Below are 57,671 nucleotides of genomic sequence, written 5' to 3'. Positions count from 1 at the left end.
CATACGTTCCTGTGGATTCCTTCCATTAAAACTGTTTTGGGTGGCGTTCCTGTCTACGAAAATTCGCACGTTTGGATTGCAGATAACCAAACGCCAGAGAGCCGTGACTACTGGCGCCAATTGCTAGACCAAATTATTGCATTGAATCCAGAGCGAGTGATTCCAGGTCATTACCTGGGTACCAGTGCCGGGGATATATCAAGTGTTACATTCACTCGTGATTATATTGCTAAATTTGAAGCAGAGGCAGAGAAAGCCAAAGATTCAAAAGAACTGATTGCAGCCATGGAAAAAGCATATCCGGACTTTACGAATACAGGCGATCTGGAGACGAGCGCTCAGGTAATTAAAGGCGAAATTTCTTGGCCTTAAGTATAACGATGGAATTCTAGAAACGGTATAAGTAAAAGGCAAACATCCTTATCCTGTTAAGTGGGAGGGATGTTTTTGCTGTCATTAGGCGTGTAGGGGTTTCTTTTCGGCGGCAGGTGTGATAGAACTGAGAAGTGGCTATCCTGTAATGGGATACGCGGTTGTGAATCGGGAACATAGCTGGTTACAGAAAGGATGCTTAACGGATGTACGTTGTATGCAAAGAACACGTGGACATTGCCATCGACATGTTTGTCGATGAGTATGAGGACGCTCCAGATATCGTTGATCTGAAGGAGACGGAATTTGCCGACTGGGACCCGCCTGCGAAATGCGCCGAGTGCGAACAGCATGCGGAATTTCTCGTCGTTTAGCGTACTGTAGGACTTAGATGGCCGGAGGCGTGACTTAAGGTGGCGCTTCGGGCTGACTTTCCATCCGGTATGAACATCACAGCAAGAAGCCAAGGAGAGCGTGATGAGCGCTCTTTTTGTCTTTGTGTGGGGAATTGGTGTGGTTAGTAGGTAGCGTGGAACTGCGGCGAAGGTCGTAGGGGCTGACGTGGGAGTAGGCGAGAGTAAGAGAAGATTAAGGTAGGTAGGTGCCGAGTTCCGATTTGGGAGGGAGCTCAGGTTGTAGCAGCGGTGCGAGGTGTGTAGGTAATAGAAAAGTAAGCCCGAGCATGGGAGAAAAGTGACGTTGGGTAACAGCGACGTGGGTAGGGATGGAGGCTTGGCTGGCTGAGTAGCTCTAACGAACCGGAGAAGCCTTATTCGGGGAAAAGACCGCCTGGTTGAAATCTAACGAATCGTAGACACGTTATATTACTGAAAAGGCCTCGAAAGTGGTGGGGAGTGCTCGGTTGGTGCGGAATAGCGTGTTTCAGATTCGTTAAATTTTAAAGTAGCCGAGATGGGGCTGATTAAGGTGTGTGGAGTTCGTTAGAGTTTGGAGAAATGTGTAGTATAGGTATAATACAGTTGGAACGAACGATGCGATGAAGCATCTTACTTATAGAATATCTCGCAAGACAATTTAGGAGGAATGAATTTCATGTTTATTCAGATTATTGGCGTAGGCAAATTGAAGGAAAAATATCTGACGCTGGGCATTCAGGAATATGCCAAGCGGCTCGCCCCGTACATCAAGTTTCAGATGATCGAGGTCGCAGACGAAAAGGCGCCCGATACCCTGAGCGAAGCTGAGGTTCGGGCGGTAAAAGAGCGGGAGGGCGAACGCATCCTCGCGCATGTGAAGAGCGAGGCGCATGTTGTCGCGCTCGCGTTGGATGGCCAGCTCTGGAGTTCCGAGGAGCTGGCATTGGAGATCGACAAGCTCGGCACGTATGGGACGAGCCATGTCGTGTTTGTCATCGGAGGAAGCCACGGGCTCTCCGATGAGGTGTTGCGCCGCGCGAAGCAGCGCTTGAGCTTTGGGCGCATGACCCTGCCGCATCAGCTTATGCGGCTGGTACTGGTAGAGCAGATTTATCGCGCGGTGAAGATAAATCGGGGGGAACCGTATCATAAATAGTGGTAAAGCGGTAATGGTCACATTAAAACAATGAGCCAAAGCTATGTAGTCTTGGTTCAAAATTAAGTAGTGGCTACAGTCGTATAACGACTGTAGCCTTTTTTTAATATTTTTGTGAATAAGCATTAATTTCTCGGAATGCTTCAGGTAGATAATTGCACTTATAACACCATATTCATATCAATAGTATAACCAGAATTCTTAATTCCTTAGCTACTGCAATATGCCATGCTCTGTGCGGCAGGGGGGCACGATCGACCCTGTTTCTAGCCTCCCCGTTCAACTCTGGCAGGGTTGAAGCAAAATGTAGTTGGCATTGGATTGACCCTGCCGCCACTTTTTCCAAAAATATTCGCTGATGCCAACAAGATTACTACAAGTCATCGATATCAAAACCTTATGCTATTTCGTGACGTGCTGAATGAAGCCTTAGTATGTGTTGATAATAGGCAAAATAGTTGTGAATCGCATACTTTATTCGAACGGGTAACTAATTATATTCATGAATATTATTATCAAAGCCTTACAATCGCATCGCTTGCAGAACAACATAACGTTAATCGAAATCGACTTTCTTACATATTTAGAAGACATGCAGGTATGGGACCAGCAGAATATTTATTAAAATATCGTATAAATGCGGCGCAAGAAATGCTATTTACGAGTGATGCGCCTGTACAACAAATTGCGCAAACGGTTGGAATGGCTGACCCCTTTTATTTTAGTAGAGTGGTTCAAGAAACAATGTGGCATTTCTCCTACTGAATATCGAGAGAAGTTCATCAATAATCCATGCTAATTTCAACATGCATCCATTCTAATCTAAAAATTACTTTACTATAATAATGGTTAACTAAAGAAACCATTATGTTGGAGGAATTTCGTATGCAGAAGATTAAAGGACTGCTAGTCTCAATGCTATTATTAGCAGGCATACTAGCAGGTTGTAATGAAGCACCTGCTGAAAATAAAGGATCAACTAAAAAAGGCGTATCTACATCAGCAGTTAATTTAGATGCAACTGATTGGCCGAGAACATTTAAGGATGCCTTAGGTAAAGAAATTGTTATCAAGAAAAAACCAGAAAAGATAGCCTCACTATGGTATTTTTATCCTGAAATATTAGTTGCATTAGGTGAACCACCTGCTGCTTCGACTGAAAAAGAGTATCTATCTTCTTTATCTTATTTAAAAGGAAAGCTGGATTCAGCTGAAGAATTAGGCGATAAAGTGTCTCCTAGTATTGAAAAAGTTTTATCTATTAACCCTGATTTTATTTTAGCAACAGAGCATCATGAAGCAGTGTATGATTCACTAGATAAAATTGCGCCAGTCATTACGTTAAAATACAAGGACATCTATGAAGATTGGCAATATGGACTCCGTACAGTAGCCGAGATTATTGGTAAAGAAGACGAAGCAGAGAAAGTAATTGATAAAATGATGAAAGAAATCACAACTGGGCGTGAAGTATTAAAGTCGATGGAAGGAGAGACAGTAGCACTTATATTGTCTTGGGATGGAAAAACTTTTAATGTTCTAGGTGAAGGAAATCCGGTCTATAAAATTGCGTTTGATAAAGAAAAGGGACTGGGGCTTACACCAGATGATACATATACAGGTGCTAATAATGAATTTACTACGTTTGAAGGAATGTCAACTATTCAAGCAGACCATATTTTCCTTATAGGTGACATTACAAAAGAGGAACAATTAATGAATGGCTTAAAACAAAGTAATGTATGGAATGCTATGAATGCCGTAAAGAAAGGCAATGTCTATTTAATGGATAATTCTGCTATTACTGGTGGGCCATTAGCTACTGAATATGCTATGCAAAATATATTAACTGCCTTGCGTAAGTAGATAATGGTTAGCTCTTGCCTATTCACTGTAAGTAACTTGAAGGTCAAAAAATAAGGAGTGATTACTATCCATTACCAAGCGATTAATCTAAATGAGAAACTATCTGAACTTAACGATCTTTGGTCTCTGAAAGTCATTGGTGAAATGAATGACTATCAATTTAAACTCATTAAGATTGCCGGGGAGTTTGAATGGCATAGTCATGAAGAGACCGATAAGGTATTTATGGTGATCGAAGGGGAGATGATCATTGATTTTCGTGACGGTCAGGTTAAAATCTCCAAGGGTGAGATGATTGTTCTCCCGAAGGGGATCGAGATGAAGCCTTCCGCCGAAAAGGAATGCCATATCATGTTGGTGGAGCCTAGAAGCATAGTAAACAATGACGGTACTGAGTCCGAATTAACTGCAGCCAATGATACTTGGATCTAGTGTTTGTTACTAGTACGATCTCAATGTATGAGAAAATGGTTCACTTGACATTCCCACGGCTAAAGCCGCAAGGTCACTAACGTGACTGGGATTCTTGGCAGAAAATTGGGCTATCCACTTACCTGAATGTTTTGTGATACGGAGTGTACCGAGTCTGGGCTAGCACGACCTCACTATCCATGACACTTCGGCCACCCTGTACGGTCACAAGAATGGTTCCTTGTGCCAATTCATGTGATTGATGAAGCGGTAAAACATATTTGGGATGGCTCGATTACTAATGTAGTTTACGATCCTAAGACTGTCAGATTGGTCGATCTTGCTCAGTGGAAATTCCATTTTTAGCCCTTGTCTCTACAATGAAGGGCACCCAATCAGGGTGTCCTTCATTTCGCTCTATAAATGTTACGGTGAACCGTAACATTTATAGAGCGAAAATTTTTTGATGAAAACAAAGCTCACCCTAAAGAAAAAAGAGCATCGTTCGCCAATTAAAAACCTTTATCCCGATTAGCGGAATAGAGGCTTTACACACAAAAAGACCCAGTCACCTAAAGTAACTGGACCTTCAAAGACAAACTAAATTTCAAAATCAATCGTACCCTTCTCGCTTAACTCAAACGGACCAGCTGTGACATCTGCATCGGGTCTCTTTGTTCCGAAGAAATCGGAGTCAAAATGATATGGACTACTGTCCGGTTCCTCATACTTCATATCGGCGTGATAAGTCTTTCCAAGCAGATCCGTGGTAACTAACATTGCAGAGGTTGCCTGAAGCAATTCGGGATCATGGATCTGAATGTGCACTTTGCCTAGTGCAGGATCAATTTCAACGTTTATACTCTTCTGTGAATAGATCTTCGCATCCGATTCGTGACGACTTGGAACCGCATCGTTAAGAAATACATTGCCACCCGTAGCCACCGGAAGAACGGCATTGCCTATAAAGAAATCCTTCGCCGCATCGCCAAGCTCAAGAAGCTCCTCTTTGGTGTATTCCCACCATTTCTTATCTTTCACATCCGGATGTTGATCGTAGCCGCCAAGTCCCACAGCATGCAGATAACATATGGAATTGTCCGGAACACCATCCATGACTGTCTTCCCGTCCGCTCCAACTTCATCTCTTGGTTTAAGTGGAAGATGCTCAAAAAAGGTGATGGGCACAGGCTCCTTATTAGGATCGTTGTCACCTATAAAGATATTGTTGTAGTACCTGTCATCCCCTCCAGTGATATTGGAGTATCCGGCCATGGCCGTCTCGTGAGGGAAGTGATATGGCGTAATACGAGTAATTTCGGAACGAACTACAAATCGGCCTGCAAACAAATTATGAGCAAATGCCCCGCCCTGAGCCATATTTCTGAAATTCATCGGAGAGAGAAATAGATTGTGATCGACCATATATGGACCATGGCAAACCTCAACGAAGAGGTCTTCCGAAAGATTGTCAAAAAATACATTACGGCTGATGCGAGTGCCCTGTGCCTGCCAGTCCAGCCAAAGCGCACGGTAACAGCTATACATTATATTTTCGCTAATTTGAGTATCCAGGGAAGCATGAAGCTTAATTCCAGCAACTTCGGCACCGTGTCTGAGTCGTTTGTGGTGAATATTATAAATACGGTTCTGATATATGTGGCTGAAGGCTGCTCCCATATGACCCACAATACCTGCCTGTTCACAATCATGAATCACATTACCTCGAACTGTGTGACTGCCGATGTTATCTTTATGCCAGCCGGAGCGTAATGCTTGTAAAATGACCTCCTGCTCACGTTGAGTACCGCCTTTACTATGCTTCTCCAAAGACTTGGTGTGACCTGTACCGATTTCGGTACCCAGGCTAATACCAACGCATTTGGATTCACTGATTATATTGTTCTCAATAATCCAGCCCTTGCTCCAGTGAGGTCCAATCAAACCTTCCTGGTAGTCTGTAGGCGGTGCCCATTGGGGGGAGGCTTGACGAAGAGTGAAACCGCTTACGGTGATGAAGTTAATTCCCGGTTTCTCAGGCCAGAAGCAATAAGGACGTACATTAATTTCTACATTTTCCTTACAAGGATCTTTTCCACCAAAGTTGGCCCAGATTTTTGTTGTTGTAGAATCAACCTCGGCATACCATTTTAACAATGAATCCTTGGGATACTTGGCTTCGGACCAAACTTCAGGGTTGTGAACGCTTTCAATATTATCGCATTCATACAATGATTTGCCATCCAAATAGACATCGCCGAGATGAATTGGGAAGGGCCCGTCAAACAACCAGTCTCCACTGAGCTCTACCTCATAGGGATTGCGAATGGAAAAGAGGGAATTGAGCACTTCTGTGCTCCAGACATGGTTTCCTTCGGACTTCCAGTTGGCAATCCGCTCAGCTCCTGTAATCACGACTTCCCCGTCTCCTGCGGATCGATATACGATTCTATGCTCCGCTGTTCCTCCATTAGCCGGGTTAACCCATTCCCTGTATACTCCAGCATGAACAATAACTGTATCACCAGCCATGGCATAAGCCGCAGCGCGTGATATGGTACGAAGGGGTTGATCCGCTGTTCCTTTTCCTTGATCATTCCCATGTATGGATACATGATATTCCATAACAACTCTCCTTCTATTTTAAAATTATTGTTGTATCCCGTTATTATACTAGAAAATAATTATAATGGCAGAGATAGGAAGGTGTATGTTAGCCTGAATTGATATTGATAAAAGGTAAAACCACATCCACTACCCTATGAAGTTGTGGATTTTTGCGTATTAAAGTCTTCTAGCTATTGTTAAAAGCTATGACTAGCCATGCTTTTTTCATATAACAAGCATTCCTTTCCATCATGCTATACTCATTAGACTAAAAAGTTAGAAGGAGAAATAGTTATGATACCATTTCGTAATGATCATGTAGGTAGCTTTCTACGTCCTGCAGATTTAAGTCAGGCACGTGAACAATATAAATCAGGCAACATCACATATGAGGAATTAAGAGCTGTGGAAGATAAAGAGATTATTCGAATTATTGAAAAGCAAAAGGAAAATGGCGTATTGGCAGTTACGGATGGTGAATTCCGCAGAAGCTGGTGGCATTTTGATTTTCTGGGCGGCTTGGATGGCGTAGAGTTGTATGAGCAAATAGACGGACCGAAATTCCATAATATGCAAACGCGCAAGGGCGGGATTCGTGTTGTTGGTAAAGTTGATTTCTCGAGTCATCCCTTTGTTCAGGATTTTGAGTTTTTGAAAAAGCATGCAGGTGACGCTGTGGCGAAACAGACCATTCCAAGTCCCAACATGCTTCTATATCGATTGGAGAATGACGCTAACATCTATACGGACCGAGAGCAATTCCTTCAGGATACGATTGCGGCGTATCAAAAAGCAATTCAAGCCTTCTATGATGCGGGTTGTCGATACCTGCAATTAGATGATACAGCTTGGGCAGACCTGTTCTCAGAAGCTGGTCACGATAAGCTACGTGCTAAAGGTCTGGAACCGGCGGAAGAGTTGAAAACGATGCAGCGCATGATTAATGAATCCTTGGCTCATAAACCGGCAGATTTAGTGGTGACGATGCATATTTGTCGTGGTAACTATAAATCGAACTATTTCTCAACGGGTGGTTATGATTACGCTTCTGAAGTTATCTTTGGAGGCTTAAACGTAGATGGATTATTTTTAGAATTTGATGATGAGCGCTCAGGTGGTTTCGAGCCATTGAAATATGTGAATCGAAAAGATTTGAAAATCGTGCTTGGTTTACTCACATCAAAAACAGGCGAGTTAGAGGATAAAGAACACATTAAAGCTCGGATTGCAGAGGCGGCAACCTATGTACCACTTGAGCAACTATGTTTGAGTCCACAATGTGGCTTTTCATCTACAGAAGAAGGCAATATTTTAACGGAAGAACAACAATGGCGTAAACTTCGTTATGTGAAGGAAATTGCAGAAGAAGTTTGGAATTAATCCATCTAAATAACGGAGGGGATTCAAAATGACGATCCAAGCAGACCAAGAGACAATTATAGTTGAAGCGTTCATTAATGGTCAAAATGTAAAATCCCTTTCGCAGGAAGCAAAAGAGAATCCGACAAACCCAACTGAGATCGTAGGTTATTTCCCTGTCACTACGAAAGAACAAGCGGTTGAAGCGATTGAAGCGGCGGCAGGGGCTTTTAAAACATGGAAGCAGACCCCCATTGATGAACGCATTATGATGATGCGCAAGGCGATTGAGAAGATTAGAACGGCTGAGAATGAAATTGTACATTTGCTGTCTAGAGAGCATGGCAAGCCCCTGTATGATGCACACGGTGAAATTTATGTTTCGTTAATGTGGATGGAGTTTGCTTGTAATGAAGCTAAATCGGCTCTACAGGAAGAGATCAAAGAGCATGAGAATGGTAAAACGATTCTTTCCTATGATCCCATTGGTGTGGTGGCAGCAATTAGTCCATGGAACTATCCCATTGCTTTATCTACGATTAAGATCGCTCCTGCCTTACTTGCGGGTAACACCATTGTGCTTAAACCAAGTCCATATGCGCCACTGGCGGCAGCGAAGGTGGCAGAGATTATTGCGAGTGAGTTCCCGGCTGGGGTAATCAATGTCGTTCATGGTGATGCGGATGTGGGCGTTGAACTGACTAGTAATCCTCTTGTTACTAAAATCGCTTTTACAGGTGGAACCGCAACAGCTAAGCATATCATTAAAGCTGCGTCGGAAACGATTAAGGATATGACGCTTGAGCTTGGTGGTAATGATGCGGCTATCTTCTTGGAAAGCTTTGATGTTCATGATGAGCGAGCAATGCGCCGGATTGTCATTTCTAATTTCTTGACAGCAGGCCAGATCTGTATGATCGCCAAACGTGTGTATGTACACCGTTCTATTTATGATGAGTTTGTGGAAAAATATATAGAGGCGGCTAATCGCTGGATTCGAATTGGTGACCCATTTGATTCAAATACGACAGTAGGTCCGGTTAATAACCTGAAGCAGAAAAATTATGTGCTTGGTTTGGTTGAAGATGCGCAAAAGCGTGGGGCTAAGGTCATCCCGCTCGGTCAAATTCTTGATCAGAAGCTGTTTGAACAAGGTTACTACCTACAACCTACGCTTGTCTTAGGTTGCGATGTTCATGATCCGATTGTAGTGGAGGAACAGTTTGGTCCTACGGTTCCGATTCTTCCATTTGACGATGAAGAGCAGGTTATTCATCTACACAATGAAAGTATATATGGATTGACGAGTTCTGTGTGGGGGAAAGAAGAGGATGCCATCTCCGTTGCACGTCAACTCGAAGCTGGAACGACTATGATCAATACAGCTGCTGTGCAGGGGCTCGACGTTCGGTTCCCTTTCGGTGGGGTTAAGCAATCCGGTATTGGCCGTGAATACGGCGTGGAAGGTATCCGTACTTATACAGAAAAGCATGTCATCAACGTTCCAAAGACACTGGATCTTCCTTATATACCAGAGTAAATCTTATAGCACACCACTTCGCATCGTACAGGGGAATGTACATGTGAAATTGAATGTAGGCTCTAACTTTGCGCTTTGTTTACTGATTTTTAAGAATCAGTAGACAGGGCGTTTTTTTGTCAGATCTGTTTGACAGTGGTGACTTTTTTAGAGAGAAAATACCCCACATCTGATGGAGGTGACGCTGAAGAAATAAAGAAGCCACTCCATTGATGGAGTGGCTTGATACTCAGCTATTATACGGTGAACGGCGGCTATTTTCTACCTAGTGTCTCCCAAATTCCATGGAGCCAGGAGTCGAACTCCGCATCTTTGTCGCCCTCGTAAGTATCATAAATATCCAGACGTGTCTTTTGCAGTTTTTCCTTGAATTGCTCGAATGTGTGACCTTCAGGAAGGCTTTTTTTAATCCGTAGCAAAATTTTGTTAGTACCTTTAAACAGCTCACCTTTGTTTTTGGCAGGCATTTGTACATCTTCATCCAACTGCTTGAGCTTTTGATATGCCGCTTCGCGCACTTGAAACACTTGATCATTTTTCAAAACATGCTGAAGCAACTTAATGGTAGGGGCTGTGTCCCAGTTCCCCAATTCGTTCACCGCATTCAGTCTTTCTCTCCAGCTTGACGTCCGGTTAGCCGCTCGTTTGAGCTCTTCAAAGTTCTCCGGTAGTTCGTTAACTGCTCCAGTATCATGGTTGTTCGTCAAAATTCAATCTCCTTAATCATCGCCATCTCGGCAGAATGATGAATGTTATTTATGTGATCACTATTATAGCACGAACCTGACTAAACTACTCCTATGAAGCCGATTGGTTAGCCTTTTCCTTAATGAAGTCCACCATATACACCCAACCAATTAGTCCACATAAGACAAAACCAAACGCATGCAGAGATCCGTAAATGGGAATAAAATCGAGTATGGTTAAGGAGTACATATTTTTCAGTAGCGGATAGAAGATGGAAATGACAACAACCGTGTAAAAGGCTAGACAAGAAAGGCCTAAAAAGAAGGCTGCCTTAATATCCAAAGCATTTTTCCTCAAGTAAGTAAGGAGATAAGCGGTGTAAACCACAATATTACAGGCGAACAAAGTGACACCGACGTATTCAATTGGCTTGGAGAAAATCATACCAATAGCAATCAAGATTGGTCCGATGATATCGATGGCAACGATCCAAGGATACCAGCTTTTCTTCGTCATGATGCGTCCCAGTGCACCAATAAAAATTGGAACGATCGCAGATGAGAAATGAAAGTGGAGCGAGCTTAACGCGTGCGTTGAAGGATTAGCTTGGAACAGGTTCAATTGATATTGATATAAGGTAAACCAAATGCCCCCGATAAAAAAATAAACGAGCCCCGCACCAATCGCTATTTCAGCTGCTTTTCCTTTAGAGATTACAATCGTGGTCAAGCCATAGATGCCAAGCAGCAGTGTGAACAGTAGCCATCCAAGAGACAGAATCCCTGGGATTTCCGTACTTTCTAACCCCCACATCTTATTACTCATTACCGAGGCCAGAGTAAGAAGCGCAGCGGGAAATTGAAGCCATTTCATAGCAGCATAAATCATTTGTTGATGTTTATTCTTTTCATCATGGTTCAAAAGTAAAATCACAAGAGGTACAATGACAAAAGCCGCAAAAAGTAGAAATTTTTCAACAAGTTCGAATTGGAAGTAATCAAGGGAAAATATCAGAATGGTTATGATTCCACCGGGAAACACTGGTGCTAATAATGATTTCATTCGTTGCTTCAAGGAACTATTCATGGGGTTTCCTTTCTAACTACGTTTATCGTAATAACTGCCTGTATCCAGTTGTGTAGCTTTCTTTAGTATAGATTCGGCAATTCTTCTTTCAGTAGTCTAACACATTTATTTGTCAATATATGAAAATAAGCGTATCTTACTGCGGTTGATGGAGTCATGGGAAATAGCCCTTTCGCTCTTCAAAGACGTTCACCATAAAGGAGCTGTGGTATCAAATGAATAAGGATAAAAATATAGAAATGAAATACTCTTCAAAAGCAGGGAACATTCTACAACAGATCAATAGTAAAACTAAGCTAGGCGAATTACGAAAAATCGCAAAGGATATTAAAAAAGATCACGAACTAGCTATGGAACTTTGGTCGACCGAAGCGTTTTTGCCCAGACTATTAGCTATTTTAATTATGGATAAAAAACTTCTCTCACAAAAATTACTCAATAAGTTTGATAAGGATATGCAGACTCACACTTTTGATGAGCGAAATAACTTAATGGATTGGTTAATGGCTAATCAGCTCACCAAAGACAAGAAGACCATTGCATTGATGGAGTCATGGGAAAAAAGTCCTTCTGCTCTTCAAAGGCGAGCTTTTTGGTATTATCAAGCGCGATTGAGATGGACCGGACAAACGCCTCCTAATAACACCGAGGACTTACTATCTGCAATTGAAGCTAGTATTACGCAGGAAGAGCCGGAAGTTCAGTGGGCTATGAATTTCATTGCAGGCTGGATAGGCATTTATGATCAAAAGTATCGTGCGCGTTGTATTAAACTTGGTGAAAATACAGGTCTTTATAAAGATGAAATGGTATCAAAAGGCTGTACTCCTAATTATTTGCCAGAGTTCATTGCAATTGAAGTTAACAAACGAAATAAGAACTGGAAGCCTTAATATGGAAAAAGGATCTGGAAGTAAGCTTCCAGATCCTTTTTGCTTGGAGGGCAATTGCAAAAGTTTTATGACACTACTAATCACTATAATTTGAGTCAATCCAATTTTTTAACTCTTCACTCATGATCTCAAACTCCTTCTCAGTAGCCTTCGGATGCAATTCGATTCCTCCAGAAGGTCCGAAAATAATGATGTCTAGGCTCGTTTCGTCTGTAAATGTAATTTTTCCAGCATTGTTCGATCCAAACACATCACCTGCATCAAAAGGTCTAAGTTCTGCATCTTGTATCATTTGGATAACCGTATTTTTTTCTTCCTCGCTTAATATGGTGGGATTAATCATACCGATACTGATTTCTTTTACTTGCCCTGCATCAAGTTTCTCTTTAAATTGTTCTGCCCATTTGCTGTCCGCTCCGCTTCCCGTGGAGCAACTTGAAACGATCAGTATAAAACCGACAATCACCGAGACAATGCCTGAGATCCGTCCGGCACTTAGTGCTAAATCACTTGGCTCCGCATCTTTAAACTTCCATCCCAGTCGTATATACCAAGCAAAGTAAGGCCAAATTGCCATAATTATTCCTATGATTAAGACTACAACACCTATAATTCCTGTCAAACAATCACATCCTGTATATGTTAATTATTCTATTTACTACGATAAATACTTGTTAAAGTTTCTTGTATGTAGATATCTATCGCTACACATCAGCAATCTATCAACTTCCTTGGAAAACAAAAAAAGAGCCACACAGCATGCGGCTCTCCATCTAATTTTAATGCCCGCCCGTATTGGAAGCCCAGACAGGAATCCAACTGTTCGGATAATTGCTATTGGTCAGGGTTGTGTTATAGAGAACTAAATTCCCATCACTTTGCATGACCAGTGTGTCACCTGTTGTGTTAGCCGGTAAGCTGCTCCCGTGATGACCTGGAATCCATGAGGTGGTATTGGGAGACCAAGCAGCTACCTGTACAGAAGTATCAATCATCAAAACTTTATCCCATCCCCAACCGGTGTAATATTCGAATTTACCTGTAGCCGGGTTGAAACCATATCGATAACCATATTGGTAAACGTCTTGATATTTCATGCCATATTTATACATGACAGGTTTCCCGTACTGTGATTCAAAATTGAACGAAAGAGCCCCACTGTTACTAGTTCCGCTACTCCAGAGAGAAGAACCGTTTTGATAGATAACAAAGTTCCCGTCATTTTGCCAGATGGCTGAGAACCTGCCATCTTGGGAGGTGAGATAGTCACCCTTTGCCATGCTTTGGCCGATCGTGAGTTTATCTCCAAGATAGCCAGCAGAAGCTGTTGCTGGTACGGCAAATGCAAGAATCAACAAGCAAGCCATAAGAACTCGAAAAGATCTGGGAAAAAGTCGTTTGTTCATTGGACACGCTCCTATTTTTCTTATAATGGTTAAAGTTAAATGCATAGAACAACAAATCCTTACAGCTATTGCATGTTTCTGCGTTGTATTCAGTCAGGAGCGGTGAGGTAACACGTCCCCATCTGGTGTAAAACGGGAACCAAGATCTAAAATGCTCCCAACGGTCACCTCCTTTAATAGAAGTGTGAAAATCTTTGATACATATTATGTAATGGGATGTGTGTTTTTTAGGAGAGGAAAGCTAAGTATACGCTTGTACTTTAGTAGAGGAGTTGCATCATCAGGCGAAAATACATACTTTATTTTCCATTATAGCAACAAAAAATATAAAAGCCATATTTTTCTATATGAAATTTTGAATCTATTACTTACAACCAATGCGTTATAACTTCTCGTCTCCTGGGCTAGAAAAAAACCTATTATTCGATTGAATAAATTGAAGCTAAACACTAATTTTGGTGCAGATCGAGATATAGGTATTCATCTCCTCTATCAATCTCTCAACTTTTTACACCCATTTTATATATTTAATGATTTTTATGAATTGAACTATGGTAAAATATCTCAGGATCTAAAATTGGAGAGGGGTTTTTTCATTCATGTTTTGGAAAAAAGTTTTGGGTAAAAGCACACTGCGTGTAGCTACCGCTGCACTATTACTCACGCAACTATTGGGCGCAGCAGGTTCTGTCTCTGCCGCAGGTAACGATGTAGAAGTACACTTGATTGGAATCAATGATTTCCACGGTCAGTTAGATACCACATCAATCGTGGGTGATAAGAAGGCAGGAACGGCTCCAATTCTAGCAACCTATCTCAAAGAAGCTCAAGCCAAATATGAACACTCCCTACTCTTCCATAATGGAGACTCTGTTGGTGCATCTGCTCCAGCCTCATCTTTGGATCGTGACGAGCCTACCATGGAATGGATGAATATGATGGGCTTCGATGTAGGGTCCTTAGGGAATCACGAATTCGACCAAGGTGTCGCTGCTTTAAAGGCACAGATCTTTGGTGGCCTTGATCCAAAAGAAGGTAAGGTAACGCATGCCGGTGCAAAATTTGATTACGTCAATGCAAACGTGATTGAAACTGCCACAGGAAAAACATTGATTAAGCCGTATGTGATTAAAGAAGTGGGCGGAGTCAAAATTGGATTTATCGGACTAGTGACGAAATCAACACCTGCCAAAGTATCTCCATCTGGGACAGCTGGCGTACGTTTCTTAAGCGCAGAAGAAGAAGTGGAAGCCGTTAATAAATATGCTAAAGAATTGCAAGACCAAGGTGTAGAAACGATCATTGTTTTGGCACATGATCCAGCAACAACCAAAGAAGGCGTAACCACTGGAGAAGCAGCTGATCTGGCAAAAGCTTTACCAGCGGACTCCCCTGTTGACGTTATCGTTGCAGGTGACAATCATGCTTTGGCTAACGGTGAAGTGAATGGAAAGTTGATCGTTCAAGCTTATTCCTATGGTACGGCGTTTGAAGATATCAAGCTGATGATTGACCCTGCTACCGGGGATGTAACTGAAAAATCAGCGACTGTTACAACGACTTTCCAAGAGGGTGTAAAAGAAGACCCTGAATCTTTAGCTATTATTAAAAAATCATTAGACAAGCATCCTGAGCTGACGAAGCCAGTAGGTACAACGGACGGTTCTGTTACCCGTACAGATGCTTATAATAACGAAGCCCCTCTAGGCAACCTCATTGCAGATTCAATGCGTGAAGCAAACTTTGGGGATGAGGCAAGTGCTGCTGACTTTGCATTTATGAATCCAGGCGGTATTCGTGCGGATTTGCCACAAGGCGATGTGACCTTTGCTGATCTTGCCAAAATCCAACCGTTTGGTAATACTCTAGTAAAACTTGAGCTGACTGGCGAACAGGTTAAAACCTTGTTGCAGCAGCAATGGGGTACCAATGCTGACGGTACACCTAATACCAAAACACTCCAAATCTCTGGTTTGAAATACACTGCAGATTTCAATAAGCCGGTCGCAGAACGTGTTACGGGTCTTAGTCTGGAAGATGGAACATCGATTGATCCTGCAAAAACATATACGGCTGTAGTTAACAACTTTATGGCTGCAGGTGGAGATAACTATAAAGTGCTACTGGATGCTAAATCATCCCTGGCAGGTCCTATCGATCTGGATGTATTCTACCAATACATCGTAGACACGTATAAAGGCGGTAGCATCGAAGCTAAAAATGAAGGACGTATCACAAACCTGGCTGCATCTACCGAGCCAACAGAAACACCTGTAACAACAGAAGTCATTTCTCGTGCTGAATTTGTAAGTGCTCTGGTCGACATGTTGAAACTTAACGAAGTAGCTACAGCACCTGCATTCAAGGATGTTGCGGCTAATACTGCATATGCAGATGCGATTGCTGAAGCTATGCATGCTGGATTCATTCAAGGTTATGGTGGAAACTTCTATCCTGATCGGGATATCACACGTGAAGAAGCTGCTACCATTCTTGCTAAATTGGTAAAAGATCAAGCGACTGATAAAGACGCTGCTACGATTATTGCTAGTTTTGAAGATGGTAAATCCGTGTCTGCTTATGCAATTAAACCTATGGCAAAACTGATTGACAAAGGTATTTTTGCTGGAACAGATAAAAAATCACTTCAACCTAAACTAGGTCTGACTACTAACGATGCAAAAGCATTAATTGAAAAAGCTGTTGCAGCAAAAGCTTCATAATGTAGAACTTATTCAAACTTTATATTAAAACAGAGAAACACATCCTATCGGGCGAATGAGCATTCCTCTACGGATAAACCCTCTCATCAAGTAGTTCTTTAATTGGTGAAAAGGGTTTATCCAGGAGAATGCCATATCCCAATTTAGGATGTTTTTTTATGCTTAAAATCCACGATTCTATGGAGAAATCTATGTCTGAATTGGCTCTATGGTTTGGTTACCGTTTAGTGTTCAGAATTTGGTAAGGGCTCTAAAGTAAAATGGTAAGGCAAGCCATATGAACTTGATGAATTTTATCAGTTTCTGTTGTAAGGATGGAATGGCCAAAGGAAAGGGAAAAAGTTTCTGGTTGCTGCAAAAATTTTAGAAGTGGAGGAGATTTTCGTTTGAAACAAAAACGCAATATAGGTAAACCGTTATTGTCTTTATTTCTGGCAATGTTGCTCGTCTTGCAGACAGTGATATACTCCACCGCCGCATATGCGGAGAGTGTGCCAACCGATTCCGGAATGGAAGCGGTCATTGAATCTGACTCACCGAGTGCCGACGAACCACTTTCGGTACCTGAGGCAGTGAACGACGAACCGCTTTCGGAACCTGAGGCAGTGAACGACGAACCGCTTTCGGAACCTGAGGCAGTGCAAGAGGAACCGCTTTCGGTACCAGAGGCAGTGAACGACAAACCGAATAATTTCGTAGCGATGGCGGCAGTCCCAACGGACAAAACAGCGGTATTTATGGAATCTAATTCAACTTTTCCGCTGGAAGTGACGCAGGGGAATGCTGTTATTAATCCAAACGGTATTATTCAGGGTAGACAGCCCTTTACGCTCAAATCGGAAGGTCTCAAGGTACCAGTGAATGGTGATGACCCAAATCCAACTAATGCAGATCCTGAGAAATACATCCAAAAGGGTGACTGGATCGAGCTGAAAAGAGAAGATTACTTCAAGGAAGTGGTGCTGCCAACAGCTACTAAAACCTTGAATGCACAGACGGAATCAGGTACAAAACAGCTGGGTACCGCCTATTTCACTCCAAATAGCATCAAGATTGTATTTAACGGTGAAGATAATTTTTTCAATGGTGTTGGACGAGGTATCGCCTTCAGCTTTGAATCTACTGCCAATGCAGATATAACGGGACTAGCGTATGGCGATAAAAAGCCGATCAACATCTTTGGTGGTGCATATCAGCTAGAGAACCCAGATGTTACAGCAGAGTATAATATTACTTTAAGCTCGCCTGGAATGATCAGGTGGGATCAGTATGGTTACCGCGGGATTCAGCCAGCGCAATTGGTTGAAGGTGCAATTACTTGGGAGTCAAACGTCTCTGCATTCGATCAGTTTGATAAAACAGTCAAATTGCCGTTAGACGGGAAGACATTCTATACGAATCCAGCCACTTATAATACGGGTTTTGGAAATGTCCGTGGTATCTATAAGGAGGGTTCATTCAAAGTAAACGGCCAAAATGTAACGCCAGTCATTGGGGGCGACGGATCGCTGACTTACATATTTCCGCAGGGAACAGGTCTAGATCCAAAGGTTGAATATAAAACATGGATTCCAAAGGAAGCTTATTATTACGAACATCGGAATCCGCCAAACAATCTTGGTCGCAGCTACCGGGACATGAATGGCAAAGTGGAACTGAGACAGGACAACAACATGTTGGTACAGGCAGGTCAGGAGATTTCTTTTGCTCCCGACTGGATTCAAGCCAGCGCTTCGTATGACCATGCGAATGAAACCATTACATGGAAGATCGCGGTTAACCAATATAATAAAAAAGAGTTAAAGGACTTTACCATCACAAATGTATTACCGGCTGGGCTGGAATTTGAATCGGCTGCATGGCAGACATGGGTAGATGGCGCTGTATCTGAAGAAACGCCAATTACACCAGATTCAAACGGCGTGTATTCCTTCGGGGATATTAACGGAAAAGTCGAATTGTTGATTAAAAGCAAGGCGATAAGTGGTTCCAGCTTCCAAATAGACCCTCGTGCCAACTGGAATTTGGATACACCAGGGGTTATACAGAACAACGATGTAATGACGGGTAAAAGACCTATTGCGGTGACAGATGAGGCAGTCGTCAGCATTGGCGCACACACGTTTACAAAAACAGGCGCAGTATCAACCGAGGATTATAACCTGGGCAGTATCACGTGGACCGTTAATCTAGCACCACAGTATGCCTTACCTAACGCGGTAGTATACGATGTCCTTGTGCATGGCGGTGACTTGAACGTCTTGGACAACGCTGTAGATGAAACCAGCGAGGTGAGTGCGGAGACAATTGCGAAAATTAAAGCAAATATCACTTCTGCGCAGCTTTGGAAGCAGTACAAAGCGGGAACTCTGAAGTCGAATGCAACCGGATTGACGATGAAAGCTATTCCATTAACCGTGGACGGTAAAGTGGTGGCGGATTTGATCAAGGTGACCGGATACACCGAAGAAGCGGCATCCTTCAGCTTCCGTGCACTTGAGACCAACCCGAACATTCTCTTCAGACAGGATATTAACGCAGGGAAAACTGTTTCGAATCGGGCTTTGCTCATTGATGGCGAAACCGTAAAAAAAGCAGATAACAGCGCCAACCTACACCTGCATATGTTGAACAAGGATATGCTCTTTGCTTCGAAGCCATTAAAAGTAGATGGTACTTTTGACAATGTGACGCCGAATAACGTTAGCAGTTACATTAGAAATGATAACAATGAAGCATGGACAATTTCTGGCTATGACAGGACAACCAAAACGGTCACATTCCGTTTAGGGGTAAATATGCCTGGATATAACACAGAAGAAATGGCTAAGGATGGCGGTAATCGAGTCATTAGTAATATTAAGCTAGTGGATACACTTCCCGAAGGGTGGGAATTTGTTCCTTTCTCTGAAACTAAGGATTTTGAGCTTTGGAAAGGATTTTCGGACAATGGTGCAGGAACAGAATATGGTGTTAGAAACGATGCTAGAACTCTAATTGAACCAGGTACTAGTTCTCATGTAGTCCATTTTTCACACATTGGAAACGAGGGTACTTTCACCTTCTCCAAGCTGGAGAGTCCTTATATCATTCTGGTGAAGGCAAGACCTTCCAACGATGCTCTGCAGAAGTATTTAGAGGAATACACCATCAACGGCACGGACAAACAGGTGCTGTATAACAAAGCCGACCTTCATATGACATGGGGTGGAGTGGAGAAGGTTGTCACCGAACAGCGCAAAGTTATTGTACCTATTCAGACCCTTGGAAAGTCGGTAACTAAGCCAGTTCCAGGAGTGCTGGAATGGACGGTGAACTATACCCCGCCATTTAACATGAAGCAGGGTGTTTATTTGCAGGATACCCTGGGTGCAGGCATGAATTTGCGTTATGAAGAAAACGGAAAGCTTGTGCTGACATCACCTAGTATGGCAGTCTATCCTGCTAAATTGACCGCAAGCGGCACTCTTGAACGAGAGGGCGCAGCACTGGACCTCAGCGACCCGAATGCTGAAGTTCAAGTAGAAGCTGTACCAGGCGCAGGTGGCACTACGGTTCTAACATTTAAAATGGACGGCCCTAATCAGCTTTACCAGTTTGTGTACCAAACAGAAGTTGATCCAACTAAAGCGAAAGCTGGAGACACAATGGGCAACGAGGTAAAACTGGAGGGCGATGACAATCTGAAATCTGTCAGTGCCAGAAGCGAAAGCACGCTGGACAGTTCGGACGTGGCCGGCAGTTCAAGTTCCAATGCTCTGTTACCTCTGAAAAAGGTAGATCCCAATGGCAATCCGCTAAAAGACGTAGAGTTCACACTCTATAAGAAAGACGGCGGAACTATAATCACCAAAGGAAAAACCGATAGCGGAGGGAAACTTAATCTGCTATTCCCTGATCCAGGGTATTATGAGCTGAAAGAAACTTATATTGACACCAATACTTGGCTGCCAACTACAAGAGTATACCAAGTATATGTAGGGAATACGCCAGGGAAGCCCATCTGGGTAGACGGGGTGAAATTAACCTCTGATAATCCGCTGATCGTGCCTACACCGGCACAAGGCAAGCTGACCATTACCAATAAGGTGGAAGGCAACGGCAGTGATCCGGACAAAGAGTTCGAGTACACCGTGACCATCACCGGCGAAGGTAAGGACAGAGAGTATACCTATAAGAAGTCGGATGATACGTTTGGCACGATCAAGAGCGGAGGCAAGATTACCCTTAAGCACGGGGAATCTGTGACGTTCCCAGCCTTGCCTGCGGATCTGGTCTATACCGTAAACGAGGCTGATTATACATCCGTTGACGGTTATACGACGATACCGGGTACGAGAGAGCTGTCTGGCTCAATCGTGAATAAAGGTGATCACAAAGCGGACTTCATCAATGAACGGACCGTTAACAAGCTGACCATCAGCAATACGGTCATGGGCAACGGCGGCGATAAAACGAAGGAGTTCGAGTACACCGTCAACTTTGAGGATACAGGCAAAGAGGAAAGTTACTCTTACTTGAAGACGGACGGCAGCACAGGTTCGATCAAGTCCGGCGGTAAATTCCGCCTTAAGGATGGAGAGGCACTGGATATTTTGGGTCTGCCTAAGAATCTGAAATACACAGTTACCCAACAAGATTATACAACCGATGAATACATGACTACTCCTGAGGAACGGTACTATACCGGAGTCATGAAAGGCATTGATGAAGATGCCCCATTCACGAACGTGCGAGTCTTGAAGGGCGGCCTATTAATCAGCAACACAGTTAAAGGCAAAGATGAAGACAAGAAGAAGCTGTTTAAGTACACGGTTGCCTTCACCGGCGAGGGATCGGACGAATCCTACGTCTATGAGAAATCAGACGGCAGCAAGGGTATGATCAAGAGCGGTGAGAGCTTTGAGCTTACAGATGGCCAGACGCTCATTGTCCAAGGGCTTCCAACCAATCTTCAGTACAAAGTGACCCAAGATGATTATACGCAAGATGGCTATGTGACTGATCCAGAAAGTCTCATTCACATGGGCACTATTCCAGAGAAAAAATTATCTGAAGCACATTTTGCCAATACCCGACCGTATCTGGAAGGCGTGTTGCGTAACAATAAAACAGGAGAAGTCATTCCGAATGCACCGATTACGGTAACCGATCTGAAGACAGGCGAAGAGATTCAGACGCAGACGAATGAGAAGGGTGAATATTCAATCCCAGCCGTAGCGGATACCGACTATACGATCAGATATACGAAGATGTATCGGGTAGGCGGTAAGGATGTACCTGTTGAGTTTACGCAGAAAGCAAATGTGAACAGCAGTGTAACGGACGAGACTGTTCCAGCGGACATTACGGCCGTGGGGATCATTCTGTTCAAACAATTGGATGGAACAACAGTGCTATTCAATGATTTGTTGACTAGCCAGATGCATATCTATTTGAAAGACAAGGATGGCATCTATGTTAAGGAAAACGGCCAACCTAAAGCATTTCCTATGGCGTCGAATGGAACTTTCTCTGTGGAAGGGCTAAGCGAGCAGAAGTACACAATGGAAGTTCGCTATCAAGCTGAGACCGGCGAGGAATTGCTGCTCAAAGTAGCGCAACTTGACGTTAAAGCTAACGGAGAGCTGAATATTTCAGAGGAGTTAGTCGACCCTTACGGTACCGTCTATGATGAAACGACAGGAGATGCCGTCACTGGCAAGAAAATTGATGGAGCCAAAGTTACACTGTATTATGCGGATACGCAGCGGAATAGAGATAACGGCCGCATTCCGGGTACGAAAGTAACGCTTCCAAAGGTTCCAAATTTCCCGCCGTACGACAACGAGAGCCCGGAGCAGAGTAGTGATGCAGATGGCTTCTATGCGTACATGGTGTTTCCTGAAGCGGATTACTATCTGATCGTAACGAAGGACGGATACGAAACGCACACAAGTGGTACTATTTCAGTCGATTTTGACATTGTCAGGTACGATGTGCCAATGAAGCCAATTAGTTCTGGTGGCGGCAATGGTAACAATGGAGGCGGCACCGTAACGCCTGGTCCAGGGACCGTAACGCCAGATCCGGGCACGGTAACGCCAGATCCAGGCACGGTAACGCCAGATCCGGGCACCGTAACGCCTGGTCCAGGGACCGTAACGCCAGATCCGGGCACCGTAACGCCTGGTCCAGGGACCGTAACGCCTGAACCGGGCACGGTAACGCCTGAGCCGGGCACGGTAACGCCTGAACCAGGCACTGTAACGCCTGAACCAGGCACCGTAACACCTGAACCAGGCACTGTAACGCCTGAACCAGGCACCGTAACGCCTGAACCAGGTACCGTAACGCCTGAACCAGGCAATGGTAACGATCAGCTTAAGAACGATAGCAACGAGTTGGACGATGCTCCGAAAACTGGAGATAACAGCGTATCGCCATTCTTGTATATGATTTTGGCGCTGATGTCCTTAATGACGATTGGGTTCTGTCTACTCGGGTACAAGAAGAAAAAGCACATCCAGTAATGGAAGGGAAGGCGGTAAGAAAAATGAGCAAAACTAAAAAAATTCTTATCGCTGTTTCCTTGCTTGTGTTGGTATTTTCACTTGTCAGTCTTGCGAGGACTTTCTTGCGAGACTATGCCGAGAAGCAGAAAATCGAAGAGTTAACAAAGGTTTGGAAAGAAGGATCAGAACAAGGTGGAGGGGATGCAATCCCCTCCCTTTTGTTCAATAAAGGCAATGAGCCGGTTATGCTTCCCGAATTTCGAGATCTTTACGAGAGGAACTCAGACATCGTCGGCTGGCTGAAGATTGACGGTACCCGAATTGAGTACCCGGTCATGCAGAGCCCACAGGATTCGGAGTACTATCTCAATCATGATTTTGATAAAAATGGAAACCAAGGTGGTCTTCCTTTTTTGGACGAGTCTAGCCGGGCTAATAGTTCGGACATTTTGCTGATTCATGGACATCACATGAAAAGTGGTTGGATGTTTAAAGATTTAATGAAGTACAGGAACGAAAGCTTCTATCAAGAACATGCGACGTTCCCGTTCAGCACGCTTTACGAAAAGGAAGAGTATGAGATTGTTGCCGTTATTCTGTCAAAAGTTTATCGCAAATCGGACGACGTGTTTAAATACTACCAGATTGAGAATGTAAGTACGCCCGCCGAGTTCGATTCATATGTTCAGAATATCAAACAACTCTCTCTTTATGACACAGGTGTAACAGCACAGTATGGTGACAAGCTTATTGTGCTGTCCACATGCGAGTATTCAACCGAAAACGGTCGGTTAGCGGTGGTGGCCCGAAAGCGTTAATTGACGATGCTGAAACACAAAATCAATCTGCTTTATTTCGCGTTCTCACCTTAGAGGACGCGATTTTTCTTGTCCCCGAAATAAGGTGCTCATGGACATGTGGATTGAGGAATTACGCAGAATGATAAATTCTGACGAATCCAACGAGTATCAAGGATGTATACATTTGAGATGAGGACATGAAGGCCACTCCATCGTTGGGGTGGTCTCTATGCTGATCAACGACGCAGACTGGAAGGAGACGCTTTTGATCATATTATGGGGTTAAATCGACAAATCTATGTTTCTATGATAGGGTTGAAGCATCCCATAGGCATTCTACTCTTCGGAGTAGAGTGCCTTCATGTATATTATGGGTGCTTACATTAAATGTATTTTAAAATCAATTGGATCGTATATGGAGGTGGTGATGCTATGTTTCTCTCTTTAGCCCCAACAGGGGATGGTTGGATGAGTATGAAAAATGTGAAAATATCATTTAATAAAGAGGAGCGAACATAGCATGACTACTAGTTTTCAAGCGGAGAACCGCATTCCATTAAATACATCCCGACTTAGGGATTTACGTAAATCCGGGCGTTTGCCAGGTATTGTTTTTGGCAAAAATACGGAGAATGAAATGATTCATATTCCAACAATACAATTTCAAAAATGGTTGAAGCAGGGTACGTCTGGTTTTATCGAACTGCAGTTTGAAGAGAAAGGCTCATTGACTGTATTGTTGGAAGATCTCCAGCGTGATCCAGTTACACGGGATTTACTTCATGTGGATTTTCAGCAGGTCCAGACCAATGAGATCCTGCGTACTAAAATTCCTGTCAAGTTCAACGGCACACCGATTGGCACAAAACAGGGCGGAGTCGTGCAAGTTCAATTATCTTCTATTGAAGTGGAGGCATTGCCGAGACACTTGCCAACGTCGATTGAATTTGACATTAGTACTATGGAACTTGGAGAAACGATACATGTAAGTGATGCTAAGTTTGCACCAGATGTGACGGTGATCTCTGAGGGAAATGAGTCTCTTCTCTCTGTAGTTAAACCTTAACAATTCCAAATTAGCCGTACGGGTGATCATCCGTACGGCTAATTTGTGCTGATTACGAGATGTTGGCGTGCTCCCATCCTCACAAGGCGGGTAGTCTGGAATTCACCTCACGTATGTCTTTTGCTCGCGTACAGGCGCAATGATCCTGATATTTCGCTACCCTTTCAAAGTTCACTCGCAAAATTCAGGTGTAAAGTAGGTAGACTCAGGAAAGGTAATCACTATAATGGAAATAAGATACATATATAGTTAAACCTGAACTGCTAAGGTCAATGGCATAACATTTCTAAACAGGGCGGTGAGCGAAAAGAAATGGACAAATTAAAGAATAGCGGATTCTATAAACTGAGATTCTTCATCACCCCTGAAGAGTTTAAAAGCCTTTTGCAGCTTTTGGAGCATCGGCAAGCGCAATTCTATCGTACCAATGCTGCCCGAACAGAGCATGATTATAATCAGGTGTACGAGGAGTATCAGACGTTCTATCAGTATTTTGTGGCAGGAGAAAAGAGAGATGACATCCATCCCTTCTTTGTTTACTCTATTTCTATTGCATCAGATCAAGAAAGTTCAGGATTTTTTGTAAGAAATGAAGGGGTTTCTTTTCCTTATCACGGACAATGGGCAGAGGATGAACTGCCGTGTATCTTGCTTTCATTTCCGAAAGGTTTTCAAGTTAATGTGGAAGATGAAAAAGGAAAATACTATATATATGAGGATATCCGGGACCATAAGCCGCTGACCTATGCATTTTTCGATGAAATAAGAGACTCTATCAAAAAAATGACCAAATCCCTTCGCTTCTCAGCCCTTGATGCTGATGCGATGAAGGAGCAAAAGCCCTCTGTGCGTATAAGCCATGATGCAATGCACGAATTGAGCCAATCGTGGATATTCAATAAATATGGACTTGTGATTCATGGCAAATAGGAGGGGGACGAAATGATGTTCGCCCTAAAGCTTATCTGTACCTGGGTACTGCTATTTGCCTCATGTTCAGCAGTATGGTGGAGTTTTAGAACAGAAAAGCTTATAACCATCTCCTGGCTGGCATTTTTGCTACCGGCTGTCTTCCAGCTTGTTACGGCTTTCCGGATTGGTCCAGGCCAAGCAAAGTCACTCATCGTGTTTGGCTGCATCAATCTGTTGTTTGCTGGCCTTGTGGGTGCGGGTGTCTGGTATCTAGTCCAAATAGCCAATTCATATCGAAGGGGCAAATGATCAACGAATGGAAAGGGGAACTCTAATCATGAAGCCAATGCAAGAAATAGAGACACTGGCCATAGAGATTGCCGCTGCCGCCAAAACGTCTTTTTGCACTCTTTTTGAAAATGGTGAACGTTACTATTATTGTACGTTATACACTACTGGCGAGGGACATGCGCCAAGCATCTCTGCCTGGTCGTGGGAAGCTTTGGCGTTGGAATCGGCTAGGCAAGCAGAGGAAAGTGATACGCCGGTATCCACGATTGCGAATCTCATCAAATGGTCGTATGCGGATTCCCCCTATTGTTGTTTTGGGGATGATCACTTTGACGGTGTCAAACAACGATATAACGAGCGTCCTTTCATTGCGGAACTGGAGAATGATGATTGGAATCGCGAGTTGGATGTGAGGCTGAACGCCATGGAGCTGGCGATGAAAATGCTCGATGATGAAGGCGTATTTGCCTTAAATCAACCGCGAGAGTCCGTATGTGTCCTTGTTGAAGTCATGCCACCGGATAAGATTAATACCGAAATTGCCTTACGTTTGAATCGGGCGGAATCTCCGGCTATGCAAGCATGGTTGGCGGAGGCGGCAGAATAGGGCATCTGCAATGGGGGAGTTTTGACCGTCTATGATGTACCGTTTCGACTCAATTGGCCAATAAGATGATACTAACAGCAGATCTATAATTCGCGAACCACCTTTGCATAGTAAAGGGTGGTTTTTTGTGTTTGAGTTATGACATCAAGCTACTAGTTTTCCTCTACCACTGTACAAACACACTTTTTCTGCCTTGTCCACATTTATACCTCACCAAAACTATTTAACTGCATTTAATAGATTATCAATACAAAAGGAGGTTTTGAGAATGGGAAATAGAAGACCTGGAGCACCTAGAGGTGGTTATGACCCTGTTCAGATCTATAACTCGACTTCGTTTAATGCGAGTGGAGTAGTGGAGTATGCATCCATTTTTTGTAGCAACGATAGATATAGTGTTCAGCGTGACGAGACTTGGAGATCTTCCGACCGTGGTGTGTGCCTGGTAACTAGAATCACCGCGACGGTTAGAACACCGAGTGGAAATATTGAGGCTGAACCGTATACCTCTTCTGGTACGTCGTACAGCCAGTTCGCCATTATACAGGTAGGGGTAAATCAGTTCCGAGTGACACGTGTTACAAGTGCGATTAGAAAATGCCGGAAATAACCGAAGAGGGTTAATATCGAGATTAGGTACGAAACATGAAGAGACGACTTGCCCGGGCTAGCAGGCAGGTCGTCTTTTTTCGTTTTAATGTTTCTTGTACCATAATATTCTGCGGTGCATCGAGGAATCTTTCAAAAGTCGGAAAGGCCGTAAGGCTGGTCGATAATTGCCTTCAATAATCCAAATTCGCCGTTTTTTGTCGATGGCTATATCGAATCCGACTTGTCTAAGCATAGGGTAATGCTCTCCCAATCGTATGGCGGCAAATCGTGCAACTTGTTCCGCTTTGACAAGTAAGCGCCGGTCTCCAATTCGAGCTAGTCTCAGTGCCTTAAGCACTGGAATGGGGCGGTTATTCACATTGGTGACTTGGTATCCCTGTGCCGCAACTTTAGCATAGGAACCTGTCACGTTCCAAGTGGACGAGGAACCCTTCTTGCGCTGAACCATGATCCGAATGTCGAACGGCCTGTGTTTAATTTGAGCAAGCTGCAGACGCTTTTGTACAATATACTCATCACTTTTGATTGTTTGTTCGAACCATTCGAGTAACTGCTCGTTGTCTCTCATGGTGACTGTGTTATTTTCATTTTGAATACGATAAGCATTTGCACCGCTTCGTTTAATGAACAGGATACCCCTTCCGTAACTGCCATTACGAGGTTTCAGTACAACGCTGGGATATTGAAGAAGCATCTTCGTTAGCGTATCCTTCTCAAGCAACTGTGTTTCTGGCAACCGTTCAGCGAGAGAGGGCTCATCGCGCAGAATGCCATACTGCAACCATTTGTCTCTTTCAAATAACATTGGAATCACAGCCTTTTTCAATCGTCTACGGTAATTCTAATTCAAATTCGTGATCCGCATAAGTGGCCATCCGTCTAGATTTGTAAGTTGAAGCATGTCCAATCGGTCGATGGAGACCGAAGATGAACTTTTGCGAGAAACGACTGCATTCTGGGGAGGCGTTCATTCACGCTTCGAGTGGATTCTGGATACGCAGGCGCACTTCTATCACCACCGTGGACAACTGCATGCCATGCTGGTACATGTGCTAAAACGAGAGCCGAATGTACAATTGTTTGAGTAGTGCTATAGTAACCCTCAACTAGTATTTTTAGCCTATGAATTAGCTTATAAAAGAGTGCGACTTTTTTACCAATATATATACAAATTATTCGTTTACTGTATGCCTTTTCGATGTTATACTCACAATATTCAAAAAGAATCTGTGAAAATATGTCGAATTGAGGCTTATCAGGATGATTATAGGTAGACAAAACGGCGAAATGATCATCCTCATTCCATCGCTTGAACCGGATGAGAGACTTCCAGCCTATGTACGGCAATTGCGAGAGTATGGATTTACTAATATTGTTATTGTGGACGACGGATCTGGTGATGCGTACCAGTCGATTTTCGAGGAGCTTCGTGAGAACGGTTGTGCTCTGCTGACACATACGGAAAATCAGGGGAAGGGTGCAGCACTCAAGACCGGATTTGAGTATATTGGGAAGCAGTTCGACGCATCTTCCTTCGTCGTAACCGCTGATTCAGACGGACAACACGCAGCTGAAGATGTATACCGCATAGCCCAAGAAGCAAGGTTTCATCCGGATTCGTTGGTGCTCGGGGTAAGGAACTTCAGCGAGGGGAATATACCTCCAAAGTCCCTGTTAGGCAATCGAATGACCTCCTTTATTTTTGCCATGCTGTATGGTAAAAAACTGTCAGATACCCAGACTGGGCTTCGTGCCTTCGGTCCAGGGTTACTTCCGTTTATGCAGGATGTTCGCGGCACTCGATTTGAATATGAGCTGCAGATGCTTATCTCGTGCATTCAGTCTGGCATACCGATTCATACGATGCCAATCCAAGTCATTTATGAGAATGGCAATGCAGGCACTCATTTTAAAGCGATCCAGGATAGTGCTCGGGTCATGGGGGTGTTGTTCTCCAATTTCCTGCGGTTCATTTCATCATCGGTGGCCAGTTCTGTTATAGATTTGGGCATTGCCTGGTTTTTGATCGACGCGTTACGGCCCGTATTGGGTGAGCAGCACTATTTAAGAATTCTGCTTGCAACCGTGATTGCGAGAGTTATTTCCATTGTGGTCAACTATGTACTGAACAGACACTTTGTATTCCGCAAGGAGGATAGCCAGGGCAGTCTATGGCGCTATCTAACGTTATGCGGAGTAGTGATCTTGCTGTCCAGTACCGGTGTATATATATTCCATACCGTTCTCTTCGTAGATGAGAAATTGGCGAAATTCGTCTGTGATGCCTTGCTGTTCCTGCTCAGTTTCCAATTGCAGCGAAGATGGGTATTTGCAGCAAGGAGGAAGCAGTTGTAGTGCAAAACGAAAAAAGGCAGAATATCTTTTTTGTCATCACGATGATCCTGATGTCGATTTATTTGGTATGGCGTACGTTCTTTACGTTGCCATGGGGTGAAGGCGTTCTGAACGTCATTTTTGGTATGTTGCTGATTGTGGCTGAGACGGTCACCGTACTGACAACCTTTGAATTATTCTTTCAAAAGATGCAAAAAGAACGTACACAGCTCGATTTTCCAATCGTTCCGCCGGAGTATTATCCGGATGTGGATGTGTTTATTGCTACGCATAATGAGCCCGTTGATCTGTTATATAAAACCGTTAATGCCTGTACGTTCATGGATTACCCGGACAAGCAGAAGGTTCATATCTATCTCTGTGACGATGGAGCAAGACCTGAGGTGGAGGAGCTTGCCAGACAGTTTGGCGTGGGATATCTGGGGTTCCCCGGAAACAAGGATGCCAAGTCTGGTAATCTGAACAATGCACTGAGCAAAAGCTCTTCGCCGCTCATTGCAACGTTTGATGCGGATATGATTCCGCAGCACACCTTTTTGATGAAAACGGTACCCTATTTCATGCTCTCCACGTTTATTAAGGAGAATGAGGTATGGCGTCCTCGCCGAGAGGACGAGATGGACCCTAAGTTCAAGCTTGGTCTGGTACAGACCCCGCAAAGCTTCTACAATCCGGATCTATTCCAGTTTAACCTGTATGCAGAGCAAGGTATTCCGAATGAACAGGATTTCTTCTCCAGAGAAGTGAACATCCTGCGTAATGCCTCCAATGCGGTAGCCTATACAGGAAGTAATACGATCATTTCCCGGCAGGGCATGGAAGACATCGGAGGTTTTCCACTCAATACAATCACCGAGGACTTTGAGACAAGCATCCGCTTGCAGCAGGAAGGTTATATTACCTATGCGACTCAAGAGGTTCAAGCTGCCGGGCAGACAACAACAACAGTGAAGAGCATGATTAAACAACGGATTCGTTGGGCACGGGGTATCATTCAGAGCCTGCAGAATACGCGCGCACCTATATCGGGGAAGCTTCCCTTTTGGACGAGAGTAACCTACTTGAGTAGTTTCTTATACTGGTGGTCCTTCTTTAACCGCTTGATTTTCATTTTGGCGCCTATTTTGTTTGCGTTATTCGACTTCCAGATTGTAAATACAACCTTCTGGCAAATCTTAATATTCTGGCTTCCATCTTATTTCTTCTATAGTCTATCCATGCGATATCTGTCCAGCAATATTCGGAATCAGCGATGGAGTCAGGTTATCGATACCATATTTATGCCTTATCTGATCTGGCCGGTTCTCCTGGAGACACTGGGTATTCGTGAGAAAGAGTTCAAAGTTACCAACAAAAGCAGAGCAAGCGGTCGACAATGGATGTCTGCTCTGTTATATGCACTTCCGCATATCTTCCTGCTGTTGCTTTCCATTGCAGCCGTGATTCGGTATGTGAATGGCAAGTACGGCATTGCGCTGTTCTTCAGCAGTATCATTATTTTCTGGCTGATTCATAACATGATTGCATTGTGTTACGCCCTGTTCTTCATGATCGGCCGCCGTGCGTATCGGGAGACAGAACGGATTCGGGCGCAGGAAGATGTCACGATTCACGACCAAGCCAACAATCTGCGATATCAGGCCAAAACGGTGGATGTATCTGAGCAAGGTATTGCCTTCTATGTCCCATATCCCATTTATTTGGCTGAGCAGAAGATCATCTCTCTGGTCGTCAAAACCGACCGGTATGAGGCCAATCTCGATGCAGTCATCGTTTATGTGAAACAGGATGGAGAGGGCTGGCGTTACTCCGCAACGGTTCAGCCGATTGATGAGAATGATAACCGCCAATACATGCAAATCATCTACGACCGTAAACACTCGTTGCCAGAGCAGATGAACCTGTGGGATACGGCTTATGACGATATGTTACGTAATGTGAAAAAACGGATTGTTCAACCCAGATCGGATCAGCGAAAAATGCCGCGGCTTTCCCTTCAGCTTCCAGTTCATTTCACCAATGATGCTAGCTGTACGCTGCGCAGCTTCAATTATCGTTTCTTCTCCGCGACGGGTTTCCATGGTGATATTGCGGCAGGAGCGGTCGTTACTTTTTATACGAAGAGTAATATTGAAGTCATTTTGCAACATACGGGAAAAACGACAGCTCGTGAGCGCGAAGTGCTTCTCTCGGTGGAGAATATCGATGATATTGTGGAGAAGGGCCTGATCGACCAATTGTTGACTGATTTGATTGAGTCACATTCCGATCGTTCCACCAGAGAGGGTTAGGAGAGATAAAGATGCTCATTGTGCTTCATTTTGTGATGGGAGTTTTATTGATAATCTCCTTTGTTGGTTATATGCAGTTTGTTCGGAAGACATTTGCACTACGGTGGGAGTTTATCCCTGTATTTGTGTTTTCCTCGATTGCCTGCATCGTATATTTCGCTGGCTTGGCAGGTCAGCTCTTTATAGGAAGTATTATCGTGATGATACTCGGCTTGTTTCTTTTTAGAGATACGCTGGTTCGAGCTGTCCGACGAGGGACCAAGCCGAATGTATTGTTCTCGTTATTTCAGTTTTCTTTTCTGGGCGGAACGTTCATCTTTTTGCTGATTCTGTTCCAAAATCAATTGACACACTACGATAATTTCTCGCACTGGGCTATTGTATTGAAGCAGATGTTGAGTACAAATGCCTTTCCGACGCCAGACTCCAATCTGATTGATTTTAAAAACTATCCGCTCGGGACTTCGTCATTTATTTATTATGTCTGTCGCTTCATGGGGCATTCCCAGTCCGTGATGCTTTTGGCACAGGGTCTGCTTATCTTTTCCTGTTTTTATTCCATGTTTGGCATTATTTCGGAGAAGAAACGTTTTCTTCTGTACGCTTTTCTCGGACTCGGGTTATCGACGCTTTCTTTTTTCAATCTGACGATTCGGATCACCAATCTACTCGTGGATTTCTTGCTTCCGATCTACGCACTCGCGATCCTGGCGGTTATTTACCAATATCGGAATGAGATCATGAAGGCATGTATTGTTGTTCTTCCGCTTGCCGGATTGCTGACCATCATCAAAAGCACGGGTATTATTTTCGCCGCGATCGGCCTGATCTTCCTGGTGTATACATGGTTGAGAAATGGGCAACGCTCGAACTGGAAAGTCGGACTGGCTGTGCTTGGTACCATTGGTGGTTCACTACTTCCGTATTTCGGCTGGAGCTGGCGAATGGCGACGGTGTTCCAAGGCATTAATAACAAGTTCGAGGGAACAGCCTCGGTGATCAAAGCGGGCAAGACGGGAGAACAGAAATGGGAGATTCTGACGCTCTTCTTGAAATCAAGCATAGATATCACGTCCAGGCCTGTGCTCGGCATTGTACTTTTTCAACTTATCGCGATCGGAGCTTCGGTATTTGCCATTGTTGTGCTTAAGAAGAAGTGGAACTTGTGGAAAGCATTAATTGCTTTGGACGTTGTTCTGTTACTGTACTATGCGGGTATTCTGGCGTTGTATCTCTTCTCCATGCCATTGGATGAAGCAATTGTCCTGGCTGGATTTGAGCGTTATGCGTCCAGTATCGTGGTGCTGTTCGCCGGTGGGCTGGTGTTGTGCGCTGCGATCGACCTGGAGCGATCATTCCACTATCGGATCGGTGAGGTGCCTGATTATCAATCCTTTAAGACGGTCAAGACGAAAGGTCATTATCAAAAAGGCATTATCGGCTGTATGGCGGTTGCGGCGACCATCCTTTTATCGGAATACAACGGGATCGTCTCGATTGCCAAAACCTACGATACAACGCTCCCTTACAAGATTCATGCGGTTACCGGTGATCGGTGGTACCCAGGTGGGCAGGTGGATAATAATAATAGATATCTCTTCTACGCCTCAGACAGGGACCAGCAGGTCACGAATTATTACATGCAATATGTAGGAAAGTATTTCTTGTATGCTCCACATGTGGACGGGATCGTGTTGTTCTATGAGGATAATATGGATAACCTTCTGAGCGGCTACGATTATCTGGTGGTCGTCGAGACGGATCTCAACGCCAAGTGGTTGCTGAAAAAGCATTATGGCATCGACATGCAAGAGGGGATTTATAAAATTACCCGTTCGGGGGATCAAATCGTTCTTACGTTGACTTGAAATCATAGATGTTGAGATCCTGTTCCGGACATCCGGTCAGGTAAGATTGAATACATGATTGTATATAGAGTTTCCTTAAATATAGCCCGCTATAGCTAATACCTATAGCGGGCTATAACTCTTTCGTAGAACAGCTATTCCGATCGGATATGTTATATTTAATTCTATAATGATAAACGGGGAGATTAAACTATGAGCCTACAAACAGAACCTAAACAACGAACAGTCACTCCATTTCGATATGATATTGTTGGCAGTTTCCTGCGCCCGAGTACGTTGAAGGATGCCCGATTAAAATACCAGAACGGCGAAATTACCACGGAACAGTTGAATGAAGTGGAGAATGCCGAGATTGTAAAACTTGTACAGAAGCAAAAAGAGGTTGGCCTTCAGGCTGTAACGGACGGCGAATTCCGCCGCTCTTGGTGGCATCTGGACTTCTTCTGGGGACTGGATGGTGTAGAGCGGACGATCATTGAGGAAGGCTACCGATTCAACGGTGCGACATCCAGACCGGAAACAGCTCGTCTGAGTGGCAAAATCAGCTATAGCAGTCATCCATTTGTAGCGCATTATGCCTTCTTGAAAGAAGCGGCTGGGGAAGACGTTGTTGCCCGTCAGTCCATTCCAGCAGCAGCCCAGTTCCTATTCGAATTGGACCGGGCAGATAATAAGGAAAGCACACAGGCCATCTATCCGAACCGCCAAGAGCTTCTCTCGGACATTGTCGGAGCGTACAAAGCATCCATCCTGGCTTTTTATGAAGCCGGCTGCCGTAGCATCCAGATTGATGATTGCACATGGGGTGCATTGTGTGACCAACAGTTCATCACAGTGATGGAGCAGATTGGTGTTAATGTGGAAGAGTACGCCAATGAACTCGCAAAACTGAACGAAGATGTGGTATCTGGCCTGCCGGAAGACCTCGTGGTAACCACTCATGTCTGCCGCGGTAATTATGTTTCGACATTTGCAGGAGTCGGTGGCGGTTATGAGCCGATTGCGCAGACACTTCTGAGCATCGATAACTACTCTGGATTCTATCTGGAGTTTGATACGGAACGGGCTGGAGACTTCAAGCCACTTCGATTCCTGAAGGACAATCAGCAGGTCGTACTTGGCCTCTTCTCTTCCAAATTCGGAGAGTTGGAGAACAAGGAAGATATCCTGAAACGGATTGAGGAAGCTACACAATATGTTGATCTGGATCGAATCTGCCTGAGCCCACAATGCGGCTTCGCTTCCACGGAAGAAGGCAACCATCTGACCGAGGAACAACAATGGCGCAAGCTTTCCTTCATTAAGGAAATTGCTGAAGAGCTTTGGAAGTAACATTTGCAGCGTCATTCATTATTCACGCATTTGTTTATGTATAAGAAAAAATCGCTAAAAAGCCGTACGGACCATCATCCGTATGGCTTTTTGGTGTAAATCCTCATTGTAGAGTGGATGTTTGATCAGAGTCCATAACAGCCAAGAGAGTGAAGCAATGGGTAGAGATGAGAATAACGGATCAGGGAAGCGGCATGACTGAGGAAGAGGTGGTGGACCAAAAATAAAATAGCGACAGTTAGGACAAAGGGATCTTTGTCGCAACTGCCGCTATTTGTCTATTTCGCATGATATCGTCCTTTAGGCACCACCATCGGTGATCCCGAAACGGGGTCTTCTATGACCGTACATTCCAATCCAAAATGTCTTTAACCTGTGGGGCGGTTATTACCTCTGCGGGCTTACCCTTAGCCACAAGTTTTCCGGTATGAAGCACAGAGGGTTACATTCCTTGATGAAGTAGTCCATTATCCGTTCTTTTTATTAAATTAGGATGAAAATAATATCCATGTATTACATTCCAGATCATGGTATATTTGTATTATTAAATAATGTAAGGAGATTCTACATGCATAATCAAATCATCAAAAAGTTGATCGTACTTTGTTTGGTTTTTGTATTATTACCGGCAACGAGCGTTTTGGCTGCGTCGTCGCTTATTAAGGACCCGGTCTTGGCCAAAGTTATTCGAGCAGATCTGAAGATGTCGGCTAAGAAGGAAATAAAGGCTGCCGATTTGAAAAAATTAAAATCTCTATATGCTATGGAATTAAAAAGTAAGATTTCTAACCTGCGAGGCCTTGAACATGCCGTTAATATGACGGATCTATTCTTGCCTGGTCAAAATATAAAAAATATTAAGCCACTCAACAAGTTAAAGAAATTGACGTTCTTAGCTATTGAAGGCAATCAGATTGCAGATATCTCGCCACTTTTAGGTCTGACTAGTCTGCAAAATCTGGTTATGGACGATAACAAAATCAAAAGCCTGGCTCCATTAAAAAATATGCATAAGCTGACCAGTTTGCTCGCCAGTGGTAATCAGGTGACTGATCTAAGTCCTCTTCAGAAGTTAAAGCTGGAATGGGTCATTATGAACGATAATAAAATTCAAGATCTGACACCTTTCAAGAACCATCCAACCTTGGAGTATCTATATGTAGAAAATAACCTCATTGAGGATATTGCAGTGCTCGAAACCATCCCACATCTAACAGAAGTATATTTGGCTAACAATCCGCTGAATGATCGAGCAGAACAGGTTGTGAAAAACTTGGAGAAGAAAGGCGTCCTTGTAAGTCTGGTAAGCGATGAAGCGGATCAGGCGGCGAAGTAGTTTCGATTAGAGAAGATGTATATGTATATGTAAGAAGAAGTTAATTCCTCATTATATTGAACAAAAACAAAGAAGGCCGCAGATATTCTGACGGCCTTCTTTAATTATGTTGGACAGAAACGCTCGGTAACAACTTAACGCCCGTCCCACAACAATATTATTCCACTACGATCTCCTTCACCGTCTCCCCCTCAACCAGCACTGGCTGATAGTAGGTGTTTGTTGGCAGATCCTTTTTGCCTTGCAGCTTCTTGATCACCCAGTCGGCAGCATCACGGCCCATTTGCTCTTGAGGATGGGTTAGCGTTGTAAGCCTGATGTTGGCGTTCTTGGCGATGTACGAATTGTCCTGCCCAATGATGGATAACTCATCCGGGATCGAGATGCCGAGTTGCCTGCAGGCGTTCACGACCTCCAGTCCCACCTCATCGTTGTAACAGACAATCGCGGTGAGCGAATCCCTGTTTTCGTCCAGATACGTTGCTACATTAGAGGATAAATCCGGTTTCGATGCGGTATCAAAGGAAAGCACTTGCTCAGGATGGAACCGTAACTTCGCTTCACCCAGCGCCTTGATGTACCCCTTCATCCGGTACTTGCCTTGTAGATCATCCATTTTGGCAATAATGCCGATCTGGGTATGGCCTTTAGAGATCAATTCCCGAGTGGCAAGATAACTAGATTGCACGTCATCCAGGCAGAAGAACGGAACCTCCAGCTCCTCATAAAATGCATTAATCATCGTAAACGGCACATCCTGCTCTTTGAAGGACAGGTAGTATGCAATGTTTGGGTTATACAGATTACTTTTGGTTGGTTCGACGATCAGGCCATCCACGCCGTAGGAGAGCATCATTTCGAGCGCTTTTTTCTCCTGTGCTACATCATTATTAGTACTGGCCAGCAGTAACGAGTAGTTGTCCTCATTCAGACGACTCTCAATACCGCGAATGATGGACGGAAAGATGTAATCCGAGATGTATGTCGTGATCACACCAATCGTTTTCTTCGATGTGTTGCCGCCTGATCGAGAGCGATACTGATTGCTAACGTAGGTCCCTGAACCTTTTTCGCTTCGTAAAAATCCTTCGTTTGATAACTCCAAAATAGCCTTCCGCACGGTCTGGCGACTTACGGTGTAGCTTTCCTGTAATGCCAACTCGGTGGGGATCTGCTCGCCTATGCTATATGTCCCCGAAAGGATATGACTCTTTATATCATCAATGATGACCTGGTATTTTGGCTTCACGTAGTCCACTTCTTTCATCGTTACTCATCTATATCAACGTTGTTGTTCAAATAGTTGTACGTACATATTTTAGCATGATTCAGATAGGATGAAAATAAAACCGAACATTTTTCAAAATAAACCGTACATATCCAGCCTTTTTGGATGGAGGTGTACCTTACAGCATAGCCTTTTTATAGCCATATAAGAACTTTGAATGGTCAAAATGAGCACATTATTTGTCCTTTGTAAGTATAACTATTATATATTATTGACAAATGTACGTACAAAAAATATACTAAGGCTGTCAGAAAAGGAAAGCGCATTCTTTGAAAACACAACAGGAAGCATTTATACAAAATTCATTATTAGCTACTGCCATAAGTAAAAGCTTCACCTTATATATGCATCCTTTGGGATGTGAAATCGCGACCGGAGAGGGGATACACGTGATTATGAGTCAATTGGACTTGAAAGAAGCCATTACCAAGGGCGCTACTTCGCTCGGAATTGAATTTGGATCAACGCGGATTAAGGCGGTATTGATTGATGATCGTTTTGAGACCATCGCGTCAGGCAGTTATGAATGGGAGAACCTCCTGAAAGATGGATATTGGACGTACAACCAGGAGGATATCATCACAGGTCTGCAAACGGCTTATCGTGAGATGAAGCAAGATGTGGAACAGAAATACGGAATCACGCTGCGCACGGTCGGGTCTATCGGATTCTCGGCCATGATGCACGGATATATCGCTTTGGATAGCGCTGGTGAACTGTTGGTACCTTTCCGCACGTGGCGTAACGCTACGACGGGAGCAGCTGCAAGAGAGCTAACGGAACTTCTGCAATTCAATATTCCGGAACGCTGGAGCATTGCCCACTTGTATCAAGCGATTTTGAACGAAGAGGTGCATGTGCCACAGATCGATCACCTGACAACTTTGGCTGGATACATCCACTGGTTGCTGACGGGCAATAAGGCGATTGGGATCGGCGATGCATCAGGCATTTTCCCAATTGACGAGTCTACACATAACTATCACCCATCCATGATCCAACAGTTCGACGAACAGATCGCAGGCAAAGGTTATCCGTGGAAAGTCGAGGACCTTCTGCCCAAGGTATATCTCGCTGGTGAGAATGCAGGTGTATTGACGGAAGCGGGAGCCAAGTTGCTCGACCCTTCGCAAGATCTGCAAGCAGGCATTCCGCTCTGCCCGCCAGAAGGCGATGCCGGAACGGGTATGGTGGCAACAAATAGCGTGAGAAAACGTACGGGGAACATCTCCGTTGGCACATCCGTATTTGCGATGATCGTACTGGAGAAGGAATTGTCCAAAGTGTATCCCGAGATCGATATGGTCACCACGCCGGATGGCAGTCCAGTAGGGATGGTGCATGCCAACAACTGTTCCAGTGATATCAATGCATGGGTTGGACTGTTCCGTGAATTCTCTCAAGCAATGGGATATGAAGTGGATAACGCCAAGTTGTTTAGCGTGTTGTTTAACAAGGCTTTGGAGGCAGACCCTGATGGTGGTGGCTTGCTCAGCTACGGTTACTACTCAGGTGAGAACATTACGGGACTTGAGAAAGGCCGTCCATTGTTCGTCCGCTCCCCGGAAAGCAACTTCAATCTGGCAAACTTCATGCGGACACATCTGTTCAGTGCCTTCGGTGCACTCAAGTTGGGTATGGACATTTTGACGGAGGAAGAGGATGTGGCGATTGACAGCATTTTGGCTCACGGTGGCCTGTTCAAAACGCCTGTCGTCGGGCAACGGATTGTAGCTGCTGCGATGAACGTACCGGTGTCGGTAATGTCTACCGCTGGTGAAGGCGGCGCATGGGGCATGGCGCTTCTGGCTTCCTACATGATCAACAAGGATCAAGAGGAGAGCCTGGATGTGTTCCTGGAGCAGAAAGTCTTTAACGATGTGGAGGGTGTCGAAGTGGCGCCGGATGCATCGGATGTGAAAGGCTTTGAAGCATTTATCGAACGCTATCGGAGTGGACTTGCGATTGAGCAATCAGCCGTGGATCATCTGGTAGAGAACGGGAGGGAATAACATGTTAGAACAACTGAAAGAAGAGGTATTCCAGGCGAATCTGGAACTGCCAAAGCACGGACTTGTGAAATTCACATGGGGTAACGTCAGCGCAATCGATCGGGAAAGCGGTCTGTTCGTGATCAAACCAAGTGGCGTCAGCTACGATACGATGAAAGCAAGCGACATGGTTGTGGTTGATCTGGACGGTAACGTCGTGGAGGGTGAGATGCGACCTTCCTCGGACACCGCAACACATGCCGTACTATATAAGCATTACTCGGAGATTGGCGGCATTGTGCACACACACTCCACATGGGCGACCATCTGGGCGCAAGCCGGACTGGACGTACCTGTGATGGGCACCACGCATGCAGACACGTTCTATGGGGCTGTGCCTTGTGCACGTTTCCTGAATCAGGACGAGGTTGATCGTGGATACGAAGCGGAGACAGGACGCGTCATTATTGAAACGTTTGAACAGCGTGGCATTGATGTTATGGCTGTTCCAGCAGTATTGCTCCATGGTCATGCACCGTTTACGTGGGGGAAAGATGCCAAGTCTGCGGTGGTGAACAGCGTCGTGCTGGAAGAGGTATGCAAAATGAACCTGTACGCGCGGCAATTGAATAACTTTGCGAAGGAACTGCCACAAGGCATTTTGGATAAACACTATCTGCGAAAACACGGAAAAGACGCGTATTACGGACAAAAGTAATTAGTTTGTGTATCGATCGGATGACACTAATCCAATCGAATAGGTCTTGTGCTACTACTGCCAACGAAGTTGTATAAAACTTTTACACGATAACGGAGAAGACAGAAGAAAGCTGGAGAAGCGGAGCGTTCACCTTTATCCCCGGATTTTCCCTTTAGAAAAGGGAATCAAAAAAATCTGGGGATAACAGTGATCGGAAGATTATTCTGGCTGCGCAGTGGTCCAGTGTAACCCATTTATTCAACTATAAAATAATGAAATGAGGATGATTATATGTCAGCAACAAAAGAATTCTGGTTTGTGGTCGGTTCACAGCACTTGTACGGAGAAGAAGCACTGGGCGAAGTAAAAGCCAACGCACAGAAAATTACGGATGCCCTTAATGCAAGTGGCGTACTGCCGTACCCGCTCGTATTGCAGGATCTGGCGGTAAGCGCAGATAAAATCACGAGCACGATGAAAGAAGTCAATTATCGCGACGAAGTAGCAGGTGTGATCACATGGATGCATACGTTTTCCCCAGCGAAAATGTGGATTCGTGGTACAAAATTGTTGCAAAAACCTTTGCTGCACTTGGCAACCCAATTCAACGAAAGCATTCCTTGGGCAACCATCGATATGGACTTCATGAACTTGAACCAAGCGGCACACGGTGACCGTGAATATGGCTTCATTAATGCCCGTCTGAGAAAACAAAATAAAATCGTTGTTGGCTACTGGGAGCGCCCAGAAGTGCAACAACAGGTTGCTGACTGGATGGACGTAGCGGTAGCTTATAATGAAAGCTTTAACATCAAAGTAGCGCGCTTCGGCGATAACATGCGCAACGTGGGCGTAACCGAAGGTGATAAAGTGGAAGCACAGATCCAATTCGGATGGACGGTTGATTACTTTGGCATTGGCGACCTCGTGCAATACGTGAACGCTGTAACAGAGCAGGAAATCGATGATTTGATCGCTCAGTATGGAGACCTCTACGAATTCGATTACGGCACGAACAGCAAGGAAGCTTGGGAAGCCAGCGTACGTGTGCAAGCGAGCTATGAAATTGCGATCAAACGTTTCCTGGACGAAGGTGGATATAGTGCGTTCACTACGAACTTCGAGGATCTGCATGGCATGAAACAACTTCCGGGCTTGGCAGTGCAACGCCTGATGGCTCAAGGGTACGGATTTGCCGGTGAGGGTGACTGGAAAACGGCTGCGCTGGATCGCTTGCTGAAAATCATGGCCCATAACGAGAACACAGGCTTCATGGAAGATTACACATACGAGATGGCTGCCGGACAGGAAGCTATCCTGCAATCTCACATGCTTGAAGTAGATCCGACACTTGCCAGCACCAAACCGAGAATTATCGTGTCCCCACTGGGCATTGGCGATCGTGAAGATCCGGCACGTCTTGTATTCGATGGTAAAGCAGGCGAAGGTGTCGTGGTATCCATGGCAGACTTCGGTACACATTACAAACTGCTGATCAACGAAGTATCTGCTTTTGAACCAACCGTTCCAGCACCTAATCTGCCAGTAGCACGTGTTCTGTGGAGCGTGAAGCCGAACTTCCAAGATGGAGTGAAGGCATGGATCGAAAATGGTGGTGGTCACCATACAGTTGTATCCTTGAACCTGACGACAGACCAGATCGTGACGTATGCGAAGCTAGTGAATCTGGAGTACGTTATTATTAAGTAAAAGTGGAGTGGCAGCTACTGCCTGAACTCAACCAATTTTTTTCTCTGTGGCCGGGGGTTAACCCTCGGCCCTTTGTTTGTTATGCTGAGAAGCATGATGTGAAGCTGAGCAAGGCTTTGCTTTTTCATCGAAAAGGGATAAGAAATGAAGGAGGAAGGACATGTATACAAAAGATAGCTTGATGCAGCAACTAGAACAGCTTGGTGTGGATAGGCAAGGCACGGTGCTCATTCACTCTTCAATGAAAAGTATAGGCGAGGTTGAAGGTGGAGCAGACACGGTGTTGGATGCCTTTAGCGACTATATGAAAGAGGGATTGCTGGTGCTTCCCGCGCATACATGGTCTACCATTAATGCGGATAACCCAGTGTTCCACGTGGAAAATTCTACCTGTTGCGTGGGCATTCTGCCTGAACTTTTTCGTAAACGTCCGGGCGTAGTTCGCTCGTGGCACCCTACGCATTCGGTAGCGGCACTGGGAAGGGACGCAGAGGCGTTTACGAAGGACGATCATCTCTTCGATACACCGTGTGCGAGAGGTTCAGCATGGGGGAAACTGCTTGATCGGAAAGCGACGATCTTGTTAGTAGGCGTTGACTTGAAGCGGAATACATTTATCCACGGGGTCGAAGAGTGGGTGGACATCCCTGGCAGAATGACGGACGAGCATGAGATGCTGTATACGGTTTTACCAGATGGAAGCCAGATTTCAGTACCATCCCGCAGACATTGTGGGTTGCCATGGTCAGAGCATTTCTGGAAAGTAGATGAGGTGTTGGTTCGCGAAGGTGCGATGCGTAAAGGAAAGCTCGGCGATGCGGTCGTAAGAGTGTGTGATGCGGCTAAGACGGCAGAGGTAATTACGGAGATGCTGAAGGATAACCCCGATCTATTCACGGATAATCTCCCTCTACATGCAGTAACCGAATGATATAAGGGCCGTCCGATAGCCGGATGGCTCAATATCGATCACTTGATGATCTCCGAATATCTCCCGAGCAGATGATCTCCTCTCCTGTTTGTACTCTAAACCTTCAAAAGCATTCAAAAATAATCAGAAATAGATCAGCATTTCGATCAGAGGTTGGTCGGACTTCCAGTGTATGGGCTACTCACCCTTATGGTGGTGTGATAAGATATGGTTAAATTAACCAATAAGTTTGGCATAGCAGTATTGTATAGGTGTTTATTGAAGTTTCATATAAGTATCACATAGAATCATGAACAACCACGTTGTCATTGTAGCATCTAAGAAGGAGAAGATTCGTGAACCCTTTAGTATGGTATGATCTCTTTTTATTTGTCCTTTTGTTTGGTGTAGGTGTATATGTGTTTGCTACGGTTAGAATTACGAACTTACATAAGGTGTACTTTTTGTTTCACGGGTTGATGATGCTCTGGCCTTTCTGCCAATTTGCGAGTACGCTCACGGATGATTCCGGTCTGCAATTGTTCTACGTTACCTTATCTTTCGTTGCGGTCTCCTTGCTTGGGAGCGGGTGGCTTCTACTGACGATCTTTATTACCGGTTATTCAGAGCGTCTGAGTGCAAAAGGAACCTTCTTGCTATTTGTCCCTGCGGTGATCGGGGCTATAGGTGTGGTCGCAAATCCATGGAACGAATTCGTCATTCCACTGGAGGGCGGGTACATCGAGCGGGATTACGGCCTTTGGTTCTGGGTTGTGATGACTATTCTGGTGAGCTATTTCTTGACTTCTCTCGTGGTTCTATTCCAGGCGGTGTATTCTTCGCACACGTCTGCCATGATCAAAAAACAGGTGAGAATCACCCTGTTGGGCATCCTGGTCTTGGCTGTCTTTGCAACGATTGATGCGATTCTGAATGTCGTTCTAGCCCGGTGGTTGCCGATCATTCCTGGCATGACTTCGCTGGGGATCTTTCTATCGGACCTGTTCTTTGTCTATGTGATCAAAAGATACAATGTGTTCGATCTGGTCTCCATCGCCCATGAGGATGTAATCAATACCATTCCATATGGCATCCTGGTACTGGATGAGAATGAAGTCATTGTTGAAGCGAACAAAGCCTCACGATCCTTTATGGATCTTCATGTGGGGGATTCTTTTGATATGGAAGCCTTTCTGGAGTCTGTTCATGTTGTGGGCAGCTGCCGGGAGTTCGTGAATCATTATAAGAAAAAAGAAAATACCCTCTCCCACATTGAAGTGATCGTGGAGCGGGACAACAACATCCGGCACTATATCCTGCAATCGTCTCCGATTGTGGATTCGGCTCTTGTGCCGATCGGTCATATTCTCACGTTCCAAGATGTCTCGCAGGAGCGTTTCTATGTGAAAGAGATGAATCGCCAGAACGAGACGCTACAGGAGCGAAATCAGGCGCTAGACTTGATCCGTCAGGAGTTATCCGAGGCCAATCGCAAACTGGAGGAACTCGCGCTGACGGACAGTTTAACCAACTGTTACAACCGTCGTTATCTGACCCAACATCTTAACCACGAGGTCATTACCAATATTCAATACAAAACACCATTCTCTCTCCTGCTGCTCGATATCGACTACTTCAAAGCGATCAATGATCGCTATGGGCACGTCATCGGGGATGAGGTGCTCGTCCGCACGGCGGAGGCCGTCAAACAATCGATTCGCAGTACCGATATTCTGACGCGTTATGGCGGGGAAGAGTTCATGATCTACCTTCCGCATACGGAGCATGATCTGGCGAACCAGATCGCGGAGCGCGTGAGAACAGCTGTGGAGTCCAACCACATCATGGTCGATCACGAGATTATGCAGGTGTCCATTACGATTAGTATTGGGATTCTTTCTTTTGAGGATTTTGAAGTTGTGCATGTACCGGACAATCCGGAGGGGTATTTGACGCAACTGTTCGCTGCGGTGGATAAGGCATTGTATCAGGCGAAGCAGAATGGGCGCAACAGAGTGGAGTTTGCGGAGTTTGAGCGGGAAGTTATTTGAAAAGAGAAATAAGATAAGAGTGGAGACGTACTCCACTCTTTTTGGTGTTAGCGTATGATTTTGATGTAGAGATATTTATTCGGAATTTTTATGTGATTTTTCGATAGCATTTAAAAATTCTTTGCTAATTTTGGTCAATGATATGATTGTATCTGTACTTTTGCCGCTTATTAAAGTTATATGTTCATCCAAGGCTTTTTTGTACTCAGAGTCTTCTTTGAATCTAAAGATTTCTTCAGCAGTGACCTGCAATCCATTGATTATTTTCTCAAGAGTCTCCAAAGAAATGTTACGATCTCCCCGTTCAACTCCACCAATATAGCTGTAATGAAGACCTGCTGCTTCGGCTAGTTGTTCCTGAGTCCAGCCTTTTGCCTTCCTTAACTCACGTATTCGATTTCCTACGTCCTCTGGTAAACTCATTTGATCACCTCCACTTAAGGTTAGAAGAGGTTATAGAATCCTTACAGACTAATATGTGCAAACTGTATCATCGAATAAAAGTACTTATAAGTACAATTTAGGTTGATCTTCTTTTGATTTATCTATACAATTATAAAAAATGGATAATTAAGGAGGGTTATCTTTGCGGAAATCTATCCTAAAATCACTCAAACCGGACATCATTGTTGAAATGTTGGAAATGGCTTTGGCTTTTGAAAATTGGAACAAGGTGATGGAGAGGGCGGACATGTTATATCAATGTGTGCAGTCGATCCACGAAGAGCGAGAGGAGTATCGGTCAAAGGGATTACCTTTGGCGTATATCCATACCGAGCGGCCTTTGGTCTACTATTACGGGTTCAGTCACTTAATGCGGGGTATGGCTCACCGGAAGATGGGACAGGTAGATCAGGCGCGGGCATGTATCGATCAGTATGCAGATCTGGGATGGATGGAGGATCTGGATGAGGTAGGTATGCAGGTGGTGCAGGAGTTCAGGCATAAGGCACAGGTGAATCGGTATGCTCTTGAGATTGAAGCCGGGCAGGTGCAACTGCTGGAGGAGTTTGTGAACTTTTTGCTTGAGCATCCGGAGGAATGGTTGGTGGGTCTGAAGGTGATTACGGAGGCAGCAGTGCGGCATAGATGGCAGATTGATCGTTTTTTACATGTGTTTGAGGATCAGATGCTGGGCGATGGCACAGAAATGAATTCTTCAAACAACGATGATATGTACCATTACTGTTATCAGCGGGCTTTGTATGAACAGTGGATGGGAAGACCGCAAGAGGCCGTGGAGTTCATTTTGCAGGCAATCAGGTTAGCGCATAAGCTAGGGATGGATCGGTATGTTATAAGGTGCATAGCATTGTTGGAGTCATTACGGGGAGAGGCGACGGCGGAGCAGCTTGGGCGGTATCGGGCATTTATGAAAGGGATAGGACAGGAGCGTATCTAAGTTGGGTAAAATAGACAAACACTCTGAGCGTTGAAAAGACTGCCTACAATTTAATTGATCATACGCTGTTTATATTTTACCTGAGTCACAGTCGTATACTTAGTCACGGTCAGGAAAGATCGGCTTTTTATTTACTAAATTAAACCAATCTTCAATATGATCACTTAAAGATGGAATGTCGTTGATCCCTTTTTCACATATTTCGTTATACTTATCGCCTAAAATTCCTTTTAGATTATAATTTTTCTTATATTCGTCCGTTAATCTTGCCTGATATACTTCATATGGTTCCAAGCTATAATTCTGGTTGCGAGTCTCAAGACCAAGATACAACTTCCATTGTAACTCGCCCTGGAAAGCATCTATACATATAGCTAATTCGTTGTACACATTCCCTGCATTGCGAAATCTGAAATAAAATCCAGGGGTGTGATGGTAAATGTCCTCTCTTGCAAACATATTATATCTGGCCCATTCGTAAGTACGAAGCTTAGATAATGTATAGCCTATGAAGTGCGGCAGTTCCAGAATTTTGTTCGCCATATTTGTACATGACTCTAAACTCTCAGTGAATAAATCGCTCCCAAATCTTCTCCTGAACATCGTGTATATTTCTTTAGCTAAGTTATGTTTGTCCAAGCTGGCGGTGCGAATATATTCTTCAATTTGTGTTACCTCTTCCTCATATTCATCCTCAGGAGCGTAGGGGAATAGATTAATGGGGTCCCAATCGTTTATTATTTTTTTAACTAACATATGTAACACCTCTTTTAAAATCCCTTTATAGATCCTGCGGGGGCGGTCATTACACAAATATTTTCCCGAATCAGAAGCTTTTATCGGTTATCATGAGAGCATCCTTTCAAGATTCTGATTCTAGTATAGACTCCATCCTTACTGGATGAAGTCAGATTGTTTAATTAAATTGTTGGATAAATGCTGTAAAGTCTGTGGCGGCCAGATGACCACCCAAGGTGTTGTAAGAATTTATCGTTTCAATATAGATAATATTAGGCTGAGAATTGTGGCTGTAATTAAAACAAAACAGGTTACCCTCTACATCTATAGCAAAAGGAAAATGATTAGGAGGAAGGTTGTTCTTTTGCTCATTATATACATCCAATATATCAAGCTCATCAAATGCGATGAAGGTTAAGAAGGAAGAAAACATCACTTTTTTTCCACTAATGTTCAACGTCCGTTGGGCAGGTTCTGCACCGTGATATTTTTCTATGAAATGAATGTACTCAGAGGGAAATTGTATACCCCAAGTCTTTTCCACTGTCTTTACGGTATGAATATCAACAGGAGGATACTCCGTGCTCCATGCATTATTATTATCGACCATTTGATCTACTCCCTATTAATAATTGAATTTAAACCTGGAGCTATTTAATCCAATTTATATCATCATCTGACCAGTATGTGCTCCAATTAGGATCATCTACCTGACTAACTTGGATGATTTCTCCCGTGTCGTTTCTTCTAACGGCGTAACCGCCATCTTCATGATAGTATACAGTGACGGGCGCATTATTCTGTCCTTTTCTTTGGTCAATCCAATCCACTGTGCCTGCCGGCTCATGCATAGCTTCACCCAATCGTTGATCATTCCAACCACGTTCAGCAATTTGATCTGCAATACTTTTGCCACCTCTTTTTGTAGGCTCTTGGCTGTAGTGAAAGGGAGCTCCAGAATAACTATTTAAATTCGTATCTGCTTCTTTTCCCTTTCCCCCTCCAGAATCGGTATGGGGAGAGTGATGCTGTTTGCCATCAATGGACTTGATCCCGACTTTTCTACCGAAGATTCCGAGGAGCATAGAAGTTGTGATATTTGCGGCGTACTCTGCTCCGCCTTCTTGCTTCATTTTATCGAACTCAGCTGCAATATGCTTTTCTGCCTGTTCTCGGGTATCTCCGTTATCCCAAGCATAGTTCCAACTAAAGGCGATTCCGCTCCCTATGTCGGTAACTGTACCAATGGTATTATCATACAAGAAGTTACCCGCAGTATCTAATGGATGTTCGATAAGGTCTTTACCTAATTGCAGGGCAGAGTCACCAATCGCTAATATATTTTCTCCGGCCTGATTGAAAAAGGCATCCACATGTTCCTCAACGCTTCGTTTAGGAGGGGGATCATTTGGGCCGCAAACAAGATCATTAGTACGAGGTGTGCCCGGATGGGCCTGATACTGTAGTAACGCAGAGATGTTAACCATATTGGAATCGGTATCGACAAAACGTTCCCGAATCTGTTCCAAACGAAGAGATATTGTATGCAGCAAATCCAAGGTGGTATTCAGGTTTTTCTCTGCATAACGGTATAAGTGGGCAAAGCGTTCGGCTGTCTCGCCTTCAAAACCGCCGAGTAGGGGAGTGAGTTGGCCGTTTAATCTAGTCAGTGTTTGTTGCAAGTGCCCGTGTCCTATCTTAAACACGCCAATCGTGTGTGTCATTTGATCCACAGGGATCTGTATCTTTGTCATCGTCTCAATCCTCAGTTCTTGATCTATACTATATTTTAATCCATGTTAGATGCCGTTTGTGAGGACCTATAGTTCTATTTGTTTGTACCCATTCTCCTGAAATTCTCAAATGAAGGTGTATTGTTTGTGCCAAAAATAAGTTAAATGTCAGGAGGGGCAAGACGTTGTGAGGAGTTGTTGCGGTATGTTGGATGTGGTTCTATCGTTTTATGAGAGGGGACCAAGGTGGCTACTAAAAAGTAAATAGAATACTTCCGACATATATTAGGTAAATACTATTTACCATATACTATAGGAGGTATATATGAATTATTTTTTAGACTTTATTAAGGGTGTGGTTCCGAATAATGGAACATATCTAGTGATAACCGTTATTATAGTTCTTTTATTTTGGATGTACAAAGAATTGAGAGCGAATTATCTAGAAAGTATTAAATTAGACCAACAACGCTTTGAGAAAGCATTAGAGATTTATACAGAAGCTGAAATAGAAGTATACAAATATGTACAAAGGAAAACAGATTTTTATGATGCCGTGGAGAAAATTTCAAAAGCCACAGTATTGTTCCCCAACCGATTGGTTGAAACGTTTAATAGGCTTAGAGAAGAAGATAATCAGATAGATCAAAGGGCCGGAATGATAAGTTTTAGAAAAGAACTTCAAAAAGAAATTTCTTTTTTGAAAAGTGAACAAGTTAACCCGTTAATTACAAGTGATAGCAGTGGTGATCTTATGGTAACTATTGAGAGCTTTTTTAAGTCTAAGATCGCACCGTTTGCTATTCCTTTATTTCATGCATATCTAAATTTTATATTATTAATTTTAGTTTTGTACTTTATTTTATCTCTTATTTCAGCATCAACCTATAGAAGGTATTTCTATATTTTTACTATCATTTGATCTCTACAGTTATGTTATTATCTTATTTGCAATTATCAGTGAAGGATTTATAAAAAAGAGATTTATTCACAAGATATATAATTGGACATTTTTAATTATATTTTTATTCATTCCGATAGTATTCCTCTTTAATAGAGATTGGTATGTGGGTTTAGTAATATTTTTATTGTTTACTTTTTACATTGGATATTTTAGAAAAAAATCTTTGAAAAACCCTTAGTATCGCCGGGTAGTTGACTCTAGAGGAGGAGGTATTAATGAATCAATTATGTAAAGGTATAGAAAGAATAAACAGCATCAATTGGAGTACTTTCGGTAGAACAAATGAGCCCTCAAACATGGCATTATTACAGGAGTATATTAGAAGAGCAGCAATATTGACCACTACATACAGTTTGAAAACATCGTATCCCTTTTTCAACGCTTCTCGTGCGTTCGGATATGACGTTGATCTGGATATTACTGAAAAATGTCCTCAATTAAAGGAATTGAAAAACGGTTTCCTAAAAGGAACGTGTGAAGCATATTTGGAATGGTTGTTATTATTTGATTCCGGAAATGAAATTGCGTCGGAGTTTCATGATTTGTATGAACCTTTGGTTCTTTTAATCGAAAGAGGAGGACGCATTAGAAGAAAACATGGTGAGATTATTACAGGTGGCTATGCTTTTCCTCTAGCCCATGCCGAATACATGTCTAATCAGGCACCAATTGATATAAGCGATGAGGGACTGGACGCCTGGACGCACCAGTGATTTTTTAGATCAGTCGTATGGCTCTAGCTCAAGCATTTTAAAAGTTAGAGGAGTGAGAGCATGGATTTTGATATCGTAGAGATAAAGGACTACTATGACACGGAAATAATCAATTATGACTATACTAAACTAAAAGCTTGGGGAGTAACTGAAGAGAATGCTCATTTTTTAATCGACATAGGAGTTCCAGAACAATATGATGATTTTTCCTTTTATGAATCTGAAGCTTTCCAAGTGAAAGTTATTGAAGGAGAGAAATATATTCAGATTGGTCACTTCGCAAGTTATGGTATGCGTGACTCGTACGGCCTCTATCTAAAACAAGGGAGCGATATGTTTTTCACAACATCATCATTGGATAAGTCCAACGTATATATGCTCAATAAGAATTTGGGAACCTTCTTTTTGTTTCATCTAATTAGAAGTGAACGGGCAGCTAAAATGAGACTGGAAGGTACATATACCTCAGATGAGTATGCTAGAGCACTTCGTGGTTATTTTGAGAAGATTGATCCGATAGCAATGAAGAATGTTGAAGGTTACTGGTCACATTTGCTAGAAGACTACGAAACTGGATTGTAACTCTTCGAGAAATCTTGCATGGTTCTACATCTAAATAATCCCGGATCTTAAAGGAATGCCCGCTAATAGAGCACTCATATGTAACAAAAAACATGAAGAATCCGCTCTCATCCGAGAGTCGGATTTTTTCTCGTTCTAACACCAACATAACTCTTGTCAAAACGTAATCATTACGATATGATAATACTCATTGTGTAGATCATAATGATTACGATTAAGAGAAAGGGGCATTACCTTGAATAAAAAGACGCCACTGCTAGCGCTGGTCTCCTTGGCCTTGAGCGCTGGACTGTTGAGCGCCTGCGGATCATCTGAGTCCAGTCCCGCTGCGCAACCATCCACCGATAATAAAAATGTTCATTTCCTATATAACTTCTCCACCAGTTCGCTAGATCCACATGTGGATTCTAGCTATGTGCCGCTGCGCGCGGGCATTACGGAAACGCTGGTTCGTCTCGATGAAGAGAACCTGACGGTGGCTCCATGGCTCGCCGAGAGCTGGGAGAGCGAAGACGGGCAGCGTTGGACGATCGACCTGCGAGATGATGTGACCTTCCAGAACGGCAAGCCGATGACGGGTGAATCCGTTAAGGCATCCCTTGAGCGGGCACTGGAAGAGAATGTAGCCATCCAGAACGCGCTGAAGATTGATACGATTGAAGCCAAGGGCGACAAATTGGAAATCACTACAACTCAGCCGTTCCCGGAGTTCGCTTCGGAACTGGTGAACCCCAACACGGCGATTATCGACGTGAGTGAGCCGGACATTGTGAACAAGCCCATTGGTACGGGCCCGTTCAAACTGACCTCTTTTACCCCAGGCAGCAAGCTGCAACTGGATCGCTATGATGAATATTGGGACGGAGCATCGCCTCTGGATTCCATCACGTTCTCATTCAATGAAGATGCCAATGCCCGCACACTAGCGCTCAAATCTGGGCAGGTAGATATTGTATACCGTCCGGAAGTCGAAAGCCTCGAATCGCTCAAAGCGATGGACGGCATGACCGTTGAATCTACATCGACGTTCCGCGTGCATCAACTAACGATGAACATGCAGCGGGAGAGTATGAAGGACCTTAATGTTCGTCGTGCGCTGGACGCGCTGATTGACCGTCAGGGTATCGTCGACACGATCCTGCTCGGCTATGGCGAAGCGGCCATCGGACCGTTCCTGCCATCGCTGCCATTTGCACCAACCTATACGGATACAGCAACGGAATCCGGAGCTGATGTCGCTGTAAAATATCTCAACGAAGCAGGGTACACGCAGCAAAACGGCGTGATGACCAAGGACGGAAAACCATTGCAATTGACCCTACTGACGTATTCGGCTCGTGCCGATCTGCCACTGATTGCTCAAGTATTCCAATCTGATGCGAAGAAGATCGGTATCGACGTGCAGATTCGCCAGATTGACACGCCAGAAGATTATATGGCATCTAACCGTGACTGGGATATTGCAACGTACAGTAATTTGACGGCTCCTCGTGGGGATGCAGGCTATTACCTTAATGCGACGTATCACCCTAAGGGTGCTCTTAACTTCAGTGGATCGGAAGATCCGGAACTGACCAAGATCATCGATGAACTGAATCTCACAGTTGCACCGGAGAAGCGCGCAGAGCTTGCCGAGAAGGCAGCCAACTATGTGCATGACAACGTGCTGAATTCATTCGTGCTGCATCCAGGTACGATCGTTGCCTATAATGGCAAGAAGATCAAGAATTGGGTTACCACTCGCAGTGAATATTACATGATTACCAATAAGCTGGATGTGATGTAATGTTTCGCATTTTGCTTCGGAAGTTCCTTGAGGTATTTATCTTTCTGTTGTTCATTATGTTTGTGAGTTTCCTGTTCATTCGTCTGGCTCCGGGTGATCCCGTGCTGACGATCCTGAATGTGGACGAACTGTCTGTTAGTCAGGAGCAGGTCGAAGCTGTACGCGAGGAAATGGGCTTCAATGATTCGCTTCCTGTCCAGTTTGGCAACTGGTTGCTCGATTTTGTTCGTCTCGACTTCGGTGTATCGTATTCAACAGGCCAGCCAGTTATGCTGACCCTGATGCGTGCGTTGCCTGCTACGGCTGAACTGACGATTGGCGCTCTACTGGTCATGCTCGTCATAGCGATACCGCTCGGCTCGCTGTCAGCACTCCATCGTGGCAGTTGGATTGACCGGGGCAGCCGGATGCTCTCCATTGTGGGTGCGGCGGTGCCAAGCTTCTGGCTGGGTCTGATCCTAATCGACATGTTCGGCGTACGCTTTGGCAATCTGCCGACCATGGGCCGGGATGGATTCACATCACTTATTCTGCCATCTCTGACGCTGGGACTTGCCATCTCCAGCGTTTATGTGCGTCTTTTGCGTTCCAGCCTATTGGATTCTCTTAGCCAGGAGTTCGTTCGGTCCGCCAGGGCAAGAGGGTTATCCGAAGGCCGGATCTTCATGCTTCACGCCTTCCGGCACAGTCTGCCGCCTGTCATTACAGTATTCGGCGTCAGTCTCGGTAGCCTGATTGGCGGAGTTGTTGTAATTGAAGTGTTGTTCGCTTATCCGGGTATTGGCAAGCTTGTCGTTGATGCCATCCGCCAGCGTGATTATCCACTGATTCAGGGTTACATTCTGATCATGGCTATCGTGGTATTTCTCGTGAATACGGCGGTTGATCTGTCGTACCGTTATTTGAATCCCGAAATGAAACTGAAGGAAAAGGAGGCCCACCGATGAAAACCATACCCCTGCCCATTCCACCTACAAAATCTAAAAAACATAACTGGCAGGCGATCGTTGGTTTGCTATTTGCCCTGCTGGTCATCGCGGCCTCCGTATATGCCTTTTTAGTTCTGAAACATGATCATACCTTAACCGATCTGCGCGGACGATTGCAGGGTGCAAGTGCTCTCCATCCGTTCGGCACCGACCATCTGGGCCGCGATGTACTGACACGTCTGCTGCTTGGCGGCGGCCAAACACTGGGTTATAGTCTGCTGGCACTCGGTGCTGCATTGCTGATTGGCATTCCGTTTGGTTTGATCGCGGGTTACAAACGTGGCTGGGTCGATAAGTTGTTCATGCGGATTGCTGATGCCTTTCTTGCTTTCCCTGATACCATCGTGGCGATTGTGCTAAGTGGCTTGCTTGGCGCGGGAATCGGTAATCTGGTATTGGCGATTGTGATCGTAAAGTGGGTCAGCTATGCGCGTCTCGTTCGAAGTACGGTTTTATCGGAGTCACAAAAGGATTACATTCGCATTGCCCGCACCAACGGATTGTCGGACGGTCGTATCATGAGAAAACATCTGCTTCCACATATCGCAGGTCATGTGCTCGTGCTGGCCAGTCTTGATCTGGGTAAAATCATTCTGCTCATCTCATCATTGTCCTACATTGGCCTTGGCGCACAGCCGCCAACACCTGAATGGGGTGCGATGCTGAACGACTCAAGGCCTTACTTTCAGTCTCGGCCGGAGCTGATGATCTATCCGGGCCTTGCCATTGTCTCGGTAGTGCTGCTCGCCAACATGCTGGGCGACTATCTAAGAGACCGGTTTGACGTGAAGAAGGAGGTGCAGCCATGATTCTCTCCATTGAGGAACTGAGCATCTCCAGTCGGGATCGTTCGATTGTAGATCAAGTCTCTCTGGCTGTTCGCGAAGGTGAATTCATGGCATTGGTTGGTCAGAGCGGTAGTGGCAAAAGCTTGCTCTCGCAAGCGATTGGTCGTCTGCTGCCGCCCAACCTGCATGCGTCGGGGCGAGTCATGTTCGAAGGCAGTAACCTGCTCGAACGGAAGTCAAAGGAGATGCGCGCCCTGAGGGGAAGCCGCATCTCATATATTTTTCAAGACTATCAGGGAGCATTTACGCCCTTTCGCAGCATTGGTGGGCACTTTGATGAATACCAGAAGGTACATGGAGAAAAGTCTTCTGCCATCCGCAAGAAACGAGCGGAGGAAGCGCTGGAATCGGTTGGCCTTGGCGCTGAATTGCTGCGCCGCTATCCGTTCCAGTTGAGCGGTGGACAGCTTCAGCGGGCCTCGATTGCCACCTCGCTGATGCTGTCTCCTCGTCTGCTAATTGCAGACGAGGCAACGACGGCACTCGATAGTTTATCCGGACATCGCGTGTTGGAACTGCTGGCACGCAAACAAGTGGAGACGGGATGTGCCATTCTGTTTATCACACATGATTGGCGCCATGTACGTCGCTATGCCAACCGCTTGGCTGTGATGAAGGAAGGGCAGATCGTCGAATCTGGCGGGAAACATCGCATTCTCGATCATCCCCAACATGAATATACGCGCCAGCTGATTGATGCGGCTCCCGTTCTGAGTCGTTCGCTGAAGTCGGGATTGAAGGAGGCAGGAAGCGAATGAAGACAACCGCAAATGCTGAACACCGTGGACTCCTGCAGTCCGAAGAATCTGGTGTGCGAAGCCAAGATTTTGCTAAAGACTTAAACGATGTAGACACAGACAATGTAATCATAGATACTGCGGGTACAGATCATACGGATATAGATGCGGATATAGATATTGCCGGTTCAGACAATGCTTCATCGCTCAGCACCCCTGGCAATCCTGTGCTTCACGTGGAACATCTGAGCCGAACGTATGCGGGTGCAGACCGACCGGCTGTGAACGATATTTCCTTCACCCTGAACCACGGCGAATGCCTTGGCCTGGTTGGCGAGAGCGGGTGCGGCAAGAGTACGCTCGCCCGCTGTCTGCTACGGATTGAAGATGCAGATACAGGCTCGATTACACTGGGTGGACAGGATATTGCACGGCTGAGCGGCCGACGGTTGCGGCCACATCGCCGGAAGATTCAGATTGTTTTCCAGAACCCGATGGCAGCTCTGAATCCCAAGCTCAAGATTGCTGATTCGCTGATTGATCCGTACGAACAACTTGGACGGAACGTCGAGCTGTCCCACTTTACCTACACGTCGAAGGAGGCTTACGTCCAAAAGCTGCTTGAAGCGGTGGAGCTTCCTAGCGATTTGGCTGGACGTTACCCCCATGAGCTAAGTGGTGGACAGCGCCAGCGCGTCACGATTGCACGTGCTATTGGCATTGAACCGGACGTTGTTGTTCTGGATGAACCGACGGCCAGCCTGGACGTGATCTCGCAAGGAGCAGTTTTGCAGTTGCTCACCGATCTGCGGACATCGCTTGGTCTTTCATACGTGTTCATCTCGCATGACTTGGCCGCGGTACATCGCATGAGCCAGCGCATCATCGTTATGCGGGAAGGTCAGATCGTTGACCGCTTTGGTGCAGATGCGTTGTTCGCTGAAGAACGCCATCCGTATACAAAGGAACTGATTTCAATTTTCTGAGTACTCCCGGAGACGCCGGGGGTGGTAATCGTTAATTTATATATGAAGCCGCCTTACGAAGAGATTCGAGAGCGGCTTTTAGTGCATCCATTTGATCATCCAAAGTCCCCCTAAAACCGGGTTCCTTTCTTTGTTTTGAACAAATATATCTTTCAGGCCTATAACCGGGCTAACGTTCCGATGTAAACTAGCGTATACTGATGGAATAGCAAATATCTTGAAATTGCATATTTAAATTGCTCTATATTATTGATACACTAGATCAAGGTTATAATCATTCAGAGAAGGTGCGATCCCGTTCAAGAATGGGCTTGCTGCAAATGCCAAATCGATAACGCTTACATCCTTTTGGCAAATATAGGATATAAGGACGGTAGACATGAGCCAGGGACAAACGAGTACAGATGTTATCTTGATTGGTGCCGGAATTATGAGTGCAACTTTGGGAACTTTGCTAAAAGAATTGGCACCAGACTGGAATATTAAGGTTTTCGAAAAGCTAGCCACTGCAGGAGAGGAAAGCTCCAACGAATGGAATAATGCCGGAACCGGGCATGCTGCATTGTGCGAACTTAACTATACCGTTGAACGACCAGACGGAACCGTAGATATTAGCAAAGCGATTAAAGTGAATGAACAATTTCAGATCTCAAAGCAATTTTGGTCCTATCTCGTCAATAGCCGTCTGATTCGTAATCCGCGGGACTTCATTATGCCGATTCCCCATTTGAGTTATGTACACGGAGAGAGCAATGTCCAGTTTTTGAAAAGACGTTATGACTCCTTGTCGAATCACCCGTTGTTCGCAGGCATGGAATTCTCGGATGACAAGAAAGAGCTGGCGAAATGGATGCCGCTGATGATGAAAGATCGTACCAGTAATGAACCTGTTGCAGCGACCAAAATTGACTCCGGTACGGACGTTAACTTTGGTGCTTTAACGCGTATGCTGATCAAACATTTGAAGGAACAACAAGTGGGCGTCCACTACCAACATAGCGTGAAGAATATGAAACGTACCAGCGATGGACAATGGGAATTATCCGTGAAAAACCTGAAGAGTGGTGCAGTCGAACGCCATAAGGCGAAATTTGTC

Annotated in this window: 48 protein-coding genes and 1 pseudogene (2 of these 49 only partly in view); 38 read left to right on the top strand and 11 right to left on the bottom strand. The window is 44.6% G+C overall.

The window, feature by feature from the left end; translation table 11 throughout:
• The 6 genes and pseudogenes from MHI52_RS30805 to MHI52_RS30780 all read left to right on the top strand — a co-directional run.
• On the top strand, positions 1-372 hold the end of the coding sequence (locus tag MHI52_RS30805; RefSeq protein ID WP_340983815.1) for an MBL fold metallo-hydrolase. Its footprint begins 600 nt before the window's first position; only the last 372 of its 972 coding nucleotides appear in the window; the start codon falls outside the window, past its left edge; the stop codon is at positions 370-372.
• Between the two features lie 206 nt (positions 373-578).
• Positions 579-746, top strand: coding sequence for a CxxH/CxxC protein (locus MHI52_RS30800; RefSeq protein WP_017691462.1), 168 nt, complete (start codon positions 579-581; stop codon positions 744-746).
• Between the two features lie 679 nt (positions 747-1,425).
• Positions 1,426-1,905 (top strand): 23S rRNA (pseudouridine(1915)-N(3))-methyltransferase RlmH, encoded by a 480-nt coding sequence (gene rlmH, locus MHI52_RS30795; protein ID WP_017691463.1) that lies wholly within the window; start codon positions 1,426-1,428, stop codon positions 1,903-1,905.
• A 387-nt stretch (positions 1,906-2,292) separates the two neighbouring features.
• Positions 2,293-2,704, top strand: a pseudogene (locus MHI52_RS30790) (helix-turn-helix transcriptional regulator); the annotation flags it as partial.
• A gap of 86 nt (positions 2,705-2,790) precedes the next feature.
• Positions 2,791-3,771, top strand: coding sequence for an ABC transporter substrate-binding protein (locus tag MHI52_RS30785; protein WP_340983816.1), 981 nt, complete (start codon positions 2,791-2,793; stop codon positions 3,769-3,771).
• Positions 3,772-3,837: 66 nt separating this feature from the next.
• Entirely contained in the window at positions 3,838-4,203 is a 366-nt protein-coding gene (locus MHI52_RS30780; protein WP_026010820.1) for a cupin domain-containing protein, read from the top strand.
• Between the two features lie 579 nt (positions 4,204-4,782).
• Here MHI52_RS30780 and MHI52_RS30775 read toward each other — a convergent pair.
• The gene (locus MHI52_RS30775; protein WP_405158233.1) at positions 4,783-6,807 is read right to left on the bottom strand and encodes a right-handed parallel beta-helix repeat-containing protein; all 2,025 of its coding nucleotides are present in this window, start codon (positions 6,805-6,807) and stop codon (positions 4,783-4,785) included.
• 276 nt (positions 6,808-7,083) lie between these two features.
• Between MHI52_RS30775 and MHI52_RS30770 the strand changes: the two genes are divergently transcribed.
• Positions 7,084-8,169, top strand: a complete 1,086-nt coding sequence (locus MHI52_RS30770; RefSeq protein WP_405158232.1) for a 5-methyltetrahydropteroyltriglutamate--homocysteine S-methyltransferase — start codon at positions 7,084-7,086, stop codon at positions 8,167-8,169.
• Positions 8,170-8,197: 28 nt separating this feature from the next.
• Positions 8,198-9,688: an aldehyde dehydrogenase family protein gene (locus MHI52_RS30765; RefSeq protein WP_405158231.1), complete on the top strand. Its 1,491-nt coding sequence runs from the start codon at positions 8,198-8,200 to the stop codon at positions 9,686-9,688.
• Positions 9,689-9,942: 254 nt separating this feature from the next.
• On the opposite strand, the gene MHI52_RS30760 is transcribed toward MHI52_RS30765, so the two are convergent.
• A complete protein-coding gene (locus MHI52_RS30760) occupies positions 9,943-10,395 on the bottom strand; it encodes a HEAT repeat domain-containing protein (RefSeq protein WP_405158230.1) in 453 nt (150 codons plus the stop codon).
• Between the two features lie 91 nt (positions 10,396-10,486).
• Positions 10,487-11,461: a YndJ family transporter gene (locus MHI52_RS30755; protein ID WP_405158229.1), complete on the bottom strand. Its 975-nt coding sequence runs from the start codon at positions 11,459-11,461 to the stop codon at positions 10,487-10,489.
• A gap of 215 nt (positions 11,462-11,676) precedes the next feature.
• Between MHI52_RS30755 and MHI52_RS30750 the strand changes: the two genes are divergently transcribed.
• A complete protein-coding gene (locus tag MHI52_RS30750; RefSeq protein WP_405158228.1) occupies positions 11,677-12,354 on the top strand; it encodes a DNA alkylation repair protein in 678 nt (225 codons plus the stop codon).
• 76 nt (positions 12,355-12,430) lie between these two features.
• Here the strand turns inward: MHI52_RS30750 and MHI52_RS30745 are convergent, their stop codons facing one another.
• The gene (locus tag MHI52_RS30745; protein WP_405158227.1) at positions 12,431-12,976 is read right to left on the bottom strand and encodes a DUF6199 family natural product biosynthesis protein; all 546 of its coding nucleotides are present in this window, start codon (positions 12,974-12,976) and stop codon (positions 12,431-12,433) included.
• Between the two features lie 157 nt (positions 12,977-13,133).
• Positions 13,134-13,760 (bottom strand): hypothetical protein, encoded by a 627-nt coding sequence (locus MHI52_RS30740; RefSeq protein ID WP_076320161.1) that lies wholly within the window; start codon positions 13,758-13,760, stop codon positions 13,134-13,136.
• Between the two features lie 599 nt (positions 13,761-14,359).
• Here MHI52_RS30740 and MHI52_RS30735 point away from each other — a divergent pair.
• The 8 genes from MHI52_RS30735 (at position 14,360) to MHI52_RS30700 (ending at position 27,263) form a co-directional block, all read left to right on the top strand.
• Positions 14,360-16,483 carry a 5'-nucleotidase C-terminal domain-containing protein gene (locus MHI52_RS30735; protein WP_405158226.1) on the top strand — a complete coding sequence of 708 codons (2,124 nt, stop codon included), beginning with the start codon at positions 14,360-14,362 and terminating at the stop codon, positions 16,481-16,483.
• Positions 16,484-16,869: 386 nt separating this feature from the next.
• Complete coding sequence (locus tag MHI52_RS30730; protein WP_405158225.1) at positions 16,870-22,995, top strand: carboxypeptidase regulatory-like domain-containing protein; 6,126 nt, start codon at positions 16,870-16,872, stop codon at positions 22,993-22,995.
• Between the two features lie 23 nt (positions 22,996-23,018).
• The gene (srtB, locus tag MHI52_RS30725; protein ID WP_405158224.1) at positions 23,019-23,795 is read left to right on the top strand and encodes a class B sortase; all 777 of its coding nucleotides are present in this window, start codon (positions 23,019-23,021) and stop codon (positions 23,793-23,795) included.
• A 502-nt stretch (positions 23,796-24,297) separates the two neighbouring features.
• A complete protein-coding gene (locus tag MHI52_RS30720; RefSeq protein WP_076252115.1) occupies positions 24,298-24,843 on the top strand; it encodes a 50S ribosomal protein L25 in 546 nt (181 codons plus the stop codon).
• Between the two features lie 312 nt (positions 24,844-25,155).
• The gene (locus MHI52_RS30715) at positions 25,156-25,773 is read left to right on the top strand and encodes a hypothetical protein (RefSeq protein WP_405158223.1); all 618 of its coding nucleotides are present in this window, start codon (positions 25,156-25,158) and stop codon (positions 25,771-25,773) included.
• 12 nt (positions 25,774-25,785) lie between these two features.
• Positions 25,786-26,064 (top strand): hypothetical protein, encoded by a 279-nt coding sequence (locus tag MHI52_RS30710; RefSeq protein ID WP_282319791.1) that lies wholly within the window; start codon positions 25,786-25,788, stop codon positions 26,062-26,064.
• Between the two features lie 28 nt (positions 26,065-26,092).
• Positions 26,093-26,653, top strand: a complete 561-nt coding sequence (locus MHI52_RS30705; RefSeq protein ID WP_340983831.1) for a DUF4303 domain-containing protein — start codon at positions 26,093-26,095, stop codon at positions 26,651-26,653.
• A 268-nt stretch (positions 26,654-26,921) separates the two neighbouring features.
• On the top strand, positions 26,922-27,263 hold the full coding sequence (locus MHI52_RS30700; RefSeq protein WP_047841001.1) for a hypothetical protein: 342 nt from the start codon (positions 26,922-26,924) through the stop codon (positions 27,261-27,263).
• An 84-nt stretch (positions 27,264-27,347) separates the two neighbouring features.
• On the opposite strand, the gene MHI52_RS30695 is transcribed toward MHI52_RS30700, so the two are convergent.
• Positions 27,348-28,070, bottom strand: a complete 723-nt coding sequence (locus MHI52_RS30695; protein ID WP_405158222.1) for a YheC/YheD family protein — start codon at positions 28,068-28,070, stop codon at positions 27,348-27,350.
• A 94-nt stretch (positions 28,071-28,164) separates the two neighbouring features.
• On the opposite strand from MHI52_RS30695, the gene MHI52_RS30690 reads away from it, so the two are divergent.
• The 6 genes from MHI52_RS30690 (at position 28,165) to MHI52_RS30665 (ending at position 36,447) form a co-directional block, all read left to right on the top strand.
• Entirely contained in the window at positions 28,165-28,353 is a 189-nt protein-coding gene (locus tag MHI52_RS30690; RefSeq protein ID WP_405158221.1) for a hypothetical protein, read from the top strand.
• 172 nt (positions 28,354-28,525) lie between these two features.
• Entirely contained in the window at positions 28,526-29,620 is a 1,095-nt protein-coding gene (locus tag MHI52_RS30685; RefSeq protein WP_405158220.1) for a GtrA family protein, read from the top strand.
• Positions 29,620-31,911, top strand: coding sequence for a glycosyltransferase family 2 protein (locus MHI52_RS30680; RefSeq protein WP_405158219.1), 2,292 nt, complete (start codon positions 29,620-29,622; stop codon positions 31,909-31,911). The genes MHI52_RS30685 and MHI52_RS30680 overlap by 1 nt, the downstream gene beginning before the upstream one ends.
• A 35-nt stretch (positions 31,912-31,946) precedes the next feature.
• Positions 31,947-33,779 carry a hypothetical protein gene (locus MHI52_RS30675; RefSeq protein WP_405158218.1) on the top strand — a complete coding sequence of 611 codons (1,833 nt, stop codon included), beginning with the start codon at positions 31,947-31,949 and terminating at the stop codon, positions 33,777-33,779.
• A gap of 192 nt (positions 33,780-33,971) precedes the next feature.
• On the top strand, positions 33,972-35,111 hold the full coding sequence (locus MHI52_RS30670) for a 5-methyltetrahydropteroyltriglutamate--homocysteine S-methyltransferase (RefSeq protein ID WP_036671834.1): 1,140 nt from the start codon (positions 33,972-33,974) through the stop codon (positions 35,109-35,111).
• Between the two features lie 568 nt (positions 35,112-35,679).
• Complete coding sequence (locus tag MHI52_RS30665; RefSeq protein WP_405158217.1) at positions 35,680-36,447, top strand: leucine-rich repeat domain-containing protein; 768 nt, start codon at positions 35,680-35,682, stop codon at positions 36,445-36,447.
• Between the two features lie 157 nt (positions 36,448-36,604).
• Here MHI52_RS30665 and MHI52_RS30660 read toward each other — a convergent pair whose 3' ends face one another.
• Positions 36,605-37,696 (bottom strand): GntR family transcriptional regulator, encoded by a 1,092-nt coding sequence (locus MHI52_RS30660; protein WP_405159437.1) that lies wholly within the window; start codon positions 37,694-37,696, stop codon positions 36,605-36,607.
• 434 nt (positions 37,697-38,130) lie between these two features.
• On the opposite strand from MHI52_RS30660, the gene MHI52_RS30655 reads away from it, so the two are divergent.
• The 5 genes from MHI52_RS30655 (at position 38,131) to MHI52_RS30635 (ending at position 45,097) form a co-directional block, all read left to right on the top strand.
• A complete protein-coding gene (locus MHI52_RS30655; RefSeq protein ID WP_405158216.1) occupies positions 38,131-39,747 on the top strand; it encodes a xylulokinase in 1,617 nt (538 codons plus the stop codon).
• A 1-nt stretch (position 39,748) separates the two neighbouring features.
• Positions 39,749-40,444, top strand: a complete 696-nt coding sequence (locus tag MHI52_RS30650; RefSeq protein ID WP_036611813.1) for an L-ribulose-5-phosphate 4-epimerase — start codon at positions 39,749-39,751, stop codon at positions 40,442-40,444.
• 273 nt (positions 40,445-40,717) lie between these two features.
• Positions 40,718-42,136 carry an L-arabinose isomerase gene (gene araA, locus MHI52_RS30645; protein WP_405158215.1) on the top strand — a complete coding sequence of 473 codons (1,419 nt, stop codon included), beginning with the start codon at positions 40,718-40,720 and terminating at the stop codon, positions 42,134-42,136.
• A 160-nt stretch (positions 42,137-42,296) separates the two neighbouring features.
• A complete protein-coding gene (locus tag MHI52_RS30640) occupies positions 42,297-43,067 on the top strand; it encodes an AAC(3) family N-acetyltransferase (protein WP_405158214.1) in 771 nt (256 codons plus the stop codon).
• A gap of 335 nt (positions 43,068-43,402) precedes the next feature.
• Positions 43,403-45,097 carry a diguanylate cyclase gene (locus tag MHI52_RS30635; protein WP_405158213.1) on the top strand — a complete coding sequence of 565 codons (1,695 nt, stop codon included), beginning with the start codon at positions 43,403-43,405 and terminating at the stop codon, positions 45,095-45,097.
• 75 nt (positions 45,098-45,172) lie between these two features.
• On the opposite strand, the gene MHI52_RS30630 is transcribed toward MHI52_RS30635, so the two are convergent.
• On the bottom strand, positions 45,173-45,520 hold the full coding sequence (locus tag MHI52_RS30630; RefSeq protein WP_405158212.1) for a helix-turn-helix domain-containing protein: 348 nt from the start codon (positions 45,518-45,520) through the stop codon (positions 45,173-45,175).
• A gap of 163 nt (positions 45,521-45,683) precedes the next feature.
• On the opposite strand from MHI52_RS30630, the gene MHI52_RS30625 reads away from it, so the two are divergent.
• Entirely contained in the window at positions 45,684-46,499 is an 816-nt protein-coding gene (locus MHI52_RS30625) for a DNA-binding protein (RefSeq protein ID WP_405158211.1), read from the top strand.
• Positions 46,500-46,598: 99 nt separating this feature from the next.
• Here MHI52_RS30625 and MHI52_RS30620 read toward each other — a convergent pair whose 3' ends face one another.
• The 3 genes from MHI52_RS30620 to MHI52_RS30610 all read right to left on the bottom strand — a co-directional run bounded on the left by MHI52_RS30620 (position 46,599) and on the right by MHI52_RS30610 (position 48,970).
• Positions 46,599-47,255 (bottom strand): DUF1871 family protein, encoded by a 657-nt coding sequence (locus MHI52_RS30620; RefSeq protein WP_405158210.1) that lies wholly within the window; start codon positions 47,253-47,255, stop codon positions 46,599-46,601.
• Between the two features lie 160 nt (positions 47,256-47,415).
• Positions 47,416-47,847 carry an SMI1/KNR4 family protein gene (locus MHI52_RS30615; RefSeq protein ID WP_133386374.1) on the bottom strand — a complete coding sequence of 144 codons (432 nt, stop codon included), beginning with the start codon at positions 47,845-47,847 and terminating at the stop codon, positions 47,416-47,418.
• A 40-nt stretch (positions 47,848-47,887) separates the two neighbouring features.
• Positions 47,888-48,970, bottom strand: a complete 1,083-nt coding sequence (locus MHI52_RS30610; protein WP_405158209.1) for a colicin E5-related ribonuclease — start codon at positions 48,968-48,970, stop codon at positions 47,888-47,890.
• A 325-nt stretch (positions 48,971-49,295) separates the two neighbouring features.
• Between MHI52_RS30610 and MHI52_RS30605 the strand changes: the two genes are divergently transcribed.
• From MHI52_RS30605 to MHI52_RS30565, 9 genes are all read left to right on the top strand, one after another.
• Complete coding sequence (locus MHI52_RS30605) at positions 49,296-49,892, top strand: hypothetical protein (protein WP_405158208.1); 597 nt, start codon at positions 49,296-49,298, stop codon at positions 49,890-49,892.
• A 257-nt stretch (positions 49,893-50,149) separates the two neighbouring features.
• On the top strand, positions 50,150-50,647 hold the full coding sequence (locus MHI52_RS30600; protein WP_405158207.1) for a hypothetical protein: 498 nt from the start codon (positions 50,150-50,152) through the stop codon (positions 50,645-50,647).
• A gap of 60 nt (positions 50,648-50,707) precedes the next feature.
• A complete protein-coding gene (locus MHI52_RS30595) occupies positions 50,708-51,229 on the top strand; it encodes an SUKH-4 family immunity protein (RefSeq protein WP_405158206.1) in 522 nt (173 codons plus the stop codon).
• Positions 51,230-51,464: 235 nt separating this feature from the next.
• Positions 51,465-53,015 (top strand): nickel ABC transporter substrate-binding protein, encoded by a 1,551-nt coding sequence (nikA, locus tag MHI52_RS30590; protein WP_405158205.1) that lies wholly within the window; start codon positions 51,465-51,467, stop codon positions 53,013-53,015.
• Positions 53,015-53,962 carry a nickel ABC transporter permease gene (gene nikB / locus MHI52_RS30585; RefSeq protein ID WP_405158204.1) on the top strand — a complete coding sequence of 316 codons (948 nt, stop codon included), beginning with the start codon at positions 53,015-53,017 and terminating at the stop codon, positions 53,960-53,962. The genes nikA and nikB overlap by 1 nt, the downstream gene beginning before the upstream one ends.
• Positions 53,959-54,813: a nickel transporter permease gene (nikC, locus tag MHI52_RS30580; RefSeq protein ID WP_076217106.1), complete on the top strand. Its 855-nt coding sequence runs from the start codon at positions 53,959-53,961 to the stop codon at positions 54,811-54,813. Before nikB ends, nikC begins: the two co-directional genes overlap by 4 nt.
• Positions 54,810-55,610 (top strand): ABC transporter ATP-binding protein, encoded by an 801-nt coding sequence (locus MHI52_RS30575; RefSeq protein ID WP_405158203.1) that lies wholly within the window; start codon positions 54,810-54,812, stop codon positions 55,608-55,610. Before nikC ends, MHI52_RS30575 begins: the two co-directional genes overlap by 4 nt.
• Positions 55,607-56,575 (top strand): ABC transporter ATP-binding protein, encoded by a 969-nt coding sequence (locus MHI52_RS30570; RefSeq protein WP_405158202.1) that lies wholly within the window; start codon positions 55,607-55,609, stop codon positions 56,573-56,575. The genes MHI52_RS30575 and MHI52_RS30570 overlap by 4 nt, the downstream gene beginning before the upstream one ends.
• A 379-nt stretch (positions 56,576-56,954) precedes the next feature.
• Positions 56,955-57,671: the beginning of a malate:quinone oxidoreductase gene (locus MHI52_RS30565; RefSeq protein ID WP_076252082.1), read on the top strand. Its footprint extends 789 nt past the window's final position; 717 of the gene's 1,506 nt are visible here — the first part of the coding sequence; it begins with the start codon at positions 56,955-56,957; its stop codon lies beyond the right edge, outside the window.

It is taken from the genome of Paenibacillus sp. FSL H8-0283 (assembly GCF_045040675.1).
GTDB classification, from domain to species: Bacteria; Bacillota; Bacilli; order Paenibacillales; family Paenibacillaceae; genus Paenibacillus; species Paenibacillus amylolyticus.
The sequence above is the reverse complement of the archived record's forward strand: the minus strand, read 5'-3'. Positions and strand labels throughout refer to the sequence as shown.

What these genes read in the sequence shown, in the direction of transcription:
- MHI52_RS30750 (WP_405158228.1), top strand. Translation starts at nt 11,677, where the DNA reads ATGAATAAGGATAAAAATATAGAAATGAAATACTCTTCAAAAGCAGGG.
- MHI52_RS30605 (WP_405158208.1), top strand. Translation starts at nt 49,296, where the DNA reads ATGAATTATTTTTTAGACTTTATTAAGGGTGTGGTTCCGAATAATGGA.
- rlmH (WP_017691463.1), top strand. Translation starts at nt 1,426, where the DNA reads ATGTTTATTCAGATTATTGGCGTAGGCAAATTGAAGGAAAAATATCTG.
- MHI52_RS30575 (WP_405158203.1), top strand. Translation starts at nt 54,810, where the DNA reads ATGATTCTCTCCATTGAGGAACTGAGCATCTCCAGTCGGGATCGTTCG.
- MHI52_RS30620 (WP_405158210.1), bottom strand. Translation starts at nt 47,255, where the DNA reads ATGTTAGTTAAAAAAATAATAAACGATTGGGACCCCATTAATCTATTC.
- MHI52_RS30600 (WP_405158207.1), top strand. Translation starts at nt 50,150, where the DNA reads ATGAATCAATTATGTAAAGGTATAGAAAGAATAAACAGCATCAATTGG.
- MHI52_RS30740 (WP_076320161.1), bottom strand. Translation starts at nt 13,760, where the DNA reads ATGAACAAACGACTTTTTCCCAGATCTTTTCGAGTTCTTATGGCTTGC.
- nikB (WP_405158204.1), top strand. Translation starts at nt 53,015, where the DNA reads ATGTTTCGCATTTTGCTTCGGAAGTTCCTTGAGGTATTTATCTTTCTG.
- MHI52_RS30800 (WP_017691462.1), top strand. Translation starts at nt 579, where the DNA reads ATGTACGTTGTATGCAAAGAACACGTGGACATTGCCATCGACATGTTT.
- MHI52_RS30630 (WP_405158212.1), bottom strand. Translation starts at nt 45,520, where the DNA reads ATGAGTTTACCAGAGGACGTAGGAAATCGAATACGTGAGTTAAGGAAG.
- MHI52_RS30595 (WP_405158206.1), top strand. Translation starts at nt 50,708, where the DNA reads ATGGATTTTGATATCGTAGAGATAAAGGACTACTATGACACGGAAATA.
- MHI52_RS30710 (WP_282319791.1), top strand. Translation starts at nt 25,786, where the DNA reads ATGATGTTCGCCCTAAAGCTTATCTGTACCTGGGTACTGCTATTTGCC.
- MHI52_RS30640 (WP_405158214.1), top strand. Translation starts at nt 42,297, where the DNA reads ATGTATACAAAAGATAGCTTGATGCAGCAACTAGAACAGCTTGGTGTG.
- MHI52_RS30770 (WP_405158232.1), top strand. Translation starts at nt 7,084, where the DNA reads ATGATACCATTTCGTAATGATCATGTAGGTAGCTTTCTACGTCCTGCA.
- MHI52_RS30685 (WP_405158220.1), top strand. Translation starts at nt 28,526, where the DNA reads ATGATTATAGGTAGACAAAACGGCGAAATGATCATCCTCATTCCATCG.
- MHI52_RS30655 (WP_405158216.1), top strand. Translation starts at nt 38,131, where the DNA reads ATGAGTCAATTGGACTTGAAAGAAGCCATTACCAAGGGCGCTACTTCG.
- srtB (WP_405158224.1), top strand. Translation starts at nt 23,019, where the DNA reads ATGAGCAAAACTAAAAAAATTCTTATCGCTGTTTCCTTGCTTGTGTTG.
- MHI52_RS30720 (WP_076252115.1), top strand. Translation starts at nt 24,298, where the DNA reads ATGACTACTAGTTTTCAAGCGGAGAACCGCATTCCATTAAATACATCC.
- MHI52_RS30695 (WP_405158222.1), bottom strand. Translation starts at nt 28,070, where the DNA reads ATGTTATTTGAAAGAGACAAATGGTTGCAGTATGGCATTCTGCGCGAT.
- MHI52_RS30775 (WP_405158233.1), bottom strand. Translation starts at nt 6,807, where the DNA reads ATGGAATATCATGTATCCATACATGGGAATGATCAAGGAAAAGGAACA.
- MHI52_RS30665 (WP_405158217.1), top strand. Translation starts at nt 35,680, where the DNA reads ATGCATAATCAAATCATCAAAAAGTTGATCGTACTTTGTTTGGTTTTT.
- MHI52_RS30765 (WP_405158231.1), top strand. Translation starts at nt 8,198, where the DNA reads ATGACGATCCAAGCAGACCAAGAGACAATTATAGTTGAAGCGTTCATT.
- MHI52_RS30650 (WP_036611813.1), top strand. Translation starts at nt 39,749, where the DNA reads ATGTTAGAACAACTGAAAGAAGAGGTATTCCAGGCGAATCTGGAACTG.
- nikC (WP_076217106.1), top strand. Translation starts at nt 53,959, where the DNA reads ATGAAAACCATACCCCTGCCCATTCCACCTACAAAATCTAAAAAACAT.
- MHI52_RS30755 (WP_405158229.1), bottom strand. Translation starts at nt 11,461, where the DNA reads ATGAATAGTTCCTTGAAGCAACGAATGAAATCATTATTAGCACCAGTG.
- MHI52_RS30615 (WP_133386374.1), bottom strand. Translation starts at nt 47,847, where the DNA reads ATGGTCGATAATAATAATGCATGGAGCACGGAGTATCCTCCTGTTGAT.
- MHI52_RS30715 (WP_405158223.1), top strand. Translation starts at nt 25,156, where the DNA reads ATGGACAAATTAAAGAATAGCGGATTCTATAAACTGAGATTCTTCATC.
- MHI52_RS30670 (WP_036671834.1), top strand. Translation starts at nt 33,972, where the DNA reads ATGAGCCTACAAACAGAACCTAAACAACGAACAGTCACTCCATTTCGA.
- MHI52_RS30785 (WP_340983816.1), top strand. Translation starts at nt 2,791, where the DNA reads ATGCAGAAGATTAAAGGACTGCTAGTCTCAATGCTATTATTAGCAGGC.
- MHI52_RS30690 (WP_405158221.1), top strand. Translation starts at nt 28,165, where the DNA reads ATGTCCAATCGGTCGATGGAGACCGAAGATGAACTTTTGCGAGAAACG.
- MHI52_RS30735 (WP_405158226.1), top strand. Translation starts at nt 14,360, where the DNA reads ATGTTTTGGAAAAAAGTTTTGGGTAAAAGCACACTGCGTGTAGCTACC.
- MHI52_RS30570 (WP_405158202.1), top strand. Translation starts at nt 55,607, where the DNA reads ATGAAGACAACCGCAAATGCTGAACACCGTGGACTCCTGCAGTCCGAA.
- MHI52_RS30700 (WP_047841001.1), top strand. Translation starts at nt 26,922, where the DNA reads ATGGGAAATAGAAGACCTGGAGCACCTAGAGGTGGTTATGACCCTGTT.
- MHI52_RS30675 (WP_405158218.1), top strand. Translation starts at nt 31,947, where the DNA reads ATGGGAGTTTTATTGATAATCTCCTTTGTTGGTTATATGCAGTTTGTT.
- araA (WP_405158215.1), top strand. Translation starts at nt 40,718, where the DNA reads ATGTCAGCAACAAAAGAATTCTGGTTTGTGGTCGGTTCACAGCACTTG.
- MHI52_RS30705 (WP_340983831.1), top strand. Translation starts at nt 26,093, where the DNA reads ATGAAGCCAATGCAAGAAATAGAGACACTGGCCATAGAGATTGCCGCT.